The organism is Alcanivorax sediminis, from assembly GCF_009601165.1.
GTDB classification, from domain to species: Bacteria; Pseudomonadota; Gammaproteobacteria; order Pseudomonadales; family Alcanivoracaceae; genus Alcanivorax; species Alcanivorax sediminis.
This window is the reverse complement of the sequence record NZ_WIRE01000001.1, coordinates 346,030-403,700: the sequence shown is the minus strand read 5'-3', so window position 1 is coordinate 403,700 and position 57,671 is coordinate 346,030. Positions and strand designations below refer to the sequence as shown.

The following is a 57,671-nucleotide window of genomic DNA, read 5'->3' as shown; positions in this document are numbered from 1 at the left end:
TTTGTCACTGCCAGATAGATAATTGCAGGAATGACCGTCACCACCAGTGGTGTGCTGATACGGAAAAAACGCCAGTGCCATTGCATCAACCTTTCATAGCGTTTCATATCGCCTATGAGTCGCCATTGTTTCTTGCTTCCTCCCATATGCGAGATCCAGTAATCGAAGATTTCGATCGGGACGAATACCAGGGCTACCAACGCCAGCTTGATCACTAGCCACGGGCTATCCATGCCCCAGCCCGCCAGCCACACCATCATCCCGCCGGTTAACAGGACAACCGGAAAAGCGATGTGCTCCAGTGCTGCACCCTTGTCGAACTGTTCCATGGTCCAGTTACGTCGCTCGAGTCGATGCGGGTCATCCTTGTTGTTCTGCCACGCGATCCATGCTGACTTCACATACCAGCTGTAGGCCACCGCGGTACTAAAGCTCCAGATCATTACAAAAAGTAAATGAATAAACTTTATTTGTAGATACCATGGCTGTAGCAGGGTGCGTAGTTCTTCCATTGTTGTATTCCTGTTTTTTCTTTGAATCTACGCGTTAAGCAGCGCGGCAAACATGACAATTTAGCTAATAAAGATTGTCAGTCATGGGCAGTGCAAAAAAAGATAACAGGCATCACCCTTAGGCAAGGAAGGGAAGGAAAATGGAGAAGAAACATGGATCTGGGTAAGGGGGTGCGGATTCGTCTGGAGCCGCAGGATGAATACATGCATGCCATTGAAGACGCCAGCAACTTCAATGAAAGCATGTACATTAACCTGTTTGATCATGATCAGGTCTGTGGGGGCTGGTTCCGGGTAGGTAACCGGCCCAATGAAGGCCATGCCGAAATGTCATTCTGTTTTTATCTGCCGGACGGCCGGGTCGCCTTCATGTTTCGTCGTGTGAATATTGTCGATAACAATTCGCTGGATGCGGGAGGGATGCGCTTTCGGGTGATAGAGCCCTTCAAGCAACTTGCGCTGGAATATGAGGGTGAAGCTTTGCTGCTGGATGATCCCCAGCAGATGGAGGATCCCAAGGCGGCCTTTGCAAATAACCCGACTGTGCTGGTCAAGGCTAATCTTCACTTCACGGGCATGACACCGGTCTATGGTGGTGAAGCGGTGGACGAGAACGACAGTCCGGTTGAAGAAGACCCAGATGAATCCTTTGCTCGCGGCCACTATGAACAGCACATGAAAGGAGAGGGTAAGGTGACTATCGGTGATGACGCCTTCTCACTGAATGGGTTTGGGCTGCGTGATCATTCCTGGGGGCCTCGCTATTGGCAAAATCTCTACTGGTACCGTTGGCTGCCGTTGGTGTTCAGCGAAGACCTTGCCGTGAATATGTCCATCGTGCAGATGGCCAGCGGCAGGCAGCATATCTGGGGCATGGTGTATGACACCCGGGATGGCAGTGAGCCGGTTTATGACCTGATTGATACTGCTGCATTGTCGTCCGTGCTCGATGATCGTGATCAGGCCCAGTCGCAAACCTTCTCGTTGAAAACGGTTTCCGGACGAAGTTATCACATCAGCGGTGAGTCACTTTCCCTGATCCCCTTGCGCAATCGTCGACAGACGGACAGTGGCGAATGGCGTCAAACCCGCATTACCGAGGCCATGTCCCGGTTCCAGTGTGATGGCATGACAGGCTATGGCATATCCGAGTATCTGGATCAGATGGTGGAAGGTCTCCCCGTAGGCAGGCACTGTTGATGGGGATAACTGCAGAACAGATTGAGGCCATCCTGCCGGGAGTGCTGGAAAAGGCTGTCGGCAAACCCTGCGTACTGACCCGTTGTCGGCGCCTTACCGCTGGCGCGTCGGCCGACACCTGGTGGCTCGAGGCAAATTATGGCGGCAGTCGTCGATGGATACTGCGGCTGGATGCGGGCGCTGAAAATATTGGTATGGCGCCAGGAAAACGCTGGGAAGCAAAGGCGCAGCGGGCGGCCGGAGAGTCTGGTTGTCCAGTAGCCAAAGTGATTGCCACCCTTGATGGCAGTGAGGGGATTGGCGAGGGGTATGTGATGACAGCACTGTCTGGTGAGTCCCTGCCGCCAGTATTGCTCAAGGATCACGCCTATGAGCCAGCGCGTGACCGGTTTTGCCCGAACGTGGCATCCGCTCTGGCGGCGATTCATCGAACCCCGACCGAAAAGTTGAAAGGGTTGCCGACGCTGGACGCGTTGACCCAGGTCGAGCAGCTTTACGCAATGCACCAGGATTATGGTGAAAAGCTGCCGATTTTTTCACTGGTCTATGGCTGGCTGAAAAAGCATGCTCCGAAGATAACACGGCCAGCATTGGTGCATGGGGATTTCAGGTTGGGAAATTTCCTGCTGACGGAAAATACCCTGAACGGTGTGCTCGACTGGGAGCTGACCCACCTCGGTGACCCCATGGAGGATCTTGGCTGGTTGTGTGTGAATGCCTGGCGCTTCGGACGCAGAAGCAAGCCGGTGGCCGGGATTGCATCGCGCAGGGCACTTTATGATGCCTATGAAACTGCTACGGGGCAGGCGGTGGATGAAGGGCGCGCCCGCTATTGGGAATTGCTGGGTACCTTCAAATGGGCTGTGATCTGTCAGTATCAGGCCTATAGCTATCTGCGCGGTCAGGTGCCGACTCTGGAGCGCGCGGCGATTGGTCGACGGGTAGCAGAAACGGAGTACGACATGCTGGTTTGCTTGGAGGAACAACTGGAGCTGAGTCATGCCGATTAATCGCCCCACAGCGGAAGAGCTGGCAGACGCAATCAAGAAATATCGCAGCAGACCGGATGCTGATACAAAAGTGGACGAGTACTATCAAAAAATCATCGCCCATCTTGAAATACTGCTGGAGCGTGAAGCTCTATTGGGTCAGGCTTTTGAAAGAGGCGAGCGATCGCGCTGCATTTCCACGGCGGCATTGATGGGGTTGCCTGATAGTGATCTGCAGGAAATCTGTCGCTGCTTTGCCGAAGATGATGTGAGTGACATGTTGCCACTGATTATTGAGCTCTGGTTGCCGCTGGCGAAGGAAAAACTGGCGATCGATAATCCGGGATACATTCAATAATGAGCTACAAGCTACAAGCTACAAGCTACAAGCTACAAGCTACAAGCTACAAGCTACAAGCTACGCTTGATTGAATAGAAAAACCAAAAAAGTTCCCGGGCCTCTGCATTTCTACGAAGCCGCTGTAGGAGCTTGCCTGCAAGCGATCCTCGTCTCAGAGAGGTAGAGGTTCCAGTGCGCATCTAAACCGCTCTGTTTCTGTAGGAGAGCCAACTTGTTGGCCGAATGGAGAGTCAGAAGCGAGAAACGAGTTTCGAGTTGCGAAAACCAACCTTCAGGACCCCCCCTGATTTTGCCTTTCGACACTCGCTTCTCGTGACTCGAAACTCAGCTTTCGGCCAACAAGTTGGCTTTATTCGCTTCGCTCACCCCTTCGGGCCCGCACTAGGTGCATTGCTCTGCTGCATAAAAACGCGGGCAGAGACGATGCAGTGTGGCACCGTTCCGGCCCGCGTTGCAGCGTGTAGCTTGCGTCTTACTTCAGCTTCTCTGCGTGATACTTAAGATGGTCATCAATAAAGCTGGCGATAAAGAAGTAGGAATGGTCGTAACCGGGCTGCATGCGCAGTTCCAGTTTCACTCCGGCTTCCTGGCAGGCGGCCTGCAGGTCTTCCGGCAATAGCTGCCCATCCGTATAAAAATTATCGGCTTCACCCTGATCTACTAACAAAGGCAGCTCGCTGCCGTGCTGGCGAATCAGTTCGCAGCTGTCCCAGGCTTTCCACGCTTCCCGGTCCTCGCCCAGGTAACCACTGAAGGCTTTCTCGCCCCAGGGGCATTGGCTCGGGTGGGTTATCGGCGCAAAGGCGGAAACGGAGCGATAGCGGCCGGGGTTCTTCAGCGCGCAGATCAGCGCACCATGGCCACCCATGGAGTGGCCACTGATGGATTCCCTACCATTCAGTGGAAAGTGACGGTTAACCAGCGCGGGCAGTTCGTTAGTGACATAGTCGTACATGCGGTAGTGCTGACTCCAGGGAGAGCGAGTGGCATTGACGTAGAAGCCCGCGCCAGAACCGAAGTCATAACTGTCATGCTCGCCGGGCAGATCACTGCCGCGGGGGCTGGTATCCGGGCAGGCAATGGCGATACCCAGTTCCGCCGCCATGCGTTGTGCGCCCGCCTTCTGCATGAAGTTCTCATCAGTGCAGGTGAGGCCGGACAGCCACCACAGCAGTGGCACCTTCTTTTCTTCCGCCGCTGGCGGCAGATAGATGGCAAAGATCATGTCGCAGTTCAAAACCCGGCTGCGATGCTTGTAACGCTTGAGCCAGCCACCGAAGGATTTGGTAGCAGACAATAATTCGATATCCATTTAATTACCCTTCTGCAACGCTGCTTTGGGAGCTCTCGGTGTTCGTCAGAGTATGCCTGCCAGCGATCGGAGCCTGGGCGAGGTAATCAGTGTCGAGTTTCAAGAAGCGAGTTTCGAAGATAAAAAGCCGGCTCTCGCCGTGTGTTGCCTTTCGCAACTCGAAACTCGTTACTCGCCTTACCCTCGACAACAACGATTCGCCAGCAGGCTGGCTCCCACATTGAAGATCAGAACAAGATGACGGAACGAATGCTCTTGCCTTCGTGCATGAGGTCAAACGCCTTGTTGATGTCCTCCAGGCCCATGGTGTGGGTCACGAATTCATCCAGCTTGATTTCGCCTTTCATGTAGCGATCCACATAACCGGGCAATTCGGTGCGGCCTTTCACTCCGCCAAAGGCGGAGCCTTTCCAGACCCGGCCAGTAACCAGCTGGAAAGGGCGAGTGGAAATTTCTTCGCCAGCGCCTGCCACACCGATGATTACGGATTCCCCCCAACCTTTGTGGCAGCACTCCAGTGCCGAGCGCATCACGTTGACGTTGCCGATGCACTCGAAGGAATAATCCACACCACCGTCTGTGAGCTCCACAATCACGTCCTGAATCGGATCACTGTATTTGGTGGGATTGATGAAATCGGTGGCACCAAACTGACGTGCCATGGTTTCCTTGCCGTCGTTGACGTCGATGGCAATGATGCGCTCAGCCTTGGCCATCACCGCGCCCTGGATCACTGACAAGCCGATGCCGCCCAGACCAAATACCGCCACGGTGGAGCCGGGCTCGACCTTGGCGGTATTCAGTACTGCACCGATACCGGTGGTCACGCCACAACCGAGCAGACAGATCTTGTCCATGGGCGCTTCCTTGCTCACCTTGGCCAGGGAAATCTCGGGGACCACGGTGTACTCGGAGAAGGTGCTGGTGCCCATGTAATGATGGAGCATCTTGCCATTCATGGAGAATCGGCTGGTGCCGTCGGGCATCAGGCCCTGTCCCTGGGTGGCGCGCACCGCCTGACACAGGTTGGTCTTGCCGCTGAGGCAGAACTTGCACTGGCGACACTCGGCGGTGTACAGCGGAATCACATGGTCGCCGGGCTTAAGGCTGGTCACGCCTTCGCCCACTTCCTGCACGATGCCGGCGCCTTCATGGCCAAGAATCGACGGGAACAGGCCTTCCGGGTCCTTGCCGGACAGGGTGTAGGCATCCGTGTGGCAGACACCGGTGGCGACGATCTGCACCAGCACTTCACCGGCCTTGGGGCCGGCCACATCCACTTCTTCGATGACCAGAGGCTTGCCTGCTTCCCAGGCAACGGCGGCACGTGACTTCATGATGACTCCTTGTTGGCGGCCCGAACGGGCTGAAATTATCTGGATTCACTATACGCAGACAGTAATCAGGGGATAAGGCACAATATGGCAATTGATTATTGCTGCTGAGCAATAATACAGAGTGGAACAGGAGCCGAAATGCAGCATTGGGACCGGATCGAAGCCTTCGTGGAAGTGGTGCGCCGAGGTTCCTTCGCGGATGCTGCCCGTCACCTGGGGGTGTCCAGCTCCCATGTCAGCCGGCTGGTGGCGCGGCTGGAAACCCAGCTGGGCACCCAGCTGCTCTACCGCACCACCCGACGCCTCACCCTCACCGATGCCGGGCAGGTGTACTTCGAGCACTGTGGGCAGTTGTTTGATGGCTTTCAGGAGGCACTCACCGCCATCAGCGATTTCCAGCAGCAACCCACCGGGGTGTTGCGGCTGACCTGTGCCACCACCTTCGGCGAGCGGTTCATTGCCCCGCTGGTGAATGACTTCATGGGCCAGCATCCGCAATTGTCCGTGCAGCTGGATTTTACCAACCGGCGAGTGGATATCGTTGACGAAGGCTTTGATGTGGCCATTCGCACCGGCGCCTTGCCGGATTCATCATTGATCGCCCGCAAGCTGTGTGCGCGCCGGGAGTACATTGTGGGGTCGGCGGAGTATTTCCAGCAGCACGCCCGGCCGCATACCCTGGGTGAACTGAGCCAGCACAACTGCCTGCTGGGCTCGGCTGAAAACTGGCCGGTTGATGTGGATGGACAGCACCGGCACTGGAAAGTGCAGGGCAATTGGAAGGGAAACTCCGGCATGGCACTGCTGGATGCTGCCCGCAAGGGATTGGGCCTGGTGCAGCTGCCGGATTACTACGTGGAGGAAGACCTGAATAACGGGGCTCTTGTCTCCGTGCTGGATAGCTATGCCTGCACCCATACCGCCGTCTGGGTGGTGTATCCCCGCCACCGCCACCTGTCTCCCAAGGTGCGTCAGTTCGTGGATTTCCTGGTCGACAATATGGCGCGCTGATTGGGTGGCGCTACTCGCTTCTCGCTACTGCGTTTCGCTTGCAGGCAGGCGCTTGCAGCTCCATCCTGTTCTCTCATGGTCATGATGTCTTTCAGGGAGAAAGCATGTATACAGGAAGTTGTCTCTGCGGCGGCGTTGCATTCGAAATCGCGGGTGAGCTCGAACCGATCCAGGTGTGTCATTGCCAGCAGTGTCGCAAGGCCCAGGGCACGGCGCTGGTGACCAATATTCCGGTGAAAACGGAGGCGCTCCATTGGGTTCAGGGGGAGGCATTGCTGAAATCGTTTGAGTCTTCGCCGGGAAAGAAGAGGGTGTTCTGCCGTGAGTGCGGGTCGCCACTCTATAGCTGCCTGGACTCATTGCCCGGTGTTGTACGGATTCGCGCGGGGTTGCTCAATGAGCCGCTCAAGACTCGTCCGGCATTTCACTTCTACGTTGCATCGGCCTGCAACTGGTGGCCAATCAACGACGACCTCCCCCAGTATCCAGAAGGGCGGCCGGTACAGGTTTAACGGATAGAAGACAGTAACGAGACAAGAGTCGCGAGGTACGAGTTTCGAAGAGCGAAAATCAAAAGCGGATAAACCCTTCCCGGTTGACGTGGTTGGGTTTTGCTCTTCGAAACTCGAAAATCAGCCAAACTCCCTGTACCACTCTCCAACAGAGCGGTAGAGGGGGGTTCGGCTTACTGGACATGCCTGACAGTTCAGCCTATCGCCGCCTTCAATGCTTCGATTTCATGGGCGTCACCATTACGTCCGGCAAACGCTTGCCACTGGCTGGCGGCGTTGCCCTTGATGGCCTCTGCCATGGCTGAAATCGCGCTGTCCGGCAGGTGGCCAAACAATCCGAGCAACTTGCTGTCGTGAGCGTTTTCCAGTGCCTGAGCCAATGAAGCTGCCTGCGACCCTGTGAGTACGTCCAGCGCCGGGGACAGGTGGGCCTGGTCCATCAGCGGCAGCAAGTCGAGCAGTTCGTCCCAGCTGTTTTCTTCTGCCACGGTGCTGATCAGGCTTTCCACAACGGCGGGTTGGCGCAGTGCTTCCAGATTCACAATGTTTTGTTGGTGCGCATTGTCCATGGCGTTCACTGCCTGCAGCAGATTGGTCCACAGACGCTGTTCGCTGGCCACTTCAATCAGGTGGCTGAGAACAGACTCTCCCTGGTCGGCCACCATGTTGCCAAGCTGACCTCGCAGTGAGGTGTTGACGTGTCCGTTCAGGGACAGCACCGCAGGCCACAGCTCGTGTTCGGTGGCGGCTTTCACGGTGGCGCGCTGTTGATCCACACTGAGCAATTCCAGCAGCGTGTTCAGCTTGCTCTTGTCTTCCAGGTACAGGGCAATTTTCACCATGGCTTCGCCGCTGTTCACCGTGGCGGTGATGGCTGCCAGAGCCGTCGGCTTGATCACGGCGACAAAGCGGGCCAGGGTGATGTGCTCGCCCATAGCCAGCAGCGTTTGGGCAACCCGTGCCACAATCTTGTCCGGCATGGCCGCCAGCAGATCGCGGGACTGGGAGGGTTCCAGGTGAATGCACAGCTTCGCCAGAAAATCATCAGGCAACTTGTCGGCCAGCTTGATGGCGCGATCGGCGGGCAGCTCGGAGGCGATGCCGGCAGCCAGTACGGAGCCCAGAACTGAAGTGGCGAGCTTGGCGCTGGCGCCAGTGGGTACCAGCTTGCTGATGCCTGCCAGACGCTGATAGCTGTCCTGGTGCTGCGCATAGAAGAAGGCCGATACGGTGTTGCGGAAGGTGGCCAGTTGGCCGAGGTCCTGCCCGTCGAGAAAGTCCAGACTGTTCTCTTCGGTTTCCAGCAGTCGGCCCAGCTTGAGCAGTTCGGCTTGCGTTTCAATATGCATGTGAGATGTCCTGTAGCGTGTCGCGTGTTAACCGAACAGCATTTTCTTGACCGGACGGCGGAACGGCCCGGGTACCACGTTCAGCGCATTGTTCATGGCTTTTTCCACGCGGTTGTCCTTGGTGGTGAGCGCGGCGAGTACCGCCTCGGCAAGCTGGTTTCCCTGATCGTCGGGCAGGGATTCGATAAAGGCCAGCGCGTCGGCGGGCAAGCCTTTGGCTTTCAGGGTGCTGATGGAATCAGACATGGTTCCTCCTCTGTATCGGGGCTGGTGCGATGGGGCTGGCCCTTCGCACGGGCACAAGGGCGTTACTATGCCAGCCCTGCGGGAGGATGGAATTGCCGAAAAGCCGGACTGGAAGGGCGCTCCAGAAAGGGCCGGCAGGTTGCCCTTTGGCCAGGAGCGTGCTGTGCCGGGGTGTCCGCCCCGGCTGGGGCGGTGATGGCTATCCGTTGCGACACAGACACATCGCTGGAGTGTAAAAGGAATAAGGTAAGCCCGAACATTCAGGACAGTGTTTGCTGATCCGTTATCAATCCGACGCTGATGGCGCCCGGTCCGATATTGACTCCGCCGGTGAGCCCCATGTGGCTGATCAGGAGTTGAATGTTGTGCTTCTCGGCGCAGGCCTTGAACGCCTCAAATCCCTGCATCTGGTAAACAGCATCGGTATCACCGGCATAACTGACGCACACAATCGGTGCCAGCAGCCCTTTCTCGATACAGGTGCAGGCATGACGAAACATTTTTTCCACCGCCTGCTCGAAGCCCCTTACCTTGGCAACCGGGAAGGTCTGATCTTGTCGGGCACAAAGAATCGGTTTGATATCCAGTGCGGACCCCATCAAAGCGCCCACAAAGCCGACACTTTTATCTCCTTTCTTGCGGGCGCGTTTGTGCACGTAGTAGAGATCGGGTACCACCGCATAGCCTGTGGTTTTGGGTGTCAGGTCGTTGATCCGCTGACGGATATCGCCCACTTTCATGCCGCTGTTAATCAACCGAATGGTTTCGGCAGCCAGTACTCCCTGTCCGGCAAACAGTGTCTGGCTGTCGCTGACCCGGATACGGAAAGGGCCTTCCAGCCCGGCGGCTTCACGATATTTTTTGTAATCAGAAAGAATGCTGTGTGCCGCCTCCGAGGCATTGTCGAAAATCGGGCTACGACTTTTGGGAACAGTTTGCACCAGGGCGTAATCGAATGTGCTGGCGGCTTTTTCGAGAAACAGTGTGCGGATCTGTTCTACGCTGGGGGGAGCGGTTTCCGCATCGTGGTTCTTGTCGACCTCACGACGAGAATAAAATTCCCTGGCGCGCTGAGGGTCCCTGTCATCAACATAGAGCTCCTTGCCAATACGGATGGGGACCGGCATGACAAGAATGTTGTTGGCATCAATAAAATCCTTGGGCAGGTCACAGCCCGAATCCACTACCAGACCAATTCTCATTGTTATAGGCCCTGTAAACGAGAGAAGGGTTTTTTATTGAGATTGAGTCTAGAACGGCCGTCCCGAAACTGACGTCTTTTTGCGTATGGGTATGGTGTAAGATTGTTACGCTGGAGGCCAGATGCCTGAAGCCCAACGCTGAAAACCCGCAGGCTCGCAGGTTTTACTATTCGTCAGGCATCTGGCGTCAGGCGTCTGGCTGGTGGGCCGGCGATGATGGCGAGAAAATTACACCCGTGTCCTGTTCTGGCTCCATGAGTGCAGACTATCCCCCTACTGAACATTACCCCCGACTTCGACAATTTTGAGGGTGTTGGTGCCGCCATGGGCGTCGGCATAATTGCCTTTGGTGATCAGTACCCGGTCACCGGTTTTGACATGTCCCATTTTCTCGAGCATTTCCACGGCCTGACGGTTTACTGATTCACTGGGAATGGCAGTACTGTCGAAGGCAATGGCTTGCACGCCACGAAGAATGGATACCCGGCGTTGGGTTGCCGGTGTCGGGGTGAAAGCGAAGATAGGCATGCCAGAGCGCAGGCGAGACATCAGCCGCGGGGTGTTGCCCGTTTCCGTCATGGCGATAATGGCGGAGACATTGCTCAAACGGTTGGCCGCCTGCATGGCCGCCATGGCGATCACCTCATCAATGTTGTCTGCCTGCTCATTGAGCGAGCGGTCTGTACGACGCTCCTGCCAGGTGCGTTCTGCGCCGAGGATAATTCGGTCCATGGCCTGCACCGTTTCTTTCGGGTAGTCCCCCACGGCGGTTTCTGCCGACAGCATGACCGCGTCGGTGCCGTCGAGCACGGCATTGGCCACATCCGATACCTCTGCCCGGGTGGGCTGAGGGCTGTGAATCATGGATTCCATCATCTGGGTGGCGGTGATGACAAAGCGATTCAGAGCCCGTGCGCGACGGATGATGTGCTTCTGTACGCCGACCAGTTCGGCATCACCAATCTCCACGGCCAGGTCGCCACGGGCGACCATAACGCCGTCCGAAGCAAGGATGATTTCATCGAGGGTATTGTCGTCGGCAACGGCCTCAGCCCGCTCGATCTTGGCAATAATCCCGCCGGTGCCGCCGGCAGCATGGAAGTGGCGGCGGGCTTCATTGACATCCTCTGCATCGCGAGGGAAAGACAGCGCGAGGAAATCCACGGCCATGTCGGCAGCCGTGATGATGTCGTTGAGATCTTTCTCGGTGAGCGCCTTGGCACTCAGGCCGCCACCCTTACGGTTCACGCCTTTGTGATCGGACAGGGTGCCGCCAACCAGCACGGTACAGATAACCTTGCTGCCCTCGATGCGGTCGACTTGCAGTTCCAGCAGGCCGTCATTGAGCAGTAATACGTCGCCGGGCTCGCAATCCTGTGGCAGCGGTGGATAGCTGATGCCAACGATATCCTGGGTACCTGAGTCATCATCCAGTTCGGTGTCCAGGGTGAAGCTCTGTCCGTTCTTCAATTCAATGGGGCCGTCGCGGAATTTTCCGATGCGAATCTTCGGCCCCTGCAGGTCGGCCAGAATTGCCACGGCCTTCTGCTGCTGTTCAGACAGATGACGAATCTTGTCGGCAGTGCGGCGATGGTCATCGGCACTGCCGTGGGAAAAATTGAGGCGAAAGACGTTAACGCCGGCGGTAATGAGGGCGTCGAGCATGCTGTCGGAAGTAGAGGCGGGGCCCAGGGTGGCAACAATCTTGGTGCGTCGTGTCATTCACTCTTTCCAGTATCTGTTTTGCATGAGCATAGCACGTCATTGCGATAGAACGATGACAGAGCAAGCGTGCCTTTGACGTTAGCACGAAGGCGGGCAAAAAAAACCCGCCCGGGAGGGCGGGAATGAAGGGGTTGAGCGGTATATCAATGCAGCATGGCGAATGAGCAGGTGCTGGCCTGGCTGAGGCGCAGGAAGTCGCCCATCCCCATCTTGATGACCTCGGTATGGGAGCCGGCGTTGAAAGCAATCCAGTCCTGATTGACGAGGGTGTCGTCCACATAGACTTCCATGCCGTAAAGGTTACCGAAGGGCGGCTCGCCGCCGGTTTCGCAGAACGGGAAACGGTCCTTGAACTCCTTTTCGCTGGCCAGTCTTACGTGTTCAGCATTAAGTGCCAGGCGCAATTTCTCCGGATCCATGTACTGATCCGCAGGGAGTACTGCCATGGCAAGGGAGCCATCCACGTTCACGATCACGGTCTTGGCCATGTGCCTTCCGGGAATGTGACTGGACTGAGCCACTTCGGCTGCGGTAACGGCAGGAGCGTGGTTGTAGCAGTGATAATAGATGTCGTTGTTATCGAGATATTCTGTCAGAACGCGCGTAGCCATGACTGCCTCCTCCCGGCGGGGTAAACCAGGATAACGCTGCCTTGCGCACAGACGATAACTGACGCAAGGCCAGTACAATGAATGTTACTTCAGAGTAAAGGTGTGTGAAGCCGGGGTGAAATACGCTTATGTGCTAACGGAAAGATCGTTAGATCATAATCAGCTACAAGCTACAAGCTACAAGCTACAAGCTACAAGCTACAAGCTAGCTCGTCGACAGGAAAACCCGGAAAAGTTCCCGGGCGTTCAATCTTTCAACTGGATGTCGCGGGCAGGGAGTGTGTCGTTTGGTACAAACCCTGCCCGCGTTGCAGCTTGTAGCTTGAGGCTTGCAGCTGCTCTTTACAGCCCCAGATTATCCAGAATGCGCAGATTTGGACCGGCCTGGTTCATGGTGTAGAAATGCAGGCCCGGTGCGCCCATGGCAAGCAGGCGTTCGCACAGACGGGTGACGACTTCTTCACCAAAGGCTTTGACGGCAGCGTCGTCATCCTTGATGTCATTGAGCTTGCTTTGCAGCCAGCGTGGCACATCCGCGCCGCAGTTGCCGGAAAAGCGCAGCAGATTGGCCACGTTGAGGATGGGCATGATTCCGGGGTACACGGGGGCATCGCAGCCTTGTTTCTGCAGTGCGTCCATGTAGTAACCATAGGAATCCGCATTGTAGAAATACTGGGTCAACCCACTGTTGGCGCCGGCGTCGATCTTGCGCTTGAAGTGCGCGATGTCATCTTCAAAGCTGCGTGCCTCCGGGTGCATTTCCGGATACGCCGCGACCTCCAGGGAGAAGTGATCGCCGGTTTCTTCGCGAATCAAGGTAACCAGCTGATCGGCATACTTGATCTCGCTTTGGGCATAGCCCATGCCGGAAGGCAGATCGCCTCGCAGTGCCACAATACGGGTTACACCGGATTCCTTGTAGCCGTTGACCAGTTCCAGGATTTCGTCCTTGCTTTGACCAATGCAGCTCAGGTGAGGTGCTGTGTCGCCATGCTGCTCGCGCAGCTTGTTGACCATGTCTCGGGTGTTGTCACGGGTGGAGCCGCCAGCGCCGAAGGTGCAGGAAAAAAATTCCGGATTTTTCACCAGCAGTTTTTTCTGTGTCGCCAGCAGCTTGGTTTTTCCCTCGTCGGTTTTCGGAGGAAAAAATTCAAAACTGATTCGTTTCATGATGCCTCGCTTCGCGAGGCGCTTGACGCTTGATGCCTGACGCCAGACGCTGGCTCGTCAAACGAGCCTGAAAGCGTCCGGCGTCTAGCGTCCGGCGTCTTGCGCCCTTAGTACTTGTATTGCTCGGGCTTGAACGGTCCGTCGACACCCACGCCGATGTAGTCCGCCTGTTCCTGGGTCAGCTTGGTGATCACGCCACCGAAACCTTCCACCATGTAGCGGGCCACTTCTTCGTCCAGATGCTTGGGCAACACTTCTACCTTGAGCATCTTTTCTTTCACGGTGTCAGAGTGGCTGGCGTAGGCCTGATCAAACAGGTACATCTGAGCCAGTACCTGGTTGGCGAAGGAGCCATCCATGATACGGCTGGGGTGGCCGGTCGCATTGCCCAGGTTCACCAGGCGGCCTTCTGACAACAGCAGCAGGAAGTCGCCTTCAGCCTTGTTGCGCCATACCTTGTGGACCTGCGGCTTCACTTCTTCCCATTCCCAGGTCTTGCGCATGAAGGCGGTATCCACTTCATTGTCGAAGTGTCCGATGTTACAGATGACGGCACCTTTCTTGATCGCCTTGAGCATGTTGGCGTCACACACGTTGAAGTTGCCGGTGGTGGTCACCAGCAGATCGGTGTTGCCAAGCAGGTCGGTGTTGATGGACGCAGCGGTGCCATCGTTGATGCCGTCCTTGTACTGGCTGACCACTTCATAGCCGTCCATGCAGGCCTGCATGGCGCAGATGGGATCGGCCTCGGTGACTTTCACGATCATGCCTTCCTGACGCAGAGACTGGGCTGAGCCCTTGCCCACATCACCGTAACCGATGACCAGCGCTTTCTTGCCCGACAGCAGGTGGTCGGTGCCGCGCTTGATGGCGTCATTCAGGGAGTGACGACAACCGTATTTGTTGTCGTTCTTGCTCTTGGTAACAGAGTCATTCACGTTCACCGCCGGCACTTTCAGAGTGCCTTTCTTGAGCATTTCATACAGACGATGCACGCCGGTGGTGGTCTCTTCGGTGATGCCGTGGATGTTGTCCAGCATCTGCGGGTAAGTCTCATGGATGTAGCCGGTCAGGTCACCGCCGTCATCCAGAATCATGTTGGCATCCCACAGTTCGCCGTTGCCGTCACGGCAGGTCTGTTCGATACACCACATGTACTCTTCTTCGGTTTCACCTTTCCAGGCAAATACCGGGGTGCCTGCAGCAGCAATAGCAGCGGCAGCGTGATCCTGGGTGGAGAAGATGTTGCAGGAAGACCAGCGTACTTCGGCGCCCAGCGCCTGCAGGGTTTCGATCAGCACGGCGGTCTGGATGGTCATGTGGATACAGCCAATGATCTTGGCACCTTTCAGCGGCTGCTCGGCGCGGTACTTTTCGCGGATGGCGATGAGTGCCGGCATTTCAGTTTCAGCGATATCAATTTCAGAACGACCATAGTTGGCCAGGGAAATGTCAGCGACTTTGTAGTCGGTGAAGCTATCCACTTTTGCGTTCATGGTTTTCTCCATTCGTTTTTGACGAATGGGCGCCGTTGTTCTTTGTGAACCCGCCCCGCGAGCCTCGCGGTCATGCCGCTGCAGCGCCCCTCGAGGGGTGAGTCAAAATCTTTCCTTGCAGAAGCCGCGCTTGAGGTTGCAAAAGCGTCGCGACGGTACGCGACTCAAACGCGGCTCCTTTAGAATCGTTTACAGAGCTTTGGCCAAGGCCTCGGCTTTGTCGGTCTTCTCCCAGCTGAAGCCTTCGCGGCCGAAGTGGCCGTAGCTGGCGGTGGGACGGTAGATCGGCTTGCGCAGGTCCAGCATCTCGATGATGCCGCGCGGGCGCAGGTCAAAGTGTTCACGCACCAGGTTCACGATCGCGTCATCGCTGAGCTTGCCGGTACCGAACGTATTGATGGAGATGGAGGTGGGCTCAGCCACACCAATGGCATAGCTCACCTGAATCTCGCACTTGTCGGCCAGGCCAGAGGCCACGATGTTCTTGGCCACGTAACGACCGGCGTAGGCCGCAGAGCGATCCACCTTTGAAGGGTCCTTGCCGGAGAATGCACCGCCACCGTGACGGGCCATGCCGCCATAGGTGTCCACGATGATCTTGCGGCCGGTCAGCCCGCAGTCGCCCATGGGGCCGCCGATAACGAAAATACCGGTGGGGTTCACGTGGTACAGGGTGTCCTTGTGCAGCCACTCTTCCGGCAGCACCGGCTTGATGATTTCTTCCATCACCGCTTCACGCAGGTCGTTCAGGCCGATTTCCGGGGCGTGCTGGGTGGACAACACCACGGCGTCCACGGCCACCGGCTTGCCATTTTCGTAGCGCAGGGTCACCTGGCTCTTGGCGTCCGGGCGCAGCCACGGCAGGGTGCCGTTCTTGCGCAGTTCTGCCTGGCGCTCCACCAGACGGTGAGAGTAGAAGATCGGGGCCGGCATCAGGGTGTCGGTTTCATTGGTGGCAAAGCCAAACATCAGGCCCTGGTCGCCTGCGCCCAGGTCCTTGTCATCTGCTTCGTCCACGCCGATAGCGATGTCGGCGGACTGTTTGCCGATACCATTCAGAACAGCACAGCTGGCGCCGTCGAAGCCCTTGTCTGAGCTGTCATAGCCGATGTCCAGAATGACCTGACGAACGATGTCTTCCAGTTCCACATAGGTGCTGGTACGTACTTCGCCGGCCACGATGGCCATACCGGTTTTCACCAGGGTTTCCACCGCCACACGGGCGTGGGGATCATCCTTGATGATCGCATCCAGAACAGCGTCCGAGATCTGGTCGGCCATTTTGTCCGGATGACCTTCGGACACGGACTCGGAAGTAAAGATGGAATATTCACTCATTTCTGGAGTGCTCCCTGTAGTTAAGCTTCACGCTGCATGCAACACGCAGCAACGCGGATAAAGATTAAGTTTCGAGTTACGAGACGCGAGTTTCGAAAAGCAAAACCTTAAGAGCCGGTTCTTTGAACTTCGAAACTCGCTTCTCGTCACTCGCGACGAGCCCGGTTTGACGCAAGCGGCATAAATTGTGTTCTGCCGCTTGAATCCTGTTACTTGCCATTCTTTCTGAACGTTCTCACTTGCACCTGAAACCCGTTCCGCAATGCCAGAAATTGGGTTTCCTGTAATTCCAGACCGGCACGCCCGGCCCAGTTGACCAGGTCGACTTCCTCAAAGCCGAGCCAGACATCGCCGCAGGCTTCGTGGGCCCAGTGCTGATCATGCGGGCACAGGTCCGTGATCAGCAGGGTGCCGCCTTCGTTTAACTGCCGGGCCGCCGCGCGGATGGCGCTGGCGGGGGAGGGCAGGTGATGTAGCACCATGTTCAGCACCACGGCATCCACCGCGGGCAGGGTGCTGGCGTTGGCCGGCCATTCACCCAGTATCAGTTCCACATTTTGCTGTTTGGCGACAGCCTGGCGGGCTACCGCCAGCATGGCCTCGGCATTGTCCAGGCCAATGACCCGTTTAAACCGGCTGGCCAGCTCGGCCAGAAACTGGCCGTCACCGGGGCCAATTTCCAGTACCTGTTGTCCGTCCGGGCAGGCCCGCAACAATAACTCTGCGGCCTGTTCGGCGTACTGGTCATAATCCGCGATCAGTTCCTGCTGAGCGTCCAGGTGCTCTGCATGACGGGCAAAAAAGGCCCGGCTTTGTTCGGCACGCTGGTTCTGCACCAGCTCCAGCCTTGCCGCCACCTGATCGTTCAGCACGCCCTCATCCAGTTCGTCCAGCAGGGCGCTATGCAGGGCGCCTTCCACGCTATCAGGCTGGGGCAGGCGGCGGCGGTAGAAGATGGAGTTGCCTTCGCGGCGTTTCTCCACCAGCCCGCCCTGGGCCAACACCTTGAGATGGTGACTCATGCCTGATTGCTTCATGGCCATGATGTCGCACAACTCAAGCACGCCAAAACTGCTCTGCCCGAGCACCTGCAGTACCTGGAGGCGCAACGGATCTCCAGCAGCCTTGAGAAAGCCTGCCAGGTGGTCGGTAACCTCTGGAGTGCTGGGTGCCTGAGCATTCATGGTGGCAAAGTCTAGCGCATTGCAAACCTAAATCAAAATAAATTGATATAGGTGTTGGCGTGGTCTTCACGTTGAGGGAAGTGGCGTGGCTGCGCGGCGGCGGGCGGCGGCGCTTGTAGCCCTTAACTCCATGAGGGACAATAGCGCCCCTTTTCAGCCACCAGTCAGTTTGGAGCCCTGCATGTCCAGTGCCCCCGCCAGCCGTGATCTCGCCAATGCCATCCGTGCCCTCAGCATGGATGCGGTCCAGAAAGCCAACTCAGGCCACCCCGGCGCCCCCATGGGCATGGCCGATATCGCCGAAGTGCTGTGGCGCGGTTTCCTGAAACATAATCCTCAGGATCCCAAGTGGGCCGATCGTGATCGCTTCGTGCTGTCCAATGGTCACGGCTCCATGCTGCTCTACTCCCTGCTGCACTTGTCTGGCTACGGCGTCAGCATTGAGGACATCAAGAACTTCCGTCAGCTGGGCAGCCCCACTGCCGGTCATCCGGAATACGGCGATGCCCCTGGCATTGAGACCACCACTGGCCCGCTGGGTCAGGGCATTGCCAATGCGGTGGGTATGGCGCTGGCCGAGAAAATGCTGGCGGGCCAGTTCAACCGTGACGGGCACACCATCGTCGACCACAACACCTACTGCTTCCTGGGTGATGGCTGCATGATGGAAGGCATTTCTCATGAAGCCTGCTCCCTGGCTGGCACCCTGGGCCTCGGCAAGCTGGTGGCCTTCTATGACGACAACGGCATTTCTATCGATGGTGAAGTGGAAGGCTGGTTCACCGACGATACGGTGGAGCGTTTCCGCGCCTATGGCTGGCAGGTGATCCCGAACGTGGATGGCCACGACCCGGAAGAGATCCGCACCGCCATCGAAACGGCCAAGGCGACACCGGATCAGCCCACCCTGATCTGCTGCAAGACCATCATCGGTTTCGGCAGCCCCAACAAGCAGGGCAAGGAAGAGTGTCACGGTGCCGCCCTGGGTGACGAAGAAATCGCCCTGACCCGCAAGCAGCTGGGCTGGGAGCACGGTCCGTTCGAGATTCCCGCTGACATCAAGAATGCCTGGGATGCCAGCGACGCCGGCGCGGCCGCGCAGAGCGAGTGGCAGCAGCGTTTCGAAGCCTATAAAGCAGCGTATCCGGAACTGGCTGCCGAGTTTGAGCGCCGTATGGCGGGCGAGCTGCCGGCAGACTTCGCCGACAAGGCCGATGCCTATATTCGCGAGTGTCAGGAAAAGGGCGAGAAAGTGGCCACCCGCAAGGCCAGCCAGAACTCCCTGGATGCCTTTGGCCCGCTGCTGCCGGAACTGGCCGGTGGCTCTGCTGACCTGGCCGGCTCCAACAACACCATCTGGAAAGGCTGCAAGTCCGTCACTGCGGACGATGCCAGCGGCAACTACATCCATTACGGTGTGCGCGAATTCGGCATGACCGCGGTGCAGAACGGTCTGTGCCTGCACGGTGGCTTGCGCCCCTACGGCGGTACCTTCCTGGTGTTCATGGAATACGCGCGTAATGCGGTGCGCATGGCGGCACTGATGCACCAGCCCAACATTCTGGTCTATACCCACGACTCCATCGGTCTGGGTGAAGATGGTCCGACTCATCAGCCCATCGAGCAGATGGCGAACCTGCGTCTGACTCCGAACATGCGTACCTGGCGTCCCTGTGACACGGTGGAATCCGCAGTGTCCTGGAAGAAAGCCATCCTGCGTCAGGATGGCCCGTCTTCCCTGATCTTCTCCCGTCAGGGCCTGCCCTGCATGGAGCGTGGCAGCGAGCAGCTGGCCGAGATCGAGAAGGGCGGCTACACCCTGCTGCAGACCGGTGAAGGCACCCCGGACGCGATCATCATTGCCACCGGCTCCGAAGTGGAGCTGGCCGTGCAGGCGGCCCAGGCCCTGAGCGGCAAGAATATCCGTGTGGTGTCCATGCCCTGTGTGGAAGAATTCCTCGCCCAGGACGCGGCTTATCAGGAGAGCGTGCTGCCGACTGCCGTGCGCGCCCGTGTCGCTGTGGAAGCGGCTATCGCCGATTACTGGTATCGCTTCGTCGGTCTGGACGGCAAGGTGATCGGCATGACCAGCTTCGGTGCCTCTGCTCCGGCGGGTGATCTGTTCAAGCACTTCAACATTACCGCTGAGGCTGTACAGGAAGCGGTGGAGTCATTGCTTTGATAGAGACGGGTCGGAAGTCGGACGTCAGACGTCGGACGACAAACCCTGTTAGCGTCGGACCTCAGACGTCCGACGTCAGACCGCTATGAGAATTGCCATCAACGGCTACGGCCGTATCGGTCGCTCCTTTGTCCGAGCCCTCGCCGAGCGTGAGGGGGCGGGCTGGCAGGCGCCTTTTACCTTGGTGGCGATCAACGACAAGGGCCGGCCGGAAGATCTGCTGTATCTGACCCGCTATGACACTACCCATGGGCGGTTAGCGGAGCCGGCAGAACTGATCGAGGGCATGTTGCGCATCGGTCAGCAGGCGCCTCGACTGCTAAAGCAGCCCAGGCCTGAGCTGTTGCCCTGGGGTGAAATGGATGTGGATCTGGTGCTGGAGTGCTCCGGCCATTTCCGAAGCCATGCGGGCGCCTCCCGTCACATTGAGGCAGGTGCCAAAAAAGTGATTATCGGCGCCGTGCCGTTCGATCAGGCTGACCAGGTGGTGGTCTTCGGTGTGAACCAGGCGGCGGTGTCTTCCGACAGCAAGGTATTGTCCGCAGGGTCTTGCACGACCCATTGCATCGCGCCGCTGCTGGCACGGCTGGACGAAGCCTTCGGGGTACAACAGGTATTGATGAAAGAAATCCATGCCTACACCTCGGACCAGACCCTGCTGGACCATGTCCACCGGGATCCGCGCCGGGGTAGGGCCGGGGCACAGAATATCGTGCCCACCACCAGCAGTGCCATCGGTGCGGTACAGCAGGTGCTGCCGCAGCTGGAAGGCAAGATCAGCGGTAGCTCTATCCGTGTGCCCACCCTGAATGTGGCCATGGTGGAGTTGACCCTGCGTCTGGAACAGACACCGGATGCCAAGGGTCTCAATGAATGGTTATACCAGCAGGCAACAGCGTCGAAGGGGCTGATTGGCTACAATGACGAGCCGCTGGTGAGCGTGGATTTCAACCACCGTCCGGAATCCGCCATCGTCGATGTGACCCAGACCCGGGTGCAGGGCGACATGGTGCAGGTGGTGGCCTGGTACGACAATGAATGGGGCTATGCCAACCGCCTGCTGGACTGGGTGGCGGCCATGGCCGAATCACAGCAACACTGATTGACAGACAGCCCCTACGCGGTGGCCGTGAATGAGGTAAGAGAACGATGAACTTCAAGCGCATGACCGACCTGGATCTGGCAGGCAAACGCGTTCTGATCCGCGAAGACCTGAACGTGCCGGTAAAAGACGGCAAGGTCACCAGTGATGCCCGTATCCGTGCCTCACTGCCGACCATTGAGCATGCTCTCAAGGCCGGGGCGAAAGTGATGCTGATGTCTCACCTGGGGCGCCCCACCGAAGGGGAGTACGCCGAGGAATTCTCTCTCAAGCCAGTGGCCGATCACCTGGGCTCCCTGCTCGGCCGTGAAGTGCCGCTGATCAAGGACTGGCTGGACGGTGTCGACGTGGATGCCGGTCAGGTGGTGCTGTGCGAGAACGTTCGTTTCAACAGCGGCGAAAAGAAAGATGACGAAGCGCTGTCACAAAAGATGGCCGCGCTCTGCGACATCTATGTGATGGATGCCTTTGGCACTGCGCACCGCGCCCAGGCGTCCACCCATGGAGTCGGCAAGTTTGCTCCGGTGGCCTGTGCAGGTCCGCTGCTGGCCAATGAACTGGATGCGTTGGGCAAAGCCTTGCAGAAGCCGGAAAAACCGCTGGTGGCTATTGTGGGTGGCTCCAAGGTGTCCACCAAGCTGGAAGTGCTGGAAGCGCTGTCCGACAAGGTTGATCAGCTGGTCGTCGGTGGCGGTATTGCCAACACCTTCCTGGCCGCTGCCGGTCACCCGGTAGGCAAGTCCCTGTATGAAGCCGACCTGATTGAGGCGGCCAACAAGATTGCCGAGAAAGTGCATATCCCGATTCCGGTGGATGTGGTTACTGCCAAGGAATTTGCTGAATCTGCTGAAGCGGTCACCAAGAAAGTGGAAGACGTGGCCGAGGACGACATGATTCTCGACATTGGTCCGCAGACTGCCCACATCGTGGCGGCCCTGATGAAGGAAGCCAAGACGATCATCTGGAACGGCCCGGTGGGTGTGTTCGAGTTCGATCAGTTTGGTGAAGGTACCCGTGAAATGGCGGAAGCCATTGCCGATTCCGATGCCTTCTCCATCGCCGGTGGTGGCGACACCCTGGCCGCCGTCGACAAATACGGCATCAGCGACAAGATCAGCTACATTTCCACCGGTGGCGGCGCCTTCCTCGAGTTTGTGGAAGGCAAGGTGCTGCCGGCCGTGGCCATGTTGGAAGCGCGGGCAAACGATTAAACGCCGGATGCTGGGCGCCCGGCGCAGACAGAAAGGCGTCAAGTGTTGGGCCGTAATGAACGAAGTGAGGCGGTGATGTTCCGCCGCAAACGGTTAACGAAGGGGAAACGAAAATGGCACTAGTAAGCATGCGTCAGCTGCTGGATCACGCCGCCGAGTTTGGTTACGGCGTTCCGGCTTTCAACGTGAACAACCTGGAACAGATGCGCGCCATCATGGAAGCGGCGGACAAGACCGATTCCCCGGTGATCGTGCAGGCGTCTGCCGGTGCCCGTAAATACGCCGGCGCGCCTTTCCTGCGTCACCTGATTCTGGCGGCGGTGGAAGAGTTTCCGCACATTCCGGTGGTGATGCACCAGGATCACGGCACCAGCCCGGCGGTGTGCCAGCGCTCCATCCAGTTGGGTTTCTCCTCGGTGATGATGGACGGCTCTCTGGGTGAAGACGGCAAGACCCCCACCGACTACGAATACAATGTGGACGTAACCCGCCGTACCGTGGAAATGGCCCACGCCTGTGGGGTGTCCGTGGAAGGCGAGCTGGGTTGTCTGGGTTCCCTGGAAACCGGCGAAGCCGGTGAAGAGGACGGCATCGGTGCGGCGGGCAAACTGACCCACGACCAGATGTTGACCGATCCTGAAGAAGCCGCTGACTTCGTGAAGAAGACCAAGGTGGATGCCCTGGCCATCGCCATCGGTACTTCCCATGGTGCCTACAAGTTCACCCGTCCGCCCACAGGTGACATCCTGGCCATCGACCAGATCAAGGCGATCCACCAGCGCATTCCGGACACCCACCTGGTCATGCACGGTTCTTCTTCTGTGCCTCAGGAATGGCTGGCCATCATCAACGAGTTTGGTGGCGAGATTCCGGAAACCTACGGGGTGCCGGTGGAAGAAATCGTGGAAGGCATCAAGCACGGTGTCCGCAAGGTGAACATCGACACCGACCTGCGTCTGGCCTCCACCGGTGCCATCCGCCGCTTCCTGGCCGGCAACACCGCCGAGTTCGATCCGCGCAAATACCTGGCGGAATCCGTGACTGCCATGCGTGATATCTGTATCGCACGCTACGAAGCCTTCGGCACCGCCGGCAACGCCAGCAAGATCAAGCCGATCAACCTGGAAGCCATGTTCGAGCGTTACGCTTCCGGCGAGCTGGATCCGCGGGTGAAGTAAGAGACGCTGCACGCACCACGCTTCACGCCACATGCAAGAACGCGGTTGAGGTGGTTGCCAGCGGACAACAAAAAGGCCGCACCCGAATATGGGGGCGGCCTTTTTGTTGCTGAGGTAAACCAGGAAGAGGTTGGTTCGAAGCCGCTGTAGGAGCTTGCCTGCAAGCGATCCGAGCCAAGGCGAGGTAATAGTTTCGAGTCGCGAGTTACGAGTTTCGAAAAAACCAAACCTCGTGTCTAGCCGCCGTTTTTTTGATTTTCGAAACTCGGTACTCGAAACTCGTCTCTGGAATCCTTACCTCGCTTAGGCTCGGATCGCGAGCAGGCTCGCTCCTGCAGCGGTTTCATCATTGGCGTCAGGCGTCCTGCCTTTTACCGCGTCGCCTTGATCTCCACGCCTTCACCGCTCAGCACCAGCTCGCCCAGATCATTCAGCACGGCGGTGTTAACCCCTTTCAGGGCCTCCACGAACTGCTGTTCCATTGCCATCAGCGGTGGCATGCAGGCCTTTCGGGTCATTGCGCCGGGCTGGATGGTGAAGTGTCCGTCTCCATCGCTGTAGCTGGCCATGTAGTTGTTGCAGGCGGCGCGGCCTGCAAGTTTGCCCTCTTCAGGAAACACCAGTGTCACAGAGGCATTACCGACCGGTTTGCCGTTCAGGCTTTGCACCTGCCAGGGTTCACCGCTGAGTTGTTCGAATCCAGGCATTGCATGGTGTCCATCGTGATGGTCGGATGCGGTGCTGCACGTTGCGGTCAGCGAAATGCTGGCGGCAACCAGCGCAGTACGAAGCAGGGTTTTCATGGTGTTTCCTTTTATTCAACGTTCCGGATTCACGGATTAGAGCGGGAACCGGGAATAAAGTTTCCCTGATGTGGCGAACATCTTGATATGGGGCAAGATAACAGGGAAGCGATGTTGACCCGCGGCCACAAGCGCGGACAATGCCTGCACACCCTGACACTTACCGGAACCTGTCATGCTCAACGCCTTTCTCGATTTCTACGTCCAGCATCAGTGGGTTGCCCTGCCACTTGCGCTGTTGTCCGCCGTGGGGGTGGGATTGATGTGGATGGGGTGGCTGACCCTGATGATCACTGCTTTTGGGGAGAAGCTGTGGGTGTGGGGCTTTGTTATTCTGTTGTTGCCGGTGCCGGCGTCTCAATGCTTTGCCCTGAGTCATCGGGATCTCAATCCCTGGGCCAATCGTCTGGTGCTGTGGGGTCTGTTGTTGTCATTGCCGATTCTGGCGCTCACCGCATGGTGGGGGCTGCTGGCGCTGCAACAGCCCATGCCGGAGCCGCTGCTCAGTCGCTGATTTTCTGCGGTGTGAGGTCCGGTTTGGCATAGCGCCAGCGACCCACGCGCCGGGTGAGGTGATAGCTGTCCAGCCCGGATAGCGCTACGGTACCTGCTTCTTCCACATCCACATATCCATCGCTTGCCATCAACCCTTGCGCGAGTAGCACGTGCTCAATAGCCGCGATCACCAGTACGGTGCCATTGACGGCGAGGTCCTGCGTTTCGATCACTTTCATGCCCAGCCGAATGCGTGACTCCGCCACAAAAGGGGCGGGGAAGTCATGGCTGTAGAGGGGCGTCAAGCCGGTTGCGCCGAATTCTGATACCTCACGGGGGTAACGGGCCGAAGTCTGATGCGCTGCGCCAATAATCCCCTCATGGACATGATTCAGGGTGAAGTAGCCGGTCTCCTGAAGGTATTCGAGGCTGTGTCGGTCCACGGAATGGGGGCGAATGATCATGCCCATCAATGCAGGGTCGGCCCCAAGATGGAAACAGGAGCCAACAATGGAAAGATTCTCCTGACCGTTGTTGCTGCGGGTGCCAATCAGGTTCGCACTCTTGAAGCCGGTCAGGCTGTTGATCAGGTTCACACGCGTGGTTTTGGGTAATGCGTCCAGCGACTGGGTGTTGAAATGCATGGGATTCCCATTCAGTTCTGCGATGAAGAAAGCGGGATGGTTCATTGCCAAAGGGACTTGTCCTTTCGACATTGCGGCTGTGCCCGTATTATCGGGAGATGCTGTGAGCAAACCGTGGAGATCCCGCACCAGCCATGGAAAACCCTTTCGACCGTGACCATATCAGGCAGGACTGGAAGCCGCTCAACTGGGAGCAATTCGACCCGCTGAGCGAGTCGAGCCAGAAGTACATCGCCTACTACGGGCTGAATTTTGCCGAGCGCCTGCCAAGCCTTGAGCATGGTTTTGGTTACTTCGAGGCTGATGGTCACCAGATATCTGTTCATGCCTGGCGTCCGCAAAATCCGCGCGGTACCGTGCTGGTATGCCACGGCTACTTCGACCATGTGGGGCTGTATCGCCATGTGATCGGCCATGTGCTGGATCTTGGCTATGCGGTGCTGGCCTATGATTTGCCCGGTCATGGTTTAAGCTCTGGTCCCCAGGCTGTCATCGACGATTTCCTCACTTACAGGCGGGTGCTGGAACAGTGTCTGACCCTGGCAGCCAACCACTTCCCCCACCCCTGGCATGTGATTGCCCAGAGTACCGGCGGTGCCATCGTCATGGATTACCTGGCTAGCCGTGGCGAAGGAGCAAACAATCCCTTTGAGCATGTGATATTGCTCGCGCCTCTGGTGCGGCCGTTCAAGTGGAGTACGGCCCGCTGGCTGCATACCGCGATCAGCCCGTTTTCGAAAAGCATCAAGCGTGTGTTCTCGATCAATTCGAATGATCCGGATTTTCTCGACTTTCTGGAAAACAAGGACCCACTTCAAGCGCGCCGGGTGTCGGCTATCTGGGTAAGCGCATTGAAAAAATGGTTGCCAGGCTTCGAGAAGGTGTCGCACATTCATGTCTCGCCCATCGTGATTCAGGGCGATCTGGATGAAACAGTCGATTGGCGATACAACATGAATGTGATCCGAAGCAAGTTCATGGAGCCGCGTATTCACATGCTGCCCGGGGCTCGCCATCAGCTGGCCAATGAAAATGAAGACTATCGACAGAAAATTTTCGCTATTATTGATCAGTATTTGGCCTGAAGTTGCGTCGGTTCCCGATTTTACGGTTTGTTACTTGAGCTGAATCGGGGTTTGGCACAAGGTATTTAGCGAAGATTGGACCATCAGATTCGTACCAACCAGGTAGGAAGCAAGGAGAGAAAAGTATGGATAAGAAGATCATGCTGGCAATGACAGCCGGTGCGGCAATGTTGAGCCAGGTGGCGGTTGCCGATTTGAATGCGGGGATCAATGCGGCGGTGAGCGCCGACGCAGATGCCAAGGCTGCTGAGCAGGAAATGCGCGAAAGTCGCGATGAGGCCAAGGCAAAAGGTCAGGCCAAGAAAGAAGAGATGATGCAGAAGCGCGACGCCCACAAGGCGGAGATGGAAGCCAAGCACAAGGAAATGAAGGCCAAGGCAGAAGCCAAGCGCGAAGAAGGCAAGGCCAAGATGGACGATGCCGAAGACCGCATGGAAGATGAGCATGAGGCCGCCGAAGAGCGCATGGAGAAGCAAAAGGACGCCGCCAAGCAGCGTCGTGATGAAGCCAAGGCTGCCATGGAAGCTGGTGCGGAAGCAGAAGTTGATGCCAACGTAGAAGCTGGTGAAGCTGGCGCAGTTAACGCCAATGCCGAGGCCAAGGCGAAAGCCAAGCCGTGGTTCAACTTCTGGGATTAATTCTCCCTGAGGAATGAAAAAGGCCGCTATTTAGCGGCCTTTTTTTTGGCCGCTCTGCGGCCGCAACACGCTGCATGCATTACGCAACATCTAAAGGCAAAACCGTGGGGACGATCCCTGAAGCCTTGTACAGGAGGGCTTCACGCGTTGGTGAGTGATGTCTGGCATAGTGGAACTTCAGAAAGATGGAGTCGTGAGACCTCCGGTTGTATTGTTTGCAGGGAGAGGGTCATGAGCGCGCAACGGAAAGTGAGCATCAGAATGGCCCTCCCCATAATGCTGCTGCCGTTGGCCGCTGTCGCTGCAGCAGAGTCTGCTTCAGCGGTGTGGCAACCTGGTCCTGATGCCACCTCGGAATACCTCCGCGAAGAGCAGAGCCTTCGTGAGCAGGAGCGATTGCAGGATCATCGTGATGCGCAGCGGGAGCAATCCAATGCCCGCCAGCAGGATCTTCATAATCGCATCCAGCATCGCCGCGATGACATGATCCGGGAGATGAATCGCAAGCCGTAAGGCAGAACCGCATAAAACCGCTGACCTCGCCGTCGTTTTTTTCTGAACTTGTTACTTGCTTCCGGGAGTCTTGCCTCGCTTGGGCTCGGATCGTTCAGGTGAGCTGAACTCCTGCAGGGGTTCAGCCAAAAAAAGGCCCGCCCGGTTTCCCGGGCGGGCCTTTTTGTTTCAGGCGTGTTGCGTGCCGCGTTGCTTAAAACTGATTGACGCTACCGTTCTCGCCCACCAGCACCACGTTGGCCGGGCGTTTGGCGAACAAGCCGTTGGTGACTACGCCAACAATGTTGTTGATCTTCTCTTCCAGTTCGATGGGGTTGAGAATATCCAGGTTGTGAACATCGAGAATGATGTTGCCATTATCAGTGACAAAGCCTTCACGGTATTGCGGCTGGCCGCCCAGTGCCACCAGCTTGCGGGCTACATGGGAGCGGGCCATGGGCAGCACTTCCACGGGTAGCGGGAACTTGCCCAGGCGCTTGACCTGCTTGGAGCCATCCACGATGCAGATGAACTGATCGGCGACGGCGGCCACGATCTTTTCCCGGGTCAGCGCGCCACCGCCTCCCTTGATCATTTCCCGGTGGGCGTTCACTTCGTCGGCGCCATCTACATAAACGGGCAGGCGGTCCACATCATTGAGCGATACCACGGTAATGCCGTGGCCTTTCAGGCGCTCTGCTGTGGCTTCAGAGCTGGCTACTGCGCCCTTGATTCGGTCTTTCATGGTGGCCAGGCCATCAATGAAGAAGTTGGCGGTGGAGCCGGTGCCCACGCCGATATATTCGCCCTCAGGCACAAAGCGCAGTGCGGCTTCTGCCACCTGCTTTTTCAGCGCATCCTGATCCATGAAACCGTCCTGTCATGCTGGTGAATGTGATGAGAGCCAATGGTCATCTTGAATGAGCCAGGGTTCAACCCGGTCGGACGTCCAGGGTCGGAGGTCGGACGCGATAAGCTAAAAAACACGAGATTGAACGGTTTTGACCCGATGTCAGTCGCCTGGACCTCTGGCGTCCGCCCGGTTTCGCTTTCCCGGTAACCCGTGAGATACCAATTATAGGGCAGCGGCGACGCGGACTCGACCCCGGACTATCGCAATTACACTGTCCTGCCCCTAGACTAGGACGCCTGTTCCCCCTTTCTGATGAGATCACCCGGATACCTTCATGCTGGATAAATACGTCAAACGGATACTGCAATCCCGCGTCTACGACGTGGCGGTAGAAACGCCCATTCATGCAGCGCCGTTGATTTCCAAGCGAATTGGCAACCGGGTACTGCTCAAGCGCGAAGATCTCCAGCCGGTGTTCTCCTTCAAGTTGCGTGGTGCCTACAACAAGCTTTGCCAGCTCACCCAGGAGCAGCTGGACCGGGGCGTGATTTGCGCCTCGGCGGGTAACCACGCTCAGGGTATGGCGCTGGCCGCCACCTCCATGGGGGTGAAGGCCACTATCGTGATGCCGCGGACCACACCGGACATCAAGGTGAACTCGGTACGCAACCATGGTGGCAAGGCGGTGCTGTTTGGTGACAGTTTTGATGAAGCGCTGGCCCATGCGCGGATCCTGGAAGAGAAGGGCGGCCTGACCTTTGTGCACCCTTACGATGACCCGGATGTGATTGCCGGGCAGGGCACGGTGGGTATGGAGTTGTTGCGTCAGCTCAGCGGCGACCTGGATGCCATCTTCATACCGGTTGGCGGTGGCGGCCTGGCAGCCGGGGTGGCAGCGTATGTGAAGTATGTGCGCCCGGAAGTCAAAATCATCGCGGTGGAGCCAGAAGATGCGGCTTGCCTGAAAGCGGCCATGGACAGCAAGCGCCGGGTCATCCTCAAGGAGGTCGGGTTGTTTGCTGACGGTGTGGCAGTGAAACAGATCGGCAAGGAAACCTTCAAGATCCTCAAGGATCATGTGGACGAAGTGGTCACCGCCACCACCGATGAGATCTGTGCCGCCATCAAGGATTCGTTCGAAGATACCCGCGCTATCTGTGAACCTGCGGGTGCACTGGCGCTGGCGGGACTGAAAAACTGGGTGGCCAGGCATGGTGTAGAGGGCCAGACACTGGTGGCGATCCAGAGTGGCGCCAACGTGAATTTTGATCGTCTGCGGCATGTGTCCGAGCGCGCCGAATTGGGCGAGCAGCGTGAAGCCCTGCTCGGTGTCACGATCCCGGAAAGGCCTGGCGCCTTTCGTGCGTTCTGCCAGGCGCTGGGGCGTCGTGGCATCACCGAGTTCAACTATCGTTACAGCGATGACCGGCAGGCCAATATCTTCGTGGGTATTCAGCTCAAGCCCGGTGGCAAGGCCTTGCAGGCCTTGATGCAGGAATTGGATGAAAAGGGCTATCCCGTGGTGGATATGAGCGGCAACGAGATGGCCAAGCTGCATATCCGGCATCTGGTGGGAGGGCATACTTCCCGGCAGGACCTGCACGAGCGCCTGTTCCGGGTGGAATTTCCCGAGCGTCCCGGCGCCTTGATGGCGTTCCTGCAGTCGCTGGGCGGAAAGTGGAATATCAGTCTGTTTCATTATCGCAACCACGGTGCCGCCTATGGTCGGGTGCTGGTGGGCTTCCAGGTGGAAGAGGGCAAGGGCGGCCAGTTGCTGGCGGACCTGAAAAAGGTGCCTTACCCCATGGTGGAAGAAAGCGATAATCCGGCCTATCGCCTGTTCCTCAACTAGCGTATTGTCCGCGTCTTCGGGAACCTGGTCTGCAGTGGGTGGTCACATACCCCGCAGGCCTGTCGGGTTCTGCGATTGGCTCTATGGATATGAGCGTAGTTGCATTTTTGTGAACCCGTTAACACTGGCTTATGACGTTGTTCTGTTAAGAAACGTCAAGATAGGCGGGTAACTACTTGACTTTATTCAGCGAGATGGTCAAATTTTGACCCGGTTGGCATTTTCCGGCAGTCAATCCGATTACAGTGACTGTCCTGTTAGTACTTTTTACTCAGTATGTATTGTTTAGCTGTACCACTTTGGGGAATAGAAAAATGAAGAAGAAGCCGGACGCCCTGGTGCTACTGGCAATCGTTTTCGGGCTGGGAGTGCTGGTAAGCAGCATTACCCACGGTGGCAACGAGCCGGACTATCAGCATTATGCTGACAGTGCCGGTATCATGGTCACTCAGACCCAGCAGTAACGATCCCATCTACCGGCTGGTCCCACGGGGCCAGCGGTAGCACGCCTCTTTCCACACACTGAAAATCGTATCCCACCGCCAGCAACATGGGTTGGCGCGGTCGTCGTTTCAGGTCGGCCAGGGTGCGATCGTAATACCCTCCTCCCATTCCCATCCGGTAACCGGCGCGGTCAAAGGCCACGGCGGGCAGTAGAATCACGTCCAGAGCCCACAGAGCACGGGCTCGACGGGCCCGCGCGGGCTCGGCAATGCCATACTGGTTGGGTTGCATGGGGTGGTGGGGCTGCCACAGACGAAAACGCAGATGGCCACGGCGCAGTGGGTCCAGCCAGGGCAGATAGGTGCTGCTACGGCGCAGGCGCAAGTGGGACAGGGCCGGGATCAGATCCAGCTCACCATCGTTGGCCAGGTACAGGGCAATATGATTTGCCGGGCGATGTTGCAGGGCGTTGATCAGGGCGGGGGCGGCACGGCGAGCCGCACGGCGGCGCTGACCTGCGGTAAGTTGTCGGCGCTGTTGGCGTAGCTGCCTGCGCAGATGCTGACGCTGCTGTCGTTGCGATGGCGAGAGTGGCTGTTGATCAGGCATCCGGCCTCTGGCGTCAAGCATCAGGCGAAGAAATAAAGGGTGCTTCCCGGTCCGCCGCTGCGGGCTTGACCCTTGAACCGTATGGTTCAAGGTGGAGGCATCAACTATGCCCTCAGGCTTTCCGCTCATTGGGCGGACATGCACACGGACACGGCAATATTTGCCCCCGGGTATTACGTTATCGGCTCAGGGACATGGCCCTCTGGCAAACGAGCCAGGAAACACTCGAAGCCATTATAACAGTGGTGTGGGTGGGTGACAGTCTTGACAGGGCAGAAAGGCAGTTAACAGCAGCAAACGGCAATTAATAATTAATAGTGAATAATTAATAGCTAAGTTCAAAAGCAGAACCAGGGCTTTGGGGTGCAGGTCGGGGATCCCCTGTAGGAGAGCGGGCGTGTGTATGATCCCTGTGGGGTTGCTGTTGGCGTGTTGCGTGCCGCGTGATGCCTGTTGCGGCCCTGCTACAACTTGCGGCGGGCGTCTTCGAAGGCCTGGATTTCGTCTTCCAGGCGGCCGAGCAGGGCTTGTACGCGGGCCTCGCTTTCCGGATCCTGCGCGGCATGCTTGCGAGCATTGAGCAGCTCGTGGCTCATGTTCAGGGCGGTCATGATGGCGATGCGTTCCAGACCAATGACATTGGAGTCGCGTACCTGGCGCATCTGGTTGTCCAGATGGCGAGCGGCGGCCAGCAGGTTGTCCTGTTCGCCTGCCGGGCAGGCAACACGGTACTCCTTGTCGAGCAGATGAATCACCAGGGAGTTTTCGTTAGACATGGCCTAGGGCACCGCAATGGCTGGGTTTGAAGAAGGACAGGAAAACACGCTCAGGATTCCTGCTCCAGGGATTTCAGGCGCGAAATAATCGCCTCGACCTTATTACGGGCTACGTCATTCTTCTTCAGCAGCTGGGCGCGTTCTTCCACCAGCTTGGCTTCCCGTTCGTGGAGGGCCAGGTTTTCCTGGCGCAGCCGCGAACTGATACGCAGCAGTTCATCGACGCGGGTTTCCAGTTGCTTTAGTTGTTGTTCCGTCGTCATGGCAAAATGGTCGTGGTTCGCCTAAGGTGTGGGCCGGTAACGGCCCGCGTCCCCTGCACCTTACCGGGATTTGCCGATATCGGCTCCCCCTCCCGGTTGACAGGCTGTTTCAACTATAGGTGTGGGGATTTCATGGGTCAACGAAATTGAATGCTGATAGCTACTTAGCGCACACTTTTCATGGCCTTCATCAGGAAAGGCTCCATGACCGCAGATAACGGATCGACGCATGTCCAACCAGATTGATTTCGAGGTGCTGGCCCAGTCGCTGGCGGCCGCCGGTATTGCCCATTCCCCCAGCGAGCTGCAGGGACTCACCGCAGGTTTGCTGGCCACTGGCCATGGTGGCCGTGACGAGGAGCTGCTTGGTGTACTCGCTTCCCATGTGGATTTCGAGCAGGGGCAGCTGTTTGACCCCGCCCTGGCCGGCATGCTGATCGCCGCCCGCGACGAGCTGGTCAGCGGGTTTGGTGGTACCGGTCTGGCGCTTCACCTGCTGTTGCCGGCCGATGAGGAAGATCTGGGATTGCGGGTGGCCGCTATTGCGCAGTGGTGTGAGGGCTTTTTGGTGGGGTTCGGCACGGGCTCGGCCAATACCCACGACAAGGATCTCTCCCAGGGTATTCAGGAAGCCCTGTCCGATCTGGCCGCGATCAGCCAGGTGGAAACCCCGGATCAGGATGGCGATGAAGAGGAAGACATGTACGAACAGGTGGCGGAACATTGCCGCATGGCCGCATTGATGATTTACACTGAGCTCGTCATGCGCCCCAAGGCCAAGGCAGAGGAAGACGCGCCGGCCACGCCGCCGACCAAGCACTGATTACAGCTCCCGATACCAGGAGGGGTTTTGAGCATCAATCGCCAGGAATACGCCCGTCGCCGCCAGGAGTTGATGGGCATCATGGGCCCGAACAGCATTGCCATTCTGCCTGCGGCCCCGGAACACATCCGTAACCGGGATGTGGAATACCCTTACCGGCCCAGTAGCGATTTCTGGTACCTCACCGGTTTTGAAGAGCCGGAAGCGGTGATGGTGTTGATGCCGGGCCGTGAGCATGGTGAGTACGTCATGTTTTGCCGCGAACGCGACCGCACCATGGAAATCTGGAATGGCTACCGCTCTGGCCCGGAAGGGGTGGTGAATGATTTTGATGCGGATGATGCCTTCCCGATCGGCGATATCGACGAGATTTTGCCTGGCCTGATTGAGGGGCGCGAGCGCGTCTATTATGACCTGGGCATGGATGCGGAATTCGACCGTCGCCTGATGGGCTGGGTGAACAGCATCCGCGACCGCGTCCGCTCAGGCGCCCAGCCGCCGGGGGAGTTTGTTGCCCTGGCGCATCACCTGCATGACATGCGTCTGTTCAAGTCTGCTGCCGAAATCAAGCTGATGCGCAAGGCTGCCAGTATTTCCGCCGGCGCCCATGTGCGCGCCATGCAGGCCGTACAGCCGGGCATGATGGAATACCAGCTGGAAGCGGAGTATATCCACGAATTCATGCGTCATGGCTCGCGTAGCCCCGCCTACCCGAGCATCGTGGGTGGTGGCGCCAACGGCTGCATCCTGCATTACATTGATAACCGTCAGAAACTCAAAGACGGTGATCTGGTATTGGTAGATGCCGGCTGCGAACTGGAAATGTATGCCTCGGACATCACCCGCACCTTTCCTGTGAACGGCAAGTTCAGCAAGCCGCAGCAAGCACTTTATGAACTGGTGCTGGCCAGTCAGTATGCGGCCATCGAAGCAACGCACCCCGATAATCACTGGAATGTGCCCCACGAGCAGGTGGTGAACATCCTCACCCAGGGGTTACTGGATCTGGGCTTGCTCAAGGGTGATTTCAATGAACTGGTGGAAACCGAAGGCTATCGTCGCTTCTTTATGCATCGCACTGGCCACTGGCTGGGGCTGGATGTGCACGATGTGGGCGATTACCGGGTTCAGGACCAGTGGCGTCAGTTGGAGCCGGGTATGGCGCTCACCGTGGAGCCGGGCCTGTATGTGGCCCCGGACGACGATACCGTGGACGAGCAGTGGCGCGGCATCGGTATTCGCATCGAGGATGATGTGGTGGTCACGAAAGATGGCTGCGAGGTGCTGACACATGAGGTGCCGAAGGATGTGGCGGACATTGAACGCGTGATGAAGGGCAGTTAACAGTTAATAGTGAATAGTTAACAGCTGAATTCAAAAGCAGGAAAACCCCGCTACGAAGCCGCGTTGGAATGGCGGGGTTGCACCGCCTGTTTCGAGTAGCGAGTCGCGAGTTTCGAAAAGCGGAGCTATTAGTCTTTCGTTACTCGGTACTCGCAACTCGTAACTTGCCCTTCGGGTTCGCGCCTCAAGCGGTGCTCCTACAGCAAGAATGGACGTTGAAATGACGCAACAACCTTTGGTGATTGTGGGGGGCGGGATGGCGGGGGCCATGCTGGCGCTGTTGTTGCGTCGCTATGGCGCAGGGGAGGTTGTGCTGGTGGAAAGCCATCCGCTAACCCTGCCTGAAGCCCCGCCACTGACCCCCAGTTTTGATGCTCGCAGCACCGCCCTGTCTGCCGGAACACTGGCGGTACTGGACGATCTTGGCCTGGGCGAGGCGATTCGTGAGCATGTCGCCGCCATTGGCACGGTGCATGTGTCTCGGCAGTCCCGGCTTGGTCTCACCCGTATGTCCGCCCAAGAAGAAGGGGTGGATCAGCTGGGGGCCGTGGTGGAAAACCGCTGGCTTGGTTTTGTGCTGCTGGGGGCCCTGTTTCGCGATGACGGTATCCGTGTGCGCGCACCGGATTCACTCACTGGCATTCGCCGGCTTGAAGGGGGGTATCAGGTCAGTCTGGGGAGCGGAGAGACCCTGCACACGCCACTCTTGATTGCCGCCGATGGCGCCCGCTCTGCAACTCGCGAGTGGCTGGGCATCAGTGCCCGGGATCACGACACCGGCCACGATGCCCTGATTGCCAACCTCTCCCTCGCCTCTGACCATGACGGCATCGCCTACGAACGCTTCCTGAATGATGGGCCGCTGGCCTTGTTGCCGCTGCCCGACCAACGCTTCGCCCTGGTATGGACCGGTCCACGGGAGCAAGTGGATCAGTGGATGGCGCTGGGTGAGCGGGAAGTGCTGGCACAATTGCAGTCCTGCTGCCCCGCCGATGCGCCGCGTCTCACCGGCATTGGCGAGCGCCAACGCTACCCGCTGGTGCTCACCGAAGCCTGTGCACAGGTGGTGCCCCATGCCGTGGTAGTGGGCAATGCTGCCCACACGTTGCACCCGGTGGCCGGGCAAGGCTTCAACCTGACCGTTCGCGATTTGCTTGCCTTGGCGCAGACCGTGGGTAGTAGCGACCAGCCGGGCAACCTGTCGACACTGCAGGCCTATGCCGAGAAACGGGAGAAGGATCAGGCGCTGATTAGCCAGGCCTCCCGCTGGGTGCCGGAATTGTTCCGGGTACAGCAGCCGTTGTTTGCCCACAGCCGGCAGCTGGGGTTGGTGGCACTGGACATCCTGCCCGGGTTGCGTAGTGGTTTCGCGAAGCGGGCGATGGGGCTCTGAAAAACAGTTAATAGTTAATAGCTGAATTCAAAAGCGTAAACCCTGTTGCGAAGCGGCGTTGGTGTTGCGGGGCGGAACAACAGTTTTGAGTTACGAGACGCGAGTTTCGAAAAACTGAAAACCGGTTTTGATTTTCGCAACTCGCAACTCGCAACTCGCAACTCGCAACTCGTGACTCGTGACTTGGTTTATGACGTGGCTAGATGGCGGAGGTTGCCTGAGGGCATCTGTGCATTTTGGAAAGGATCTATGACGGGCGTTAGCGGACAACACATTATCATCGTTGGCGGCGGCATGACTGGCGGATTGCTGGGTGTTTTGCTGGCCGAGGCCGGGTTGCGGGTGACAGTGCTGGACGGGGCGCCGGTGCCCGTGTTGCCGGTAGGGCCGGCGCAGTTGCGGGTGTCGACGCTGACCGAAGCGAGTTACTGGCTGTTGCGCAACAGCGGTGTCTGGGATTGTCTGAACCAGGACCGGGTGCAGCCCTACAATGCCATGCAGGTGTGGGACCAGGACGGTACCGGCGAGGTGCGTTTCAGCGCCGAAGAAGCCGGGGCCGAAACGCTGGGCTGGCTGGTGGAAAATGGCCACCTGACTGCGGCGCTGTATCAGCGTGCCCAGTCTCTTCCTCTGCTCAGCTGGCATTGTGGTGCGAGCGTGGAGAGTGCGCGCCGTAATGACAGCGGTTGGGACGTCATATGTGGAGGTGAGCGACTGCAGGCCGACCTGCTGGTGGGGGCCGATGGTGCGCGCTCGCAGGTGCGGGACTGGGCCGGCATCAGTGGCGGCGCCACCGACAGTGGCCACCATGCGCTGGTGGCTACCATCGGCACAGCCCTGCCCCATGGGGGCTGCGCTCGTCAGGTGTTTATGGAATCCGGGCCTCTGGCCCTGTTGCCTTTGTACAGTGATCCGGCTCAGGGTGAGCAACGGCAATGCTCCATTGTCTGGTCCGGGTGGCCAGCACGCATTGATGCGCTCAGGCAATGCGATGAAGCGCGCTTTGCCATGGAATTGCAGGCCGCAGTGGCTGATGTGCTGGGTGAGGTGAGCTTGCTGAGCGAACGGGTGGTATTTCCGATCCAGCCGCGCCACGCCAGCCAGTATGTGGCGCCCGGGTTGGCACTGGTGGGGGATGCGGCCCATGTGATTCATCCACTGGCAGGCCAGGGTGTCAATCTGGGATTGCTGGACGCCGCGGTGCTGGCAGAAGAGGTGGTCCGCGCCTGTAACCGTGGATTGGGTTGTGCCGATAGCCATGCGCTGGCCCGCTATCAACGTCGCCGTCGGGGCGAGAATCTGGTCATGCAAAATGCCATGCGCGGCTTCCAGCAGCTGTTCGAGCAGCGTGCCTTGCCGCTGCGCTGGTTGCGCAACACCGGCATGCGGATGGTCAATCAGGGTGGGCCATTGAAAGCGTTTTTTGTTAACCGGGCACTGGGACGCAGTGCTGATTTGCCGGTTCTGGCCCAGGCGCCTCGGCTGGCCAGAAATTCCGGCTAGAGCTTGCCGCGCAGACCTGCCATACTGCGACACCAATTAAGAATCATTCTTGTTTGAATTTACAGGACTGGAGTTAAGGGATATGCGTGTTTGCTGGAGAGTCGGTGTCATGGCCGTTGCCCTGGTGGCACTGTCAGGCCTGTGGGGGTGCTCTGAGCCAACCTCCGACAATGAACTGGTCGTCTATACCTCTCGCAATGACCATCTGATCAAACCGGTATTTGATGCCTACACTGAAGAGACCGGCATCACCATCCGTTACATCACTGACAATGCCTCTGCCCTGGCGGCGCGTATTCAGGCGGAGGGGGAGCGCACCCCGGCGGACCTGTTGATCACGGTGGATGCGGGCAACCTGTGGAATGCGGCACAGATGGAGCTGCTGCAGCCGGTGGAGTCCGTGGTGCTGGATGCCAATGTTCCAGACAGTTTTACCGACCCGAACAAACTGTGGTTTGGTCTTACCAAGCGTGCCCGCACCATCGTTTATTCCACCGAGCGGGTGAATCCGGACGAGCTGTCCAGTTATGAAGCCCTGGCCGAGCCGGAGTGGAAAGGGCGCCTGTGTCTGCGTACCTCCAAGAAGGTCTACAACCAGTCTCTGGTGGCCACCATGATCGAGCGTCTGGGCACCGAAAAAGCCGAGCAAGTGGTGTCCGGCTGGGTGGGTAACCTGGCAACGGATGTGTTCTCCAATGACACGGCCCTGATGGAAGCGATTGTGGCTGGTCAGTGCGATGTGGGCATAGTGAACACTTACTATTATGGCCGTATGAAGCGGGATAATGCGCAGCTGCCGCTGTCCCTGTTCTGGGCCAACCAGGACGTGAGTGGTGTGCACATCAATATCTCTGGTGGTGCGGTGACCAAATATGCTCCCCATCCCGAGCAGGCCAAGGCACTACTGGAGTGGATGACCCGGCCGGAAGCCCAGCATTTGCTGGCGGAAATTAACCTCGAATACCCGGTGAATCCCTCCGTGGAGCCGGCCGAGGAAGTGAAATCCTGGGGCGAGTTCCGCGAGGATGATCTCAATGTCAGTGTGGCCGGCGCCTTGCAGGTAGAAGCCGTAAAACTGATGGATCGGGCGGGGTATCGCTAAACGGTGCAGGATCGTTCTACGCCCTCACTGAGGCTGCCCGGCCTCCATGGCGCCAGTGCAATTGCACTGGCGTTGCTGGTTCTGGTGCCGATCCTGGTGTTGCTGAGTGCCTGGCACCAGCAGCAATGGGAAACCTGGCAGCACCTGCTCGACACGGTGCTGTGGCGGCTGGTGGGCAATACCCTGTTGTTGATGGTGGGCGTCACCGTGGGCGTGCTGACCTTGGGGGTCTCGCTGGCCTGGTGTGTGGCCACGCTGGATTTCCCGGGGCGACGCTGGCTTGAATGGGCCCTGTTCCTGCCCATGGCCATGCCGGCCTATGTGCTGGCCTTCGTGATGGTAGACCTGCTCGATTATGCAGGGCCCATCCAGAGCCAGCTGCGTAGCTGGTGGCCGGGGCTGTCCGGCTTCAGTGCCCGTCATCCCCTGTGGGTGGTGGTCACCCTTACCCTGGTGCTCTACCCCTATGTCTACATGCTGGCCCGGCTGGCCTTTCAGGCGCAGGGGAGGGCCGTATTGGAGCAGGCACGGATTCTCGGTGATGGCCCACTGCGCGCCTTCTTCAAGGTGGCCCTGCCCATGGCCCGGCCGGGCATCGCGGCAGGCCTCGCGCTGGCGTTGATGGAAACCCTGGCCGACTTCGGGGCGGTGTCCGTCTTCAATTTCGATACCTTTACCACTGCTATCTACAAGAGCTGGTACGGACTGTTCAACCTGCAGGCGGCAGCTCAGCTTGCCTCGCTGTTGCTGTTGTTCGTGTTAGTGGCACTGGTGCTGGAGCGCCGCGGTCGTCGCCGAGCCCGCTACAGTGAGTTGGGTGGGCGGCAGGTGGTGCGGGTGCGACCCAGGCAAGCCTGGCTGATCAGCCTGTTTGCCTTCGCGGTCCTGTTTCTTGGCTTCCTGCTACCCGTGTCACGATTGCTCTACTGGGTGGTAGGCACCGGTCTTCACGGCGTGGATCTGCGCTTTGCCAATCTGGTGTGGCGCACCTTCCTGTTGGGTGGCATGGCGGCTTCGCTGGTGTTGATGCTGGCTAGCTGGCTGGCCTGGGTGAAGCGCCACCAGCCCTCACGGGCGGTGTCCGCCTCGGTACAACTGGCCACACTGGGCTATGCCTTGCCAGGCTCAGTATTGGCGGTGGGCATCATGGTGAGCTTCAGCGCCGTGCAGGGCGGATTGCAGGACCTGGGCCTGTCGGTGCCGTTGGTGGGCGGTCTGCTGGCGCTGGTGCTGGCTTATGTGGTGCGCTTCCTGGCGGTTGCCTATGGGCCAGTGGAAAACGCTTTGCAACAGGTCCGCCCGAAGCTGGTGGAAGCGGCCCGCACTTTGGGTGCCACGTCCTCCGAGGTTGGGCGACGCGTCTATCTGCCGATGATGTTGCCGGGGCTGTTCACGGCTCTGTTGATGGTGGGTATCGATGTGATGAAGGAAATGCCGGCCACCTTGCTGTTGCGTCCCTTTGGCTGGGATACCCTGGCGGTACGAATTTACGAACTGACTTCGGAAGGGGAATGGCAGCGGGCGGCGGCCCCTTCGCTTACGCTGGTTCTGTTAGGTCTTCTTCCCGTCATTTTGCTGACTCGCAAGCGGTAAGCCGAGCACACTTCACGTTAATCCCGGAACCGTTCTCCCCGTGACCACACGGCATGCTCCCGCGTTGAAGTGGGTCATTTGCCGCCCCTCTTTTTGTTAATTGTGCCCTTTCGTTTGTCATTTGCGGTGACTGTGATCCCGCGGCGGTTTTATTGCTTCTCTGCTTTGTTAGTTTGCGCCTTTGCCCCGGCGTGGTGCTGGCGGTGTGCATGGCCCTCAAGGATGCGAGGGCCGGATTTGCGGAGAGGTTCATGCCAATAAAAACACGGCTTCTGACAGGGCGACGCCCCCGGCCTTTTTCTGTCGCTTGGCTGCCGGGGTGCTGGCGGACAATATTGCCAGCGGGATGGCTCGGGTTGCTGGTTGCCTGTGGTGGCGACAGCAGTGAACCCCTGGTTGATATCAGTGGCGCGCCCGCGCTGCAGTTCAGTTATCCCTATGATGGCCAGGTGGCGGTGTCTCCCAATGCCCCTGTGGTGCTGCGTTTCTCGGATGCCCTGACAGCCACTGCAGATCAATTTTCTCTACTGGAATGTGCTGCCGGTGCGAGCCGCTGCGATGACGGTGACAAGGTGGCCACGGTGGCGCTGGCAGCCCCGCAGAGTACCGGCCAGGGGCGCGGAGTCGTGCTTTGGCCCGAGCAGGGTCCGCTCAAAACAGGCACCACTTATTCGCTGGTGTTCAATGGGCTGAGAATACAGGGCGAAACCGTCGTTGCGCCGCGCGGCAGCCTGGCGTTCACCACCCGGGTTGCGAAGCAGGGGGCGCTGTCAGAGCAGATGCCGCAGGCCGCACTGGCCGTTCAGCAGCTGTCGCCGGGGGAAGGGATGCCGATGCTGGACTTTTCTACCCTGCGGGTGCGCTTCAATCAGCCCCTTGATGAAAGCACGGCAGTGTACGGCGAGACGGTCAGTCTGCGTAGTGAGGGACAACTGGTCCCCGCTGCCTTGTGGGTGCAAGGCACTTCCCTGGCGGTGGATCCCCGCCAGGAGCTGGTCCCCGGCCATCGCTACACGCTGGAAATCCAGCCGGGCCTCAGTGGCATCGGCGGCGATGGCCTGGACAACCCCTGGTCCCGTCAGTGGTTGGCTCAGGATACCCGTCCCCGCGCTACCCTGGCCTTGCAGGCGGCAGCGGCGAATGACTGTGCTCTGCCGGCACCGTCCAGTACGTCCATGCTCACCGGCGAGGCGATCAACTGTGTGCCGCTGCTGGCGCGCCTGCTGGGGGACACCACCGTGGCGCGGCAATCCGGGGACGTGTTCGCAGAACTGGCCCACACGCCCAACTTCCCGGAGGTGACGCCCCTGCGGATCCCCCGTGGTTCCCTGCTCAAGGGGGATCCCCTTGCGGTGAGGATCGGTGGGCAGGTGGATGCCGGTTTTGATTCCGGTGAGGTCACCGTGACATTCCTGTCCGATGCCACCGGCTACCTGATCCCTAACCCCTATAGCGACAGTGATACTGCGCCCAGGCATTTGCGGCTGAGTATTGATGTGGCCTTTGCCATGGATGAGCCCCGCGCCAATGGCGCCTTTACCCAGCAGTTGGTGCAAGTGGAGCTGGTGGGCACGGCACTGGTGAACCCGGAAACCGGGCGGTTGGTGACCGATGCGGTGGGGGTCGTTGAGCCCGAAGTGCTGGGTCTGGAAACCGCTGTCGGCATGCTCGGTTTCCACATGGAATCCTACCCTGATCAGCGCAACGCGCCGGTGCCGCAGCAGGATCGGGTCGCGCCGGCCTTGCAGGCCTGGCAGCCCGGTGATGCGCCTGCCATGCAGCGCCCGGGCGATCCTCTCGTACTGAATTTCAGTGAGCAGCTGGATCCTGCCAGCATTCAGGCTGCCGGTGCGGCAGAGGACAATTTGCAGCTCAGCCGGGATGGACAGCCGGAACCGTTTCACTGGCAGCTGGATGGGGCCGCGTTGACGCTGGTGCCAGAGAGTCCGCTGGTGTTCGGGGCCGAGTACACCGTGCAGGTTTTTGATACGGTCACGGATCTGGCCGGCAATGGCGTGATCCCGGAGAACCTGTCTTTCACCATGCCGGACTTCGATCCGGCTGCCCCCCGGGCACCCCTGGTGCTGACCAGCTATCCGGGATTTCCCTGCAATACCGTGGAACGGAATCTGGCTAACAACAGCGCGGGGCGTTGTCTGGGTGGCAGCGATGGCTCCGCCAGCCCCCCGGACGGCGCAGCCCCGGTGGTCGAAGATGATCATCTGCCACTGGCAGTCCTGCCGCTGAATCGCGACATTCGGGTGACCTTTTCCCAGCCCATCGATCCCCAGTCTGTCACCGCCGCGACGGTGGTCGTGGAGGCGGTTAATGCCAGTGGCGTGCCTCAGGGTGGGCCCATTGCAGGGAGCTTGCAGGTCAACGGTCGGCAACTCACTTTCACTCCGGCGGCCCCCCTGACGGCGGGTGCACTGTACCGCTATACGCTCTTTTCTGTGCTGGGCAACCCGTCCTGTGGCGTCGACGCCATCTGTGATGTCCGCGGTCTGCCGTTACAGACCCGGCTGCTGTATGAAGGTGCCTCCTTCTTCCCCGCTCCGGAGGATGGTGGCGCCCCGCTGCAGATCTATTTTCGCGCCGGGGGTGCCAGCGGCAATGTGCTGCAGACCTTGCGTAACCTGCCGGCCGCGGATGTGAATGCCAATTTATTGCGCGAGGCCAGTGAAGCGGCACCGTCCATACAGCCAACGGCAGCCCTTAACAGTGCACGCCTGGCGAAGGCGAGCCCGTCTGCGCAAGGCCAGTTGATCGCTGACTTTGATATCGGCTGCCCCAGCGAGCAATACGAAGTGCCGGACCTGTCGCTGTTTCCGGCGCTGGAGGCCAAGTACAGCCACCTGTACACCGACATGCTCAGCGCACCTTGTCCGGACAATCATTACCTGTATCTCACCGGCAACCTGGAGGCAGACATTGTCGGCCACCTGAGCCGCGAGCAGGTGCTGGAACAGTTTGGTGATGATCCGCTGATCCCGCAGACAGTGAAGGATAACGGCGGCGTGCTGGCCTACATCAACCCGACCCGGATTGTGACCAGCGGCACCACGGTCTACCCCATCCTCACCGAGATCGCCAAGCAGTTGACCAATGCGGTACTGCCTGCCCCCACCGGGCCGCAATTGATGCGGATCCGTTATCGCTGTGATGCCAACCCGACTGCGGCGAATCCCTGCCCGCCCGAAGCAGATCCCCGCGTACCCGGCTGGATCATTAATGGCACCGAAGGGCCGGCATTCGTGACCCGGCTGACCCTGTATCTGGATGCGCCACAACTGGAGCCGGTGGCCATTCTCGCCGGGGCAGAGCAGACCTTTACCCACAACCTGCACAGCTATCCGCTGACCCTGGAGCTGGCGGGGGAGCTGGCGTTTCTGGACGACGGACGCCTCTCCATTACCCAGCTCAGCACCCAGGCGTTGCCGGTGGATGTGTATCTGGGTGGCATGGTGGCCGATCTGGTGGTGGGTACCGATGCCATCCACATGACGATCCCCGTAGGGGAAACCGTTCTTCATTACCTGAGCAACCCTATCAAGCCCTGACTCCCCGCCCGAGGCGGCATAACCCGCTGTGCCAGGCCGGCACAGCCATAACAACCGGAGACACGCATGACCGTGATTCATCGTTACCGCTGGCTTGCTGGCATGGTGCTGGCTGGAGCGCTGGCTGGCCCTGTGCAGGCGGCCATGGGGAATACCGCGACGACCTATGGGCTGCTGCCGATGGATGTGGCAACGGCGCAGGGGTTGTCCATGTTCAACACCCAGGCTTCGGCGCTGTACTACAACCCGGCCTATCTCACCCGCGATCCCCGCGGTGAGCTGACTGTGGGGCTGCTCCATGGCGAGCAGGAGTTACGTGCTGCCAGCCAGGGCACAGCCAGCGGTGGTCTGCCGGTGATCCGCGATGGAGACGTGCTCAATGACACCCCGTCCCAGCAGACATTGATTGCCATGAAGACCGACCTCACCAGCATCACCCAGTTCGAGCACCCGATTTATTTTGCTTTCGTGGCGGGGGTGGAAAAGTACGGAGAGGAAATGCTGGCCTTCAAATCCCAGACCAGTGATGCCGGGCAGTTCATGCAATACGGTCGCCAGCCCCTGTTTCTCAATATTGGTGGCGGTATGGAGTTGTTCAATGGCATTACCGGCGGAGCTTCTGCCCATGTCTCCTTGCGCTCTGAAGCGTCTCTGGTGGCTTCATCGGATCTTGGCGGCAACACCCGTTACGAGCGCCTGGATGTGAGTGCCAAACCGGTGATCCGGCCAGTCATCTCTGCCAATTTCGAATGGGGAAAGGTGTTCTGTGGCAACAACCAGCGCTGTGGCTGGCTGGGTAATCTGGAAACCGCGCTGGCTTTCCGTGGCCATACCGAGGCGAGAACGTCGGTGGAATCCAGCATCACCATTCCCGGTACGGTCGTAGACCCTGGCATTACTCTGCTGATTGATACCCTGGATTCCTGGCAACCGGATATTATCAGTGCGGGCATGTTGTACCGGTTCAATGAGCGCCTGCGCCTGGCCCTGTCAGTGGAGCAGCAGAACTGGCAGGCGCTGGAAGACGAGCTGGATCGCGATACCCTCAAGGATCAGGCCCAGGTGAAACTCAAGGATATTCTTGTGCCGCGCATCGGCCTGGAGTGGCAGGTGAATGACAGCCTCAGCCTCAGTGCCGGAGCGGCGTTCCAACCATCCCCACTGGATACCATTCGCACCCCGGATGTGAATTACCTGGACAGTGACAAGACCCTCATCGGCATTGGTGGGGCCTGGACTGTGCAGCATCCCCCCATCCTGGCCTACCCTGTGCGGCTGGATCTGGGCTACCAGTATCAGATGCTTGAGGAGCGGAATTTCGAACTGACCACCACCCGGCCGGGCTTCACCAACCCCTATGAAACCGTCACTGCCGATGGCGAGGCCCACGTCCTGGCCGGCTCCATAACTCTCAAGTTTTAGGTGTCCAGCCGGTTTGGCCGGCGGCTGAATTCGGGGGGCGTCTGCTGCCTCCCTGTTCCTCCTTCGTCATTGAGGGGCAGTGCACGTCTGTGCATCTGTGAACATTTAACACGCTTTTGTTTCCTTTCCGGCCGCGCCGCTTTTTCCTTTCCCTTCAGCTAATAACATCGACCTAGGTGGATGCATCTGTTCCGTTTATTTATGTGTATATATGTAAATTCCGGGATGATTTGAGACTTGGTTGTAAGGTAATGTTGCGAAAGTTTGGTACGTTTATGCCACATTTTTTCTGCAAGCAAATGCTTAGCTTTTGGGAGAGAGAGCTGCTGCCGACTTTCTGGTGAGCCTGTCCGAGAGGGCAGCGCACACAAGAGGCGGGTCAGAGCTTCGAAAAACAACAAGCCCGATCGGGCGAGTCTTTGGAGAGTTACATGACAAAACGGAAATTGCTCCCCGCCATCATGGCAGGGGTTGGGGTTGTGTCTGCGCTACCGGCCATGGCCAGCATGGGCAACATCGGCACCACCTACGGGGTGCTGCCCTCTGATGTGGCTTCGGCCCAGGCCTTGTCGTTGTTCAACGGGCAGGTGTCTGCCACCTATTACAACCCGGCCAACCTGGCCCGCGATTCCCAGGGAGCGCTCACATCCGGCCTGATGCACGCAGACCATGAGCTGCGCGCCAGCAGAATCAGCAATGGCCCCTTTGCCTCGCCCCGCGATGGTGATGTGCTTCAGGATGCACCTTCCCAGCAAGTTTTGCTGGGCATGAAAACCGATCTCACCGACCTGACCAAGTACGAACACCCCCTCTATTTGGGTTTTATGCTCGGGGTAGAGAAGTACGGTGAAGAGATGATGGCCTTCAGTTCCTCCACGGATCGGGCGGGCCAGTATCTCGAGTATGGTCGCCAGCCCCTGTTTCTGAACCTGGGTGGAGGCACCCAAATCTGGCGCGGCCTGGACATGGGTCTGAGTGCTCGTATCACCTTGCACTCAGAAGCTGAACTGGTGGCCAGATCGACTCTGGCCGGAGAAACCAGCTACGAGACCCTGGATGTGTCAGCAGTGCCCTCCATTCGCCCGATTTTCGGGTTGAACATGGATTTTGGTGAGAGCTTCTGTGCCGATCAGGCGGATTGCTGGATGAATGGCCTGGAGGCGGCGTTCAGCTTCCGTGGCTATTCCAACTCCAGCACCAAGGTGGATTCCACCATCACCATTCCGGGTACTGTGCTGGATCCGGGAATGAGTCTGGCGGTCAGCACCATCGATTCCTACCAGCCGAATGTCTATGCCGCCGGGCTGGCCTACAACCGGGATCGCTGGCGCGTCGGGGTAACCCTGGAAATGCAGCAATGGTCAGAACTCCAAAACGAGCTGAAGAGCGACACCATCAAGGATCAGGCGGTAAACGCAGGCGGTGCCGACAAGCTGGAATTCAAGGACATTGTCATCCCCCGTGTGGGCGGTGAATTCCACCTCGATGACACCTACAAGGTGACCGGGGGGCTCGCGTTCAGTGAGTCACCAATGAGCTCGGATGGCTCCCTGGAAGTGAACTACCTGGACAACGACAAGTGGATTCTGGGTCTGGGCCTGACCGCGGAATACAAGTCGGTGCCGGTACTGGCGTTCCCGGTCCGTTTCGATCTTGCCTACCAGTACCAGAAGCTGGATAGCCGTGAGTTCGATCTCTACGACCAGCGCTCGCCCAACTATCCGCAACCCTACGAAACGGTCGAAGCCGATGGCGACGTTCACGTCTTTAGCGGTTCCATCACACTGAAATTCTAGGAGGCATGACCATGAAACTGAAAGCGTTATGCCTGGCGACCTCTGCAGCCCTTCTGGCCGCGTGCGGGGGAGAGGCCGGCGACAAGCCAACGTATGAAAACTGGCAAATCGGGGATGTGTACTACAGCTACCCCTATGATGGCCAGGATGGGGTATCCCCGAAGACACCTCTGGTGCTGCGTTTTTCCCACAAGGTCAATGTGGATGGCAGCAACTTTACCCTGCTTGAGTGCCCCTCCGAAGGTGAAAGCTGTGAAGACACGGGAGATAACCGGGTTGCGCTGACGCCGCCGGAGCGCGTTGGCGGTGGCAAGGGGGTTGTTCTGCAGCCCGAAGCCCCGCTCAACCTGACAACCCATTACCGGTTGGTGCTCAATGACATCAATACCAGCAATGGTGAGGCCCAGTTTGATGATGGCGGCCTGGATTTCGTGACTCGCATGTCGGTGGACGGTCCGTTGGCGGAGCGCATGCTGAGCCCGGACTTGACGGTTAGCAAGATCATACCGGACGGCTCCCTGCTGCAGTTCATGGACTTTTCCACACTCCGTTTGCAGTTCAGCCAGCAGCTGGATGCAAGCTCACTGGTGTACGGTGATACCGATGGTGATGGCTCAGTGGAGCTTGAAGGTCCCGACGGTACAGTTGCGGCCACGCTGCTGGTCAAGGGCAACGCTGTCACCATCGATCCGCAAAGTGATTTGCTCCCTGGCCGCAAGTACACGCTGAAAATGACGGATGCGGTTCGTGGAGTAGGCGAGGCTGCGCTCACAGGCGGTTTCTCGCAGTCCTGGCGAGCACGGGATTCCCAGCCCCGCGCAACCCTGGTGCAGGAAGTGGTACCCGCCAGTGGCGCCATGGAGGACCCCTGTAATGTGGACGGGGTCGAGACAGCCAAGCTGACCGGAGCGGCTATCAATTGCGTGCCGATCCAGTCCAACCTGCTGGGCGGCAAGGACGCCACCCTGCAGTCTGGTGATGTCCATGCGGAACTGGCGTTCCTGCCTAATTACCCGGATGTCTCGCCTCTTCGTATTGCCCGCAACAGCCTGCTCACGGGCAGTAATATTGCAGTCAAGGTCGGTGGCGATGTCCCTGCCGGGATTGAAACGGGTGCCATCAAGGTGACCTTCCTGTCCGATGCTTCTGGTTACCTGTTGCCCAATCCTTACAGCGACTCTGATCAGGCGCCCAAACAGGTGAAGCTGTTCATGGATGTGGCCATGACAGCGGAAAACCCGGAAGCCAATGGCGGACTGAGCCAGACCCTGCTGCATGTTGAATTGAATGGCATGGCGCTGGTGAACGACGGCCGTATGGAGATTGATGCGGTGGGTGCGGTTGAGCCCAAGGTGCTGGGTCAGGAAACGGCCTTCGGTCTGCTCAGCTTCCACATGAAGTCCTATGCGGATCAGGATAATGCGCCGCCGCTGGTGCTGGACATGACCGCTCCGGTGCTGCAGTCCATGGTGCCTGTTGCTAACGCCAGTGGTGTGGCTGACATGGCACGTCCGGGGGACCCGGTGATCCTGAATTTCAGTGAGCCGCTGGATCCTGCCACCTTGGTAGCCGGGCAGAGTCTGGATCTGCTCAGCAGTGGTGTCTCAGTGCCTTTCGAATGGGAGCTGGATGGTGCCACCCTTATCCTGCGTCCGGGTAGCCCGCTAGCCATGGGGACTGCTTACCAGGTTCAGGTCAGCACGGCAGTCACGGATCTGGCCGGTAACCCGCTTGCTGCGCTGACTCGTGATTTCAGCTTGCCCTCAGTGGTGGGTGGAGCGGTACCCCCCGTTGCGCTTACTACCTACCCGGGCTTCCCCTGTGCCAGCAATAACGAGCACTGGGAAATCGAGGCGGGCAACCACGGTTTCTGTCGCGGCGGCAAAACCGAAGACGACCGTAACCCGGTACCGCAAATGCCGGCTGATCGTTCCATCCGGGTCAACTTCTCCCAGGACATGGATCCAGCCTCCATCGTGTTTGAAAACAGCCTGGCCTGTGGCGTGGGCAGTTTTCGGGTGGAGAAAGTGGAATCCGACGCGAATGGAGTGCCAATTCGTTACGACGAGAACGGCAAGCGCAAGTACCACTGTGAATCAGGGGTAACCGGTGAGCTCAAAGTGGGCGCGCGCAGCCTGGTTTTCACTCCGGATCAGCCCTGGGAAGAGGGCGTCAGCTACCGTTACGTGCTTATGAGCGTTAACGGCACAGGCAGTCAGCAGCCTGATGACTGCAACAGTGGTGAAGCCATCTGTTCTGTAGCGGGCAAGCGCCTGCAGACGGCGTTGATCAACGCGCCTGGCGTGGATGAGGGTGGGCCGGATATGCATCTGCATTTTGTGGGAGCGTCAAGAAACGACTCGGTATTCCAGCCGCTGCGCAATCTGCCTACGGCGGACCTGAATGGCAACGGTCGTTTTGATGCCGGTGAGCCGGGCTACGAAGGTGGAGAGCCGGGGGCCAATACCACCGCCCTGCTAGTGGATGAGAGCCGTGGTGCCAACAATGGATCCGACGGTGTGTTGTCTGATCCGGAGTTGCTGTGTGATCTGCCAGAGCAGTGTGGCATTCATGTGGTGGGTGGCCTGAATACCGAGGTGTTTGGTTCGGCGGAGTACCGGGATCTGCAAACCGGTGAAACGGTAATCGACCCGGAAACCGGCCAGCCCGTGCGGGCAGTCCGTGTGGGGCTGTATCCCACCCTGATTCAAGCCTCGTCAGTGACGATCAAGGTGACGCTGTCCATCGGCTTTGATCTTTCCGATATCGAGACACCCACTGAAACCCAGTACATGCGCATGCGCTACAGCTGTGTGGCCTGGCCCACCGATGCAGAAAACTACTGTGGCAAGACCAACCCGGATGGCAGCTATGTGTATGACGAGATCGAACGGCAGGGCCTAATCCCAGGCTGGATTGTGGCGACGCCAGAAGGGCCGGAATTCCGCACTGATGTAGATCTGTATCTGGATGCGCCCTACATGCACATTACACTGGATGGCGAGCATAACCTGCACAGTTATCCGTTGACCATGAACCTGGGAGGCCCGGTGACCTTCCTGCCGGATGGTCGCATGGTGATTGAGCAGATCAACACCAATACCATCGCGCTGGATGTAAACCTCAAGATCATCGAGATTCTGCGGCCCAGCATGTACCTGCAAATCCCGGCACAAGGCGTGAAGCTCCAGTACCTGGGGGAGCCCATCAAGCAGTAACGTCTGTCACTCCAAAAGAGCCGGCCATCGCGCCGGCTTTTTTGTGTCTGGCGCTTACCCCTGAGTCATCCGCTTGGCGAGGGGGCTCTTCCGCTGGCAGCTACACAGGAGCCGCAATACCGTCCGGGCAGGTTTTTCTGTTGTTAAAGGCGCTTCCTGCACCCTTTGAGCCCCAGCCCGAACAGGCCCCGGCGCCAGAAGGGCCGCCTTTGTATAGTCGGTGGGGCTGGCATCTTGCTCATCGAAACACTCCGATTACACACCTTAACAAGTCCGCCAAGTCACACACCGTATCTCAACTATTCCCAACCTTTTCGCAACGGCTGTGGTACCAGCGTTTTGTTTTACTTATTGCATATACACAGGCGAGTACAGGTCAGCCGGTGCATACCGTTCACCTGATCTTCGCTGCAACAACGCCACGCTCAGTGAGACAGTGGCAATAAGCCGAATAACAAACGCCGGAGAAACCATATGTCCGTCAAACCCTTTAGCCGTCTGGGGGCTGCAGCCCTTTTCTCGACCCTGCTGAGCGCCCCGGCCTTCGCCGCCATGGGTAATACAGCCAGTACTTATGGCTTGTTGCCCACCGACGTGGGTACAGCGCAGGGGCTTTCCCTCTTCAATACCCAGGCTTCCGCGATTTATTACAACCCCGCCTACCTGACTCAGGATGAGCGAGGTGAGCTGACAGTCGGGTTGATGCACGGTGAACACGAACTGGACGTAAACAGCCTGGGCAACCCCAGCGGTGGTGGTGCTGCCGTAATCCGGGACGGCAGCCGCGCGAATGTTGCAGACACCCAGCAACAGATCATTGCCCTCAAGACTGATCTGACGGATATGACCAAGTTCGACCATCCAATCTATTTCGCGATCGTCGCTGGTGTAGAAAAGTTCGGTGAAGAGATGATTGCCTTTGAGTCCAAGAACTCACGCGAAGGTCAGAACTTCCAATACGGACGTCAGCCGCTGTTCCTGAGCATTGGTGGCGGGCTTGAAGGCGGTAACGGTATATCTACCGGTGCATCTGTCCTCGTTTCCCTGCGTAATGAAGCCACACTGATTGCCAGTGCGGATCTGGCAGGGGAAACCCAGTACGAAGAATTGAATGTGTCGGCCAAGCCGGTGATTCGCCCGGTGCTGTCCCTGAACCTGGAATACGACAAGATGTTCTGCGGCAGGGAAGATTGTGGTATCTGGACGGGCCTGGAAACGGCTTTCGCCTTCCGTGGCCACACCGAGTCGCGTACCGCAGTGGAATCTAACCTGACCATCCCGGGAACGGTGATCGATCCGGGTATCACGGTGTTGATTGATACCATCGATTCCTACCAGCCAGATATTTTCAGTGGCGGTATTCTTTATCACTTCTCGGACAACTTCCGCGCTGCGATCTCGGTTGAACAGCAGAACTGGAGTGACCTTGAGGATGAACTGGCTCGCGATACCGTGCGAGATCAGGCCAACGCAAAATTCAAAGACATTATTGTGCCGCGTATCGGTGCTGAGTGGACCGTTAACAAGCACATGATCCTGTTTGGTGGTGCTGCTTACCAGGAGAGCCCGCTGGAAAGTCTTCAGACCCCGGATGTGAACTTCTACGATAACGACAAGATTATCATCGGTCTGGGTAGCTCCTTGATCATTCACAACCCGCCGATCCTCGCCTATCCGGTTCGCCTTGACTTCGGTTACCAGTACCAGATGCTGGAAGAGCGCGAGTTTGAACTGACCAGCACTGAGCCGGGTGTTACCAATCCCTATGAGCGCGTGAGCACGGAAGGCGATGTCCATGTCTTCTCTGGCTCCGTCACCCTCAAGTTTTAACGGAGGCGCACCATGAAAAAGAACAAGATTGCCCTCATCGCATCAGCCATAGCAGCGGCCTCCCTGGTCGGCTGCGGTGGCGACAGCGCCGATGTGAGCTTCGATACGCCCACTTTCAATGCGCGTAACCTGCATTACACCTATCCGCTGGATAACCAGGAACAAGTGGCTCCGCGTGCAATCGTGGCGTTGCAGTTCAGTCATACCGTTAAGGCGAGTGCCAGCAACTTCGCCTTTACTGGCCCGGAGGGTGAGAGCGTAGCCTTCACCCTGGAATCCGTAGCGGGTGGCAAGGGTGTGGTCCTGACTCCGGTGGACGCACTCAAGCCCGCCTCCGCCTATAAAGTGGTGATGAACGGGGTCAAGGTCCTGGGCGAAACCACCACGTTCAAGGATGGTGCCCTGAACTTCACCACCCGTGCCGCTCTGGAAGGTCCGCTGGCGACCCAGCGCACCAGCGACACGTTCGAGGTGTCCTCCCTGTTCCCGGATGATGGCCAGTTCAAGAGCATGGACTTCTCGTCCTTCCGTGTTCGCACCACCCAGGCCATTGATGTGAGCAGCGCCGTGTACGGCTCAACCGTTAGCCTGATGAGCAACGGTGAGCTTGTGCCGGCGCAATTGTTGGTGGGGCGCACCGCCATCACGGTAGATCCAAAAGACGACATGGTGCCCGGCCAGACCTATGAACTGGTCATCGATGGTGTGAAGAACGAGGCAGGCGATACCATTGCCGCCTTCACCCATAGCACTGTGCCGCAGGACACCACCTCCCCGACGACCGGTGAGCGTGCGGTTCTGGTGACGAATGCGCCGCCGGCAGACAAGGATCTGGGGTGTCTGGATGAGGGCGTACGCCTGTCAGCCCTGACCGGTCAGCCGATTAACTGTGTGCCAGTCATCGGTACCCTGCTGCAAGACAAGACCGTTTCCAAGCAGTCCGGGGATGTCTACGCAGAGCTGGCGTTTGCCCCGAGCTTCCCGGAGGTAACGCCACTGCGAGTGAAGAAAGGTGGCATCCTGAAAGGGGATGCGCTGGAAGTATTTATCGGCGGTGAAGTGCCGGTGGGCTTCGATTCCGGTGAAGTGACGGTGCAGATCATTTCTGACGCCACTGGCTACCTGTTCCCCAACCCCAACGCCGAAAGCGATAATGCGCCCAAGCAGCTGCGTTTGATGATGGATGTGGCCACTTCCACCTCCGACGCGCGCGCCAATGGTGCCTTCACACAGAATCTTATGCACCTGGAATTGGTGGGTACTGGCCTGATCGAAGATGGCCAGCTGAACACCGACGCCATCACGGTCGTTGAGCCTCGCGTGCTGGGTGTGGAAAGCAGCTACGGCGTACTCAGTTTCCGCATGGAATCCTATCGCGATCAGGAAAATGCGCCTGCGCAGCCGCTGGATACGGTGAACCCGTTTGTCCCGGTCATGAATGGAGATAATGGTGCTGAGCTGTCCTGGCAGCCGGGCAATGTGGCCGACCGTATGGAACCGGGTGAGCCCATTGTGATCCATTTCAATGAAGCGCTGGAGCCGGATTCCATTATCCCAGGCACCACGCTGCAGTTGACCAAGGGTGGAGTTGCTGAACCTTTCAGTTGGGCGTTGAGCGGTAATGCCCTGGTGATTCATCCCGATCCGGCGGTGGAATATGGTGTGGAGTATGTGGTCACAACCACGCCGGAAATTACCGATCTGGCGGGTAACCCCCTGCAAATGCTGGACAGCCTGGAAGGCGATAACAGTCTCGACTTCACCTTGCCAGAGTATGTGATCAACGACCCCGGCGATGTGCGTCGCGGTCCTTTCGCGTCCACGGTCTATCCCGGTTTCCCCTGTGCCAGTACGGTGGCAGATCAGACGGCGATCGATTCTGGCTTCCAGGGCTCCTGTATCTCTTCCAGTGCGGAAGCTGAACAGGTTGTCGTGGATCAGATACCCATCGTGGATCTTCCGTCCAACCGTTCCATCATTGTGCGTTTTTCCCAGAACATGGATGCGTCCACGATCACACTGGGTAATACCTTCCTGGTAGAGAAAGACAATGCAGGCAGCTGGGAGCCGGTTGCCGGTGAGCTGAAGGTGGAAACGCGCAATGTGACCTTTACTCCGGAGCAACCGTGGGTAGAGGGAGCCCTTTACCGCTATGTGATGGCGGGTAATGGTGGCGGCACCGGGTGTGCGGGTATCTGTTCCGCTGACGGCCTTCCTTTCCAGAGTGCCCCTCTGCTGGGTGGCGGTCTGAAAGACGGTGGTCCGGACATGGAGATCCTGTTCAAGGGCGGCCCTGCTGCCAACACCATCTTCCAGGAACTGGCGAACTTGCCCAGTGCCGATGTGAACAACAACTTCCAGATCGACAGCGGTGAACCGGTGATCACCGGTGACACCCTGGATCCGGCAGATACCCCGGCCAATGCCACCTTCATCGTGCCACGGGGTACCGGTGGTGAAGGGTTGGTGTCCTATGCCAACACCGGTTGCGGGTTCGATGACACAGCGGGTGGCACGCCGACACAATGTGATAGCGAGAAGATCATGTATGTGACCGGTTTGCTGAACACCGAAATCCTGGACTTCGATGAAGTGGAGCAGGGTGTGCCAGTGGTGATTTACCCCACCACGGTGGCGCTCACTAACCTGGATGCCACCGCAGTGATTGGTGTGCAGCTAACTTCCGAAGGCACCCTGGATACCTTGCTGGGAAATATCCCGCTGATTGGTGACGCGCTGGCTGATGTGGTCAATGGTTTGCTGGATGCCTCCTTGGTTTCCGATCTGATTGAGGCTACCAACCTCGATAACATCGGTTTGATCCCGATTGATACCGCAACCGGTCCCAACATCATGCGGGTGCGCTATGAGCCGGAAGATCCGAATGACCCGAACAGCCCGCGTACGGTGCCGCCGGTGGGCTATATCGTGGAAACCCCGGATGGTCCGGTATTCCGTATCCCGTTCGATCTGCTGTTCGATGCGCCGGCGCTGAGTCTGCCGATTGGTCTTGAGCACAATGTGAAGAGCTTGCCGATTGATAATGTGGTGCTGGAAGGGCCGCTGGACTTCCTGCCGGATGGCCGCCTCTTTATCGGCCTGCAGAATCAGGCTCCGCTGGACGTGGATCTGGAGATCTCACTGGCCGGTTTTGAAGGCGGCAAGGTGACACTGCAAATCCCGGCTGGCGGTATCAACCTCAGCTATCAGAGCGTGTCCATCCAGTAACGGATACGCGTGCTGCGATTTCCTTTCGCATGACTGTCCTCGCCCCGGCTTGCCGGGGCATTTTTTGGTTCATCGCGGCGGAACCGCTGCTCCCACAAAGAAAGCGGCACCCACGCCGGAAATCTCCACCTGTGGGAGCGACGGTTCCGTCGCGATGCGACACCTCTTCTGGCACAACCGTGCCTGACGAGTGTCATCTTCCTAGTGGAACCCCGTTCACTATTTGAAAGTTTTTTACGAATTCGCTTCCCGGATTACACCGATTACCGCTTTTTTCCTATGTGAATAATTGTTCACCCCTGACAGGGTCTTGCCCGTGTCGCTATCCCGGCGACGAGAAAAGCAACAAGAACGTCAGGAGCATAAGAATGTCTGTTTCCTTTTCGGGACGTATCGCCGTCATGGCTGGCGGTGTGTTGATGCAGTCTGTTGCCTTGGGAAGTATGGGTAACATTGGTACCACCTACGGCGTACTGCCTTCAGATCTGGCCTCGGCCCAGGCGTTGAGCATGTTTAACAGCCAGGTTTCCGCCACCTATTACAATCCGGCCTATCTGGCCCACGACTCACGTGGTGAGCTGACCGTCGGGTTGATGCATGCGGAGCATGAATTGCGCGCCAACAGCCTTGGCGGTGCTGATGCTCCGCTGCGGCGCGGTGATGTATTGCAGGATTCCCCTGCCCAGCAGGTGCTGATTGGCATGAAGACCAACCTGACCTCGCTCACCCAGTATGGCCACCCTTTCTATCTGGGTTTCATGCTCGGGGTGGAAGAGTACGGTGAGGAGATGCTGGCGTTTGATTCCACCACGTCTCAGCAAGGTCAGTATCTGGAATACGGTCGCCAACCCCTGTTCCTCAATCTGGGTGGTGCTACCCAGGTGTGGCGCGGTATTGATGTGGGGGCCACCGCACGGATCACCCTGCACGCGGCGGCGGATCTGCGCGCCACGACAGACCTGGCCGGCAATACCCAGTACGAACAGCTGGATGTCTCGGCCAAGCCCTCCATTCGCCCGATTCTCAGCATGAACATGGATTGGGGAAAAACCTTCTGCGCAGAAGGTGACAACTGTTGGTTCGATGGCCTGGAAACCGCCTTTGCCTATCGCATGTATTCCAACACCCAGACCGAAGTGTCCGCCGATGCGATTATTCCAGGGGTGATCGGTGCGCCGGGCTTGCCTCTGCGTATTTCCACTCTGGATTCCTATCAGCCAAACATCCTCACGGGTGGCCTGCACTACCGGGCGGATCGCTGGCGTGCCGGTGTCACCCTGGAATGGCAGCAGTGGTCAAAACTGGAAGAAGAGTTCGAGGACGACACCATCAAGGACCAGAGCGTTAACGGTGATGTGGGACAGCTGAAATTCAAGGATATTCTGATCCCCCGCATTGGCGGTGAGTTCCAGCTTAATGAGGTGTTTGCGGTCACTGGTGGTCTGGCGTTCAGTGAATCTCCACTGGATTCTGATGCGTCTGTGGACGTGAACTATCTTGACGGCGACAAGTGGATTGCCGGCCTTGGCCTGACGGCAAAATTCGACGAGCCCTGGTTGCTGGCCTATCCGGTGCGCCTGGATGTGGGTTACCAGTATCAAAAACTGGAGTCGCGCACCTTTGATATCTACGACACCCAATCTGCGGTTTACCCGCAGCCCAGTGAGCAGGTGGAAGCGGATGGCGACGTGCATGTCTTCAGTGGTTCGCTGACCCTGAAATTCTGATAAGCGGAGGCTGTGATGATAATGCGTAGCGTATTACTGGTTGCCGCTGCCAGTCTGCTGGCCGCCTGTGGCGGTGGTGGCAGTGAACAGACAGTGGATTTCAGCGGCCGGGAAAAAGGTCATGTGTTCTACACCTATCCTGCCGATGAGCAGGCTGGCGTGTCAGTGCACGCGCCGCTGGTGGTGCAGTTTTCCGAACCGCCGGGGCTGGCAGAGAGCGATGTCACCCTGAATGGGCCGCAAGGCGCGGTCAATGTGGCGGTGTCCTGGGCCGATGGCGGCAGTTCGTTGGTGGTCACACCATCGGCACCGTTGGCGTTCAACAGCGAATACACCCTGGCGCTGGCAGGCATGACCCTGGAGGGCGTCGGTGGTGGTGCTCTGAATTTTGTCACCGGCTCTGCCAAGCGGGGCGCGGTGGAAGCGCAGCAGCAGGCGGCGGATTTTGTGGTCAGCCGCTTTTCGCCGGCAGAGAACCGTCCGCTGATGGATTTTTCCACCCTGCGACTCCAGTTTTCCCAACCGTTGGATGCGACCACTGTGGATTACGGCAGCTCGGTCACGCTGACCGACAACGCCGATAACGTGATTCCGGTATCGGTGCTCAGTGGAGGCAACCGGCTGACCATCGATCCGGTGGAAGACCTGACGCCGGGGAACACCTACACCCTGACCCTGACCAGCGACCTGGCCAGCGTGTTCGGAAACAGCCTGACCGGAGGCGCGAGCTACTCTCTGGTTCCTGAGGATTCGGCCCCCAGCGAAACGCTGGTGCTGGAAGCCATGGCAGCAGATCCCGTCAAAGGCTGTAATGAGGACGGCGTGACTCGGTCACCTTTGACCGGAGCCCCGATTAACTGTGTGCCGTTGGTGGCCAAGTTGTTGGGTGACACCACCGTGTCAAAGCTGTCCGGTAACGTGTTTGCCGATCTGGCGTACATCCCCAATTA

At 58.4% G+C, this 57,671-nt stretch carries 47 protein-coding genes, 1 other RNA gene and 1 riboswitch (2 of these 49 only partly in view); of the genes, 29 read left to right on the top strand and 19 right to left on the bottom strand.

Annotation, left to right across the window (positions count from 1 at the left end):
- A protein-coding gene (locus tag GFN93_RS01635; RefSeq protein ID WP_153498692.1) for a hypothetical protein crosses the window boundary here: on the bottom strand, positions 1-512 show its 5' portion. Its footprint begins 13 nt before the window's first position; 512 of the gene's 525 nt are visible here — the first part of the coding sequence; its start codon is at positions 510-512; its stop codon lies beyond the left edge, outside the window.
- Between the two features lie 153 nt (positions 513-665).
- Between GFN93_RS01635 and GFN93_RS01630 the strand changes: the two genes are divergently transcribed.
- From GFN93_RS01630 to GFN93_RS01620, 3 genes are read left to right on the top strand one after another with little or no spacing between them, the layout of a single operon-like run.
- On the top strand, positions 666-1,712 hold the full coding sequence (locus GFN93_RS01630) for a DUF7064 domain-containing protein (RefSeq protein WP_153498691.1): 1,047 nt from the start codon (positions 666-668) through the stop codon (positions 1,710-1,712).
- The gene (locus tag GFN93_RS01625; protein ID WP_153498690.1) at positions 1,712-2,722 is read left to right on the top strand and encodes a phosphotransferase family protein; all 1,011 of its coding nucleotides are present in this window, start codon (positions 1,712-1,714) and stop codon (positions 2,720-2,722) included. The genes GFN93_RS01630 and GFN93_RS01625 overlap by 1 nt, the downstream gene beginning before the upstream one ends.
- Positions 2,712-3,059 carry a hypothetical protein gene (locus GFN93_RS01620; RefSeq protein ID WP_153498689.1) on the top strand — a complete coding sequence of 116 codons (348 nt, stop codon included), beginning with the start codon at positions 2,712-2,714 and terminating at the stop codon, positions 3,057-3,059. The genes GFN93_RS01625 and GFN93_RS01620 overlap by 11 nt, the downstream gene beginning before the upstream one ends.
- A gap of 475 nt (positions 3,060-3,534) precedes the next feature.
- On the opposite strand, the gene fghA is transcribed toward GFN93_RS01620, so the two are convergent.
- On the bottom strand, positions 3,535-4,374 hold the full coding sequence (gene fghA, locus GFN93_RS01615) for an S-formylglutathione hydrolase (protein WP_153498688.1): 840 nt from the start codon (positions 4,372-4,374) through the stop codon (positions 3,535-3,537).
- Between the two features lie 227 nt (positions 4,375-4,601).
- Positions 4,602-5,711 (bottom strand): S-(hydroxymethyl)glutathione dehydrogenase/class III alcohol dehydrogenase, encoded by a 1,110-nt coding sequence (locus tag GFN93_RS01610; RefSeq protein WP_153498687.1) that lies wholly within the window; start codon positions 5,709-5,711, stop codon positions 4,602-4,604.
- Positions 5,712-5,849: 138 nt separating this feature from the next.
- Between GFN93_RS01610 and GFN93_RS01605 the strand changes: the two genes are divergently transcribed.
- Both GFN93_RS01605 and GFN93_RS01600 read left to right on the top strand, forming a co-directional pair.
- Positions 5,850-6,722: a LysR family transcriptional regulator gene (locus GFN93_RS01605; protein ID WP_153498686.1), complete on the top strand. Its 873-nt coding sequence runs from the start codon at positions 5,850-5,852 to the stop codon at positions 6,720-6,722.
- 104 nt (positions 6,723-6,826) lie between these two features.
- The gene (locus GFN93_RS01600) at positions 6,827-7,234 is read left to right on the top strand and encodes a GFA family protein (protein WP_153498685.1); all 408 of its coding nucleotides are present in this window, start codon (positions 6,827-6,829) and stop codon (positions 7,232-7,234) included.
- A 194-nt stretch (positions 7,235-7,428) separates the two neighbouring features.
- Here GFN93_RS01600 and GFN93_RS01595 read toward each other — a convergent pair whose 3' ends face one another.
- The 9 genes from GFN93_RS01595 to GFN93_RS01555 all read right to left on the bottom strand — a co-directional run bounded on the left by GFN93_RS01595 (position 7,429) and on the right by GFN93_RS01555 (position 17,555).
- Positions 7,429-8,583, bottom strand: coding sequence for a hypothetical protein (locus GFN93_RS01595; protein WP_153498684.1), 1,155 nt, complete (start codon positions 8,581-8,583; stop codon positions 7,429-7,431).
- Positions 8,584-8,610: 27 nt separating this feature from the next.
- Positions 8,611-8,829 carry a hypothetical protein gene (locus GFN93_RS01590; protein ID WP_153498683.1) on the bottom strand — a complete coding sequence of 73 codons (219 nt, stop codon included), beginning with the start codon at positions 8,827-8,829 and terminating at the stop codon, positions 8,611-8,613.
- 260 nt (positions 8,830-9,089) lie between these two features.
- Positions 9,090-10,031: a DegV family protein gene (locus GFN93_RS01585; RefSeq protein WP_153498682.1), complete on the bottom strand. Its 942-nt coding sequence runs from the start codon at positions 10,029-10,031 to the stop codon at positions 9,090-9,092.
- A 273-nt stretch (positions 10,032-10,304) separates the two neighbouring features.
- A complete protein-coding gene (gene pyk / locus GFN93_RS01580; RefSeq protein ID WP_153498681.1) occupies positions 10,305-11,753 on the bottom strand; it encodes a pyruvate kinase in 1,449 nt (482 codons plus the stop codon).
- Between the two features lie 146 nt (positions 11,754-11,899).
- Positions 11,900-12,367 (bottom strand): aminoacyl-tRNA deacylase, encoded by a 468-nt coding sequence (locus GFN93_RS01575; RefSeq protein ID WP_153498680.1) that lies wholly within the window; start codon positions 12,365-12,367, stop codon positions 11,900-11,902.
- A gap of 342 nt (positions 12,368-12,709) precedes the next feature.
- Positions 12,710-13,537, bottom strand: a complete 828-nt coding sequence (gene metF, locus GFN93_RS01570) for a methylenetetrahydrofolate reductase [NAD(P)H] (RefSeq protein ID WP_153498679.1) — start codon at positions 13,535-13,537, stop codon at positions 12,710-12,712.
- A gap of 107 nt (positions 13,538-13,644) precedes the next feature.
- Positions 13,645-15,033 (bottom strand): adenosylhomocysteinase, encoded by a 1,389-nt coding sequence (gene ahcY / locus GFN93_RS01565; protein WP_153498678.1) that lies wholly within the window; start codon positions 15,031-15,033, stop codon positions 13,645-13,647.
- 20 nt (positions 15,034-15,053) lie between these two features.
- A riboswitch (S-adenosyl-L-homocysteine riboswitch) is annotated at positions 15,054-15,131 on the bottom strand.
- Positions 15,132-15,222: 91 nt separating this feature from the next.
- Positions 15,223-16,371, bottom strand: a complete 1,149-nt coding sequence (gene metK, locus GFN93_RS01560; RefSeq protein ID WP_153498677.1) for a methionine adenosyltransferase — start codon at positions 16,369-16,371, stop codon at positions 15,223-15,225.
- Positions 16,372-16,580: 209 nt separating this feature from the next.
- The gene (locus GFN93_RS01555; RefSeq protein ID WP_153498676.1) at positions 16,581-17,555 is read right to left on the bottom strand and encodes an ArsR/SmtB family transcription factor; all 975 of its coding nucleotides are present in this window, start codon (positions 17,553-17,555) and stop codon (positions 16,581-16,583) included.
- Positions 17,556-17,736: 181 nt separating this feature from the next.
- Between GFN93_RS01555 and tkt the strand changes: the two genes are divergently transcribed.
- The 4 genes from tkt (at position 17,737) to fba (ending at position 23,228) form a co-directional block, all read left to right on the top strand.
- On the top strand, positions 17,737-19,737 hold the full coding sequence (tkt, locus tag GFN93_RS01550; protein WP_153498675.1) for a transketolase: 2,001 nt from the start codon (positions 17,737-17,739) through the stop codon (positions 19,735-19,737).
- A gap of 85 nt (positions 19,738-19,822) precedes the next feature.
- On the top strand, positions 19,823-20,839 hold the full coding sequence (locus GFN93_RS01545; RefSeq protein ID WP_153498674.1) for a type I glyceraldehyde-3-phosphate dehydrogenase: 1,017 nt from the start codon (positions 19,823-19,825) through the stop codon (positions 20,837-20,839).
- Between the two features lie 47 nt (positions 20,840-20,886).
- Positions 20,887-22,050 carry a phosphoglycerate kinase gene (locus tag GFN93_RS01540; protein ID WP_153498673.1) on the top strand — a complete coding sequence of 388 codons (1,164 nt, stop codon included), beginning with the start codon at positions 20,887-20,889 and terminating at the stop codon, positions 22,048-22,050.
- Positions 22,051-22,163: 113 nt separating this feature from the next.
- Positions 22,164-23,228: a class II fructose-bisphosphate aldolase gene (gene fba, locus GFN93_RS01535; RefSeq protein ID WP_153498672.1), complete on the top strand. Its 1,065-nt coding sequence runs from the start codon at positions 22,164-22,166 to the stop codon at positions 23,226-23,228.
- 371 nt (positions 23,229-23,599) lie between these two features.
- Here fba and GFN93_RS01530 read toward each other — a convergent pair whose 3' ends face one another.
- Positions 23,600-24,031 (bottom strand): META domain-containing protein, encoded by a 432-nt coding sequence (locus GFN93_RS01530; RefSeq protein WP_235901619.1) that lies wholly within the window; start codon positions 24,029-24,031, stop codon positions 23,600-23,602.
- Positions 24,032-24,206: 175 nt separating this feature from the next.
- Here GFN93_RS01530 and GFN93_RS01525 point away from each other — a divergent pair, with 175 nt between their 5' ends.
- A complete protein-coding gene (locus GFN93_RS01525) occupies positions 24,207-24,545 on the top strand; it encodes a hypothetical protein (RefSeq protein WP_153498671.1) in 339 nt (112 codons plus the stop codon).
- Here the strand turns inward: GFN93_RS01525 and GFN93_RS01520 are convergent.
- Complete coding sequence (locus tag GFN93_RS01520) at positions 24,535-25,215, bottom strand: flavin reductase family protein (protein WP_235901618.1); 681 nt, start codon at positions 25,213-25,215, stop codon at positions 24,535-24,537. The two genes, GFN93_RS01525 and GFN93_RS01520, sit on opposite strands and share 11 nt — an antisense overlap.
- Before the next feature lie 89 nt (positions 25,216-25,304).
- On the opposite strand from GFN93_RS01520, the gene GFN93_RS01515 reads away from it, so the two are divergent.
- The 3 genes from GFN93_RS01515 (at position 25,305) to GFN93_RS01505 (ending at position 27,406) form a co-directional block, all read left to right on the top strand.
- Entirely contained in the window at positions 25,305-26,255 is a 951-nt protein-coding gene (locus GFN93_RS01515; protein ID WP_153498670.1) for an alpha/beta hydrolase, read from the top strand.
- 125 nt (positions 26,256-26,380) lie between these two features.
- Complete coding sequence (locus GFN93_RS01510; RefSeq protein ID WP_235901617.1) at positions 26,381-26,893, top strand: hypothetical protein; 513 nt, start codon at positions 26,381-26,383, stop codon at positions 26,891-26,893.
- Between the two features lie 231 nt (positions 26,894-27,124).
- The gene (locus GFN93_RS01505) at positions 27,125-27,406 is read left to right on the top strand and encodes a hypothetical protein (protein ID WP_153498669.1); all 282 of its coding nucleotides are present in this window, start codon (positions 27,125-27,127) and stop codon (positions 27,404-27,406) included.
- Between the two features lie 193 nt (positions 27,407-27,599).
- Here the strand turns inward: GFN93_RS01505 and rpiA are convergent, their stop codons facing one another.
- On the bottom strand, positions 27,600-28,253 hold the full coding sequence (rpiA, locus tag GFN93_RS01500) for a ribose-5-phosphate isomerase RpiA (RefSeq protein ID WP_153498668.1): 654 nt from the start codon (positions 28,251-28,253) through the stop codon (positions 27,600-27,602).
- 319 nt (positions 28,254-28,572) lie between these two features.
- On the opposite strand from rpiA, the gene ilvA reads away from it, so the two are divergent.
- Both ilvA and GFN93_RS01490 read left to right on the top strand, forming a co-directional pair.
- Entirely contained in the window at positions 28,573-30,090 is a 1,518-nt protein-coding gene (gene ilvA, locus GFN93_RS01495) for a threonine ammonia-lyase, biosynthetic (protein ID WP_153498667.1), read from the top strand.
- Positions 30,091-30,404: 314 nt separating this feature from the next.
- Complete coding sequence (locus GFN93_RS01490) at positions 30,405-30,554, top strand: hypothetical protein (protein WP_153498666.1); 150 nt, start codon at positions 30,405-30,407, stop codon at positions 30,552-30,554.
- Here the strand turns inward: GFN93_RS01490 and GFN93_RS01485 are convergent.
- The 4 genes from GFN93_RS01485 to GFN93_RS01470 form a co-directional block, all read right to left on the bottom strand.
- Positions 30,535-31,143: a 5-formyltetrahydrofolate cyclo-ligase gene (locus tag GFN93_RS01485; protein WP_153498665.1), complete on the bottom strand. Its 609-nt coding sequence runs from the start codon at positions 31,141-31,143 to the stop codon at positions 30,535-30,537. The genes GFN93_RS01490 and GFN93_RS01485 overlap by 20 nt on opposite strands.
- 39 nt (positions 31,144-31,182) lie before the next feature.
- Positions 31,183-31,367, bottom strand: a non-coding RNA gene (gene ssrS / locus GFN93_RS01480) — 6S RNA.
- 240 nt (positions 31,368-31,607) lie between these two features.
- Positions 31,608-31,919, bottom strand: a complete 312-nt coding sequence (locus GFN93_RS01475; protein WP_153498664.1) for a cell division protein ZapA — start codon at positions 31,917-31,919, stop codon at positions 31,608-31,610.
- A gap of 50 nt (positions 31,920-31,969) precedes the next feature.
- Entirely contained in the window at positions 31,970-32,182 is a 213-nt protein-coding gene (locus GFN93_RS01470) for a TIGR02449 family protein (RefSeq protein WP_035232471.1), read from the bottom strand.
- 229 nt (positions 32,183-32,411) lie between these two features.
- On the opposite strand from GFN93_RS01470, the gene GFN93_RS01465 reads away from it, so the two are divergent.
- The 14 genes from GFN93_RS01465 to GFN93_RS01400 form a co-directional block, all read left to right on the top strand.
- Positions 32,412-33,005, top strand: a complete 594-nt coding sequence (locus GFN93_RS01465; RefSeq protein WP_153498663.1) for a UPF0149 family protein — start codon at positions 32,412-32,414, stop codon at positions 33,003-33,005.
- Positions 33,006-33,032: 27 nt separating this feature from the next.
- Positions 33,033-34,349, top strand: a complete 1,317-nt coding sequence (pepP, locus tag GFN93_RS01460; RefSeq protein ID WP_153498662.1) for a Xaa-Pro aminopeptidase — start codon at positions 33,033-33,035, stop codon at positions 34,347-34,349.
- A 220-nt stretch (positions 34,350-34,569) separates the two neighbouring features.
- On the top strand, positions 34,570-35,742 hold the full coding sequence (locus GFN93_RS01455) for an FAD-dependent monooxygenase (protein WP_153498661.1): 1,173 nt from the start codon (positions 34,570-34,572) through the stop codon (positions 35,740-35,742).
- Between the two features lie 249 nt (positions 35,743-35,991).
- Positions 35,992-37,245 carry an FAD-dependent monooxygenase gene (locus GFN93_RS01450; RefSeq protein WP_153498660.1) on the top strand — a complete coding sequence of 418 codons (1,254 nt, stop codon included), beginning with the start codon at positions 35,992-35,994 and terminating at the stop codon, positions 37,243-37,245.
- 109 nt (positions 37,246-37,354) lie between these two features.
- On the top strand, positions 37,355-38,347 hold the full coding sequence (locus GFN93_RS01445) for an extracellular solute-binding protein (RefSeq protein ID WP_235901616.1): 993 nt from the start codon (positions 37,355-37,357) through the stop codon (positions 38,345-38,347).
- Between the two features lie 3 nt (positions 38,348-38,350).
- Complete coding sequence (locus GFN93_RS01440; protein WP_328594115.1) at positions 38,351-39,940, top strand: ABC transporter permease; 1,590 nt, start codon at positions 38,351-38,353, stop codon at positions 39,938-39,940.
- 335 nt (positions 39,941-40,275) lie between these two features.
- Positions 40,276-43,500, top strand: a complete 3,225-nt coding sequence (locus GFN93_RS01435) for an Ig-like domain-containing protein (protein ID WP_235901615.1) — start codon at positions 40,276-40,278, stop codon at positions 43,498-43,500.
- A 66-nt stretch (positions 43,501-43,566) separates the two neighbouring features.
- Positions 43,567-44,922, top strand: coding sequence for an outer membrane protein transport protein (locus tag GFN93_RS01430; protein ID WP_153498657.1), 1,356 nt, complete (start codon positions 43,567-43,569; stop codon positions 44,920-44,922).
- Positions 44,923-45,353: 431 nt separating this feature from the next.
- Positions 45,354-46,718 carry an OmpP1/FadL family transporter gene (locus GFN93_RS01425; RefSeq protein ID WP_153498656.1) on the top strand — a complete coding sequence of 455 codons (1,365 nt, stop codon included), beginning with the start codon at positions 45,354-45,356 and terminating at the stop codon, positions 46,716-46,718.
- An 11-nt stretch (positions 46,719-46,729) separates the two neighbouring features.
- Positions 46,730-49,936 (top strand): Ig-like domain-containing protein, encoded by a 3,207-nt coding sequence (locus tag GFN93_RS01420; RefSeq protein WP_194285727.1) that lies wholly within the window; start codon positions 46,730-46,732, stop codon positions 49,934-49,936.
- 474 nt (positions 49,937-50,410) lie between these two features.
- Positions 50,411-51,766: an OmpP1/FadL family transporter gene (locus GFN93_RS01415; protein WP_153498654.1), complete on the top strand. Its 1,356-nt coding sequence runs from the start codon at positions 50,411-50,413 to the stop codon at positions 51,764-51,766.
- 12 nt (positions 51,767-51,778) lie between these two features.
- Entirely contained in the window at positions 51,779-54,994 is a 3,216-nt protein-coding gene (locus tag GFN93_RS01410) for an Ig-like domain-containing protein (RefSeq protein WP_153498653.1), read from the top strand.
- Positions 54,995-55,362: 368 nt separating this feature from the next.
- On the top strand, positions 55,363-56,721 hold the full coding sequence (locus GFN93_RS01405; RefSeq protein ID WP_035232462.1) for an outer membrane protein transport protein: 1,359 nt from the start codon (positions 55,363-55,365) through the stop codon (positions 56,719-56,721).
- A gap of 15 nt (positions 56,722-56,736) precedes the next feature.
- Positions 56,737-57,671 carry the 5' end (the start) of an Ig-like domain-containing protein gene (locus tag GFN93_RS01400; RefSeq protein ID WP_153498652.1) on the top strand. Its footprint extends 2,032 nt past the window's final position, so the window shows 935 of its 2,967 coding nt (coding positions 1-935); it begins with the start codon at positions 56,737-56,739; the stop codon falls past the right edge of the window.

Bases quoted from the DNA above. Each gene is read 5' to 3' on its own strand.
- GFN93_RS01520 (WP_235901618.1), bottom strand. From the start codon at position 25,215: ATGAACCATCCCGCTTTCTTCATCGCAGAACTGAATGGGAATCCCATG.
- GFN93_RS01620 (WP_153498689.1), top strand. From the start codon at position 2,712: ATGCCGATTAATCGCCCCACAGCGGAAGAGCTGGCAGACGCAATCAAG.
- GFN93_RS01420 (WP_194285727.1), top strand. From the start codon at position 46,730: ATGAAACTGAAAGCGTTATGCCTGGCGACCTCTGCAGCCCTTCTGGCC.
- fba (WP_153498672.1), top strand. From the start codon at position 22,164: ATGGCACTAGTAAGCATGCGTCAGCTGCTGGATCACGCCGCCGAGTTT.
- GFN93_RS01510 (WP_235901617.1), top strand. From the start codon at position 26,381: ATGGATAAGAAGATCATGCTGGCAATGACAGCCGGTGCGGCAATGTTG.
- ahcY (WP_153498678.1), bottom strand. From the start codon at position 15,033: ATGAACGCAAAAGTGGATAGCTTCACCGACTACAAAGTCGCTGACATT.
- GFN93_RS01470 (WP_035232471.1), bottom strand. From the start codon at position 32,182: ATGACGACGGAACAACAACTAAAGCAACTGGAAACCCGCGTCGATGAA.
- GFN93_RS01425 (WP_153498656.1), top strand. From the start codon at position 45,354: ATGACAAAACGGAAATTGCTCCCCGCCATCATGGCAGGGGTTGGGGTT.
- tkt (WP_153498675.1), top strand. From the start codon at position 17,737: ATGTCCAGTGCCCCCGCCAGCCGTGATCTCGCCAATGCCATCCGTGCC.
- GFN93_RS01505 (WP_153498669.1), top strand. From the start codon at position 27,125: ATGAGCGCGCAACGGAAAGTGAGCATCAGAATGGCCCTCCCCATAATG.
- GFN93_RS01595 (WP_153498684.1), bottom strand. From the start codon at position 8,583: ATGCATATTGAAACGCAAGCCGAACTGCTCAAGCTGGGCCGACTGCTG.
- GFN93_RS01485 (WP_153498665.1), bottom strand. From the start codon at position 31,143: ATGCCTGATCAACAGCCACTCTCGCCATCGCAACGACAGCAGCGTCAG.
- GFN93_RS01555 (WP_153498676.1), bottom strand. From the start codon at position 17,555: ATGAATGCTCAGGCACCCAGCACTCCAGAGGTTACCGACCACCTGGCA.
- GFN93_RS01540 (WP_153498673.1), top strand. From the start codon at position 20,887: ATGAACTTCAAGCGCATGACCGACCTGGATCTGGCAGGCAAACGCGTT.
- GFN93_RS01625 (WP_153498690.1), top strand. From the start codon at position 1,712: ATGGGGATAACTGCAGAACAGATTGAGGCCATCCTGCCGGGAGTGCTG.
- GFN93_RS01600 (WP_153498685.1), top strand. From the start codon at position 6,827: ATGTATACAGGAAGTTGTCTCTGCGGCGGCGTTGCATTCGAAATCGCG.
- GFN93_RS01630 (WP_153498691.1), top strand. From the start codon at position 666: ATGGATCTGGGTAAGGGGGTGCGGATTCGTCTGGAGCCGCAGGATGAA.
- GFN93_RS01445 (WP_235901616.1), top strand. From the start codon at position 37,355: ATGGCCGTTGCCCTGGTGGCACTGTCAGGCCTGTGGGGGTGCTCTGAG.
- GFN93_RS01410 (WP_153498653.1), top strand. From the start codon at position 51,779: ATGAAAAAGAACAAGATTGCCCTCATCGCATCAGCCATAGCAGCGGCC.
- GFN93_RS01405 (WP_035232462.1), top strand. From the start codon at position 55,363: ATGTCTGTTTCCTTTTCGGGACGTATCGCCGTCATGGCTGGCGGTGTG.
- fghA (WP_153498688.1), bottom strand. From the start codon at position 4,374: ATGGATATCGAATTATTGTCTGCTACCAAATCCTTCGGTGGCTGGCTC.
- metK (WP_153498677.1), bottom strand. From the start codon at position 16,371: ATGAGTGAATATTCCATCTTTACTTCCGAGTCCGTGTCCGAAGGTCAT.
- GFN93_RS01605 (WP_153498686.1), top strand. From the start codon at position 5,850: ATGCAGCATTGGGACCGGATCGAAGCCTTCGTGGAAGTGGTGCGCCGA.
- metF (WP_153498679.1), bottom strand. From the start codon at position 13,537: ATGAAACGAATCAGTTTTGAATTTTTTCCTCCGAAAACCGACGAGGGA.
- GFN93_RS01610 (WP_153498687.1), bottom strand. From the start codon at position 5,711: ATGAAGTCACGTGCCGCCGTTGCCTGGGAAGCAGGCAAGCCTCTGGTC.
- GFN93_RS01465 (WP_153498663.1), top strand. From the start codon at position 32,412: ATGTCCAACCAGATTGATTTCGAGGTGCTGGCCCAGTCGCTGGCGGCC.
- GFN93_RS01530 (WP_235901619.1), bottom strand. From the start codon at position 24,031: ATGAAAACCCTGCTTCGTACTGCGCTGGTTGCCGCCAGCATTTCGCTG.
- rpiA (WP_153498668.1), bottom strand. From the start codon at position 28,253: ATGGATCAGGATGCGCTGAAAAAGCAGGTGGCAGAAGCCGCACTGCGC.
- GFN93_RS01430 (WP_153498657.1), top strand. From the start codon at position 43,567: ATGACCGTGATTCATCGTTACCGCTGGCTTGCTGGCATGGTGCTGGCT.
- GFN93_RS01545 (WP_153498674.1), top strand. From the start codon at position 19,823: ATGAGAATTGCCATCAACGGCTACGGCCGTATCGGTCGCTCCTTTGTC.
- GFN93_RS01515 (WP_153498670.1), top strand. From the start codon at position 25,305: ATGGAAAACCCTTTCGACCGTGACCATATCAGGCAGGACTGGAAGCCG.
- GFN93_RS01415 (WP_153498654.1), top strand. From the start codon at position 50,411: ATGTCCGTCAAACCCTTTAGCCGTCTGGGGGCTGCAGCCCTTTTCTCG.
- pyk (WP_153498681.1), bottom strand. From the start codon at position 11,753: ATGACACGACGCACCAAGATTGTTGCCACCCTGGGCCCCGCCTCTACT.
- ilvA (WP_153498667.1), top strand. From the start codon at position 28,573: ATGCTGGATAAATACGTCAAACGGATACTGCAATCCCGCGTCTACGAC.
- GFN93_RS01585 (WP_153498682.1), bottom strand. From the start codon at position 10,031: ATGAGAATTGGTCTGGTAGTGGATTCGGGCTGTGACCTGCCCAAGGAT.
- GFN93_RS01575 (WP_153498680.1), bottom strand. From the start codon at position 12,367: ATGGCTACGCGCGTTCTGACAGAATATCTCGATAACAACGACATCTAT.
- GFN93_RS01450 (WP_153498660.1), top strand. From the start codon at position 35,992: ATGACGGGCGTTAGCGGACAACACATTATCATCGTTGGCGGCGGCATG.
- GFN93_RS01590 (WP_153498683.1), bottom strand. From the start codon at position 8,829: ATGTCTGATTCCATCAGCACCCTGAAAGCCAAAGGCTTGCCCGCCGAC.
- GFN93_RS01490 (WP_153498666.1), top strand. From the start codon at position 30,405: ATGAAGAAGAAGCCGGACGCCCTGGTGCTACTGGCAATCGTTTTCGGG.
- GFN93_RS01475 (WP_153498664.1), bottom strand. From the start codon at position 31,919: ATGTCTAACGAAAACTCCCTGGTGATTCATCTGCTCGACAAGGAGTAC.
- GFN93_RS01525 (WP_153498671.1), top strand. From the start codon at position 24,207: ATGCTCAACGCCTTTCTCGATTTCTACGTCCAGCATCAGTGGGTTGCC.
- GFN93_RS01455 (WP_153498661.1), top strand. From the start codon at position 34,570: ATGACGCAACAACCTTTGGTGATTGTGGGGGGCGGGATGGCGGGGGCC.